This is a genomic window from Pseudophaeobacter flagellatus (assembly GCF_021228235.1).
In the GTDB taxonomy this organism is placed as follows: domain Bacteria; phylum Pseudomonadota; class Alphaproteobacteria; order Rhodobacterales; family Rhodobacteraceae; genus Pseudophaeobacter; species Pseudophaeobacter flagellatus.
This window is the reverse complement of record NZ_JAJQRG010000005.1, coordinates 1-57,671: the sequence shown is the minus strand read 5'-3', so window position 1 is coordinate 57,671 and position 57,671 is coordinate 1. Positions and strand designations below refer to the sequence as shown.

Here is a 57,671-nt window from a genome sequence, read left to right as displayed (position 1 = left end):
GCAAATCGGCCTCGGCTCGACGCAGCACCTCAAGCGAGGAAAAACCAATCGGCGTGCCATCGGACTGCATCGTTTCACACAGGATCCAGGCTGAATGCGGCGACCAGGGCAGGATGCGAAATGTCTCGGGGCGGGGCACCAACAGGATATCACCCGCACCACGCATCGGTTCAAACCCTTGGTCATCGGCCTCGCCCCCTGCCCCCCAGACCGCAAAGGCAGTGCGATGCGAGGTATCTTTCAGCAGCAGCGTCGAGGGCATGTTGAGCCCAGAGCGAAACAGCCCCTCAAAGGCGTCAGCCACCAGGGTCTTGCCCCGCAGGATGCCGTGCTGATCCACCATCAGCACCCGCAGCGTCTCTAGGTCGGCAGCACGCGCCTCGGCCAGAACCTCGTCTGCCTGCGCCAGTGCCTCTGGGCTGAGCAGCCCCGCACGCGCCAACCGCCCTGTTGCCAGATCTTCAGCCATTGCACTTTCCGCCTTTTATTGCGGCGACAGCCCACTGGCTGCCTCCGGGATCCGTCTTTCGTGATGCACTGGCTGGTCGCCTAGACCTTGGCATTCCAGGGACAGGCACCGCGACGCTGAAGGTCAGCTTCCTGCGCGGCGCGCTCCCAATCACCATCCTGCGCAATCGAGTCGTTGGAAACTGGCCCAAAAACGGTGCCAAGGTCCAGCCCGCCATGCATTGGCAGATCAGCGTCCCGACCTTCCTTTACCGCCGCAATGGCGGCGCGCAACTGGCGACGGTAGCGGATGATGGCAACATCGGTCTTGCCCAGGTGTTCCTGCGTCCTGTCCTGGATGGACCCCATGCTTTCCACCGCCCATTGGTCATGCACGTTGATATCCAGCCCCATGCCGGTATAGGTCTCGGTCGCCTGTTCCTTGGGGTCGAAACCATAGTTGTTATGACGCCCTTTCAGCGGTGCATAATCCGGCAAGCGGTGCTCCTTCAGGCGCTGTTCGCGCATCAGGTCTTTATTCACCGGCTGATCAAAACTGGTGAACATAGAGTACCAATAGCAACTCTCATCGTCGATCGGCACATGCCACTGGGTGATGGTCATCTCGCGCGACATCGGGATGCAGATCGCTTCGGGAAAGATCTGATTGGTGATGCGTACATGGGTGCGTCCATCGCCCAGATCGCGCAGCGCCGTGACCTTCAGCCCGTGATCGGCCTCTTCCGCGATGATTTCGGGACGGGGGAAATCGCGCAGCAATTTGGTCATCGGTATTTCGGTGTTACCAGCGGTGTCGCGAAACTGCTTGCCATAGGCTTCGGCCGGGTCTTCGTCCTGCAGGAACCGGTGCAGGAACGAAGCATGCGCCGGGTCGATGCCGACCTCCATCGCCTGCAGCCAGTTACATTCCCAAAGGCCCTTGAAGGCAAAGACATGGCTGCTGGGGGCGCGAAAACAGTCCAGAGCTGGGAATTCCGGCGGCGTACCGGGACCCATATAGGCCCAGATGATCCCATTGCGTTCGACCACCGGATAGGCCGTGTTCTGGATCTTTTCATGCATCCGGCTGCCTTCCGGCTCGCCAGGTTGTTCTACGCATTGGCCCGCGCGATCGAAATGCCAGCCATGAAAGGGGCAGCGCAGCCCGTTGTCTTCGAGGCGGCCAAAACACATGTCAGCACCACGATGCGGACAGTGTCGCCCGATCAGGCCCAACTGCCCTTCGCTATCACGAAACAGGACCAGATCTTCGCCCAGCAGCCGCACCGGCACCACCGGGCGTGGGCCGTCCAGTTCATCCAGCAGCGCCGCAGGCTGCCAGTATCGCCGCAGCACCTCGCCCGCATCGCTGCCCTTGCCAACCCGGGTGAGGCTGTCGTTCATTTCCTGGCTAATCATGGCTGGCCTTCCTTCTTGCGATGAGACTGTAGGGATCTGCCTGGCAAAACAGACTTGACTTGGTTCGTTATTCGTACTTATGATGTTAAATACGATCAACTTTTGCGATATGTACCGGCCATTGTCAAGGCCAAGCCTCCCCTGCCCTTCAGACAACACAAAGCGACCGGCCCATGACCAAACCAGAACAAGACCGCAATATTTCCTCGAGCTTTGCCAAAGGCTTGGCTGTTCTGGCCGTGTTTGATGCCGCCACCCCCAGCATGACGCTGGCGGAAATCGCACGCCGCACCAGGCAGGACCGCGCCACCGCGCGGCGCGGCGCGCTGACCCTGGTGCAGGCCGGCTATCTGCGTCAGCAAGGCCGCATGCTATCGCTGACCCCACGGGTCTTGGCACTGGCGGGCGGCTTCCTGCAGGCCAACCAGTTTGGCCGCCGGGTGCAGCCCATCCTCAACCAGCACGCCCGCAAAATCGGCGCCGAGGTCAGCCTCGCTACGCTTGATCAAGGGCGGGTCTTACTGCTGGCCCAATCCACCACCGAACATGGCCCCATCACCTATGGGTTCACCGCTGGTGCACATATCCCGCTGGTCCATACCAGCCTGGGCCGCATGTTGATGGCCTGCCTCGCGCAGGAAGAAGCCGTAGCCCTGCTAGAGAGCGCCGATATCCCGCAGCACACCGAACAATCACGGCGCGACGCAGCAGAGATCTTGCCGCAGATCACCAAGGCACGCAGCCAGGGCTATTGCCTCACCGATAGCGAATTTGAACCCGGTATCATCGGCTATGCTGTCCCGGTATCGCGCCCCGGCCAAACCCCCGTGGTGGTTGGCAGCTCTGCGCCGCGTGGCCGCGATACGGGCAGAAACACCGAAGCCCTGCTACAGGCCCTGCAGATCTGCGCCGCTGATCTGCGCCAGACCAATGTGGTCGAAGATCTATAGCCGGATCAGTGCGTTTTAGCGCCTGCTGCTTGCCACTGCCCCTACAGGCGGGCTGACCGGTTTCCCGGCCATCCCACACTGGGACCTGTTTTCAAAAAATCACGAAGAAAGCTATCCTCCTTGTGCCGCTAGGAGCCAGGTCAAAGCGAGCGCATAGTCGCGAAGACCAGCCCCAAATGTGCCACACTGGCACCAGAGGCGACGCGACAGGCACGCGATATGGCGCGCCGGATTGAACGAGGACCAGGATGACCCAAAGCAGCTATTTCACCCCCAAAGGCGGCCACCCCGGCCAGGACCAATTGCTGACAGGACGCGCGGTTTTCACCGATGCCTATGCCGTGCTGCCTCAGGGTACGATGCGCGATATCACCACCTCCTACCTGCCCGGCTGGAACGGCATGCGCATGTGGGTCATCGCCCGCCCGATGACAGGCTTTGCCGAGACTTTTTCGCAGTACATTGTCGAACTGCAACCCGGTGGCGGCTCTGACACGCCGGAAAGCGATAGCGCCGCCCAGGGCAGTCTCTTTGTCACCAGTGGCACGCTAAAGATCTCTATCGACGGCACCCACCATACGCTGACCAGCGGCAGCTTCGCCTATCTGCCCGCCGGCAGCACCTGGGGCCTGCGCAACTCTGACGACGCAACTGCCAGCTTCCACTGGATCCGCAAACGCTGGCAAGCAGCGCCCGGCCTGTCCAAACCGCAGGCCTTTGTCTGCAAGGAACAGGACATCGCCCCCAGTGTGATGCCCGACACCGAAGGCCGCTGGGCCACCACCCGCTTCATGGATCCCGAAGACATGTCGCACGACATGCATGTCACCATCGTCACCTTCCAGCCCGGCGGCGTCATTCCCTTTGAAGAAACCCATGTGATGGAGCACGGGCTCTATGTGCTTGAGGGCAAGGCAGTTTACCGGCTGAATCAAGATTGGGTCGAGGTCGAGGCCGGCGACTTCATGTGGCTGCGTGCCTTTTGCCCCCAGGCCTGCTACGCCGCCGGGCCGGGTCCGTTCCGCTATCTGCTGTATAAGGACGTCAACAGACATATGCCTCTCGGCCTGTAGCCCCGGCACCGGCGCAAACCGGCACCCGCCACAAAACCAGCCACAAAATCTGCATCCCTGTCGCTTTCTTTGCCGCACTTGGCAGGGATGCCCATTGCAAAGCCAGATCGCCACGCTAGGCTGTGGTCAATGTTTTTCACCCAGTGGGAGCCTTGGAGCATGAGACACAGCACACAGCCATGCGGCCTGATCCGGAATCTGGAGACAGGTAAGCCTATCGCCCGCCTAGGCAAAGCCCTTTGCCTGGGCCTCGTCTTGACCCTTGCAGCAAGCCTGCCACCCCTGGCCGCCACCGCCAAGGATATAGCAGAAACCAAAGCGGTTTCTGTCTTGGAGCGCACCTGGCATGTCGGCCCGGCAGAGGAGGCTCCCGGCTTTTACCGGGCCACCCGGCTCAATACCGAACTGCTGCCCAAACGCCCACCAGCGGTGCTCAGCGTGCGCCAGGCCATTCGCGCCTTTCATGGCGCCACCGGATGCAGCGCCAATCGTGACACACTATACCGCGACATTTCCGGTAGCTATTTTGCCACTCTGATCTGCCCGCAGGACTAGCGCGCCTGCGTCACCCTGCCTGCCTTATCCAATCTGCCCCTGAAGACCTCTGCCCTTTCCTTTTGCCGGACATGCAGAGCCCCGGAGACCTGCTCTCATGAAAATAGCCATCAACGGATTTGGCCGCATTGGCCGCGCTATCCTACGCCAAATCCTCACCACATCGCGCGGCGATGGGCTAGAGGTGACATGCATCAACGACATCGCACCGCTGGAGATGTGCGCCTATCTGTTTCAATACGACAGCACCTTTGGCCCCTTTCCGCACCCGGTTGACCACGGTGACGGACGGCTGCGGGTGCTGGGCCGCTCGATCCCGCTGCATCACAAGGCCGACCTGACAGGGGTTGATCTCTCGGGTGTCGATGTGGTGCTGGACTGTACCGGCATCGCCCGCAGCTCTGATGTTGCGCAACGCGGCTTGGCGGCAGGTGCGGCCAAGGTACTGATATCAGGCCCTTCACCGGCTGCGGAACAGACACTGGTCTATGGTGTCAACCACGACCAGCTTGGCACCGCGCGCATCGTCTCCAATGCCTCTTGCACCACCAATGGGCTGGCACCCCTGGTCAAGCTGGTGGATGGGATCGGCGGCATCGACAGCGCCCATATGACCACCATTCACTGCTATACCAACTCGCAGCCAATGGTAGACGCCCCACGCGGCGATTTTGCCCGCTCGCGCGCCGGGGCGCTATCGATGGTGCCGACCACCAGCTCAGCCACCCATCTGATCGACGAGGTGCTGCCGCACCTGAGAGGCCGGATTAGCGGTGCCGCCGTGCGGGTGCCTACCGCCAGTGTCTCGGCTGTCGATTTGGTGGCGCGACTGCAAAAGCCGATGCAGTTGGCCGACTTCACCGCCGCGCTCAAATCCGGTGCCGCCGCAACCGGGGTCCTGGGCTGGACCGAAATGCCGCTGGTCTCTTCCGATCTGCGCGCTCGACCAGAATCCCTGGTGCTGGCCGCCCCTGAACTACGCCAGGTTGGCGAACAGCAAATACGGGTCTTTGGCTGGTATGACAACGAATGGGGCTTTTCCGCGCGCATGCTTGATGTCGCCCGCCTGATGGCCCGCCGCTGACCCCAGTTCAATCCAGCGCGACCGTTTCGGCAGCCGCCTTCCGTCTGGCCACGGCCCGGGTCAAGGGCAGCCCTGGCTGGCGCGCGCCAGCGCGCTTCACCCTTGAGGCGGGATGGGGTCCGTTATCCTCGCCAAGGCCCTCACTGGGCAGGACAGCCCATTGAGGGCGTCTCAGCAAAAGAAAAGCGCCGCGCGATAGCGCGGCGCTGGGCCCAACGGATCTAGGCCAATCTTTGATTTTCCTAGATTGGGCGGGAGCGGCCCGCTCAATCTAGCACCAGGGGGTTACTCTCCGGGCAGGCTGCCATCGCCGTGACCGGCCATCCCACCTGAAACCTCTTCGGTGGCCTCCTCCGCCAGTTCGGCCGGCAGGATCAAATTCAGGACAATGGCAATCAGCGCGGCCGGCAGCAAGCCACTGGTCATCAGCACCTTCAGCGTATCGGGCAGGTACTGCACCGCGCCCGGCTCTAGCTGCAACCCCAGACCAACCGAGAGCGCGATGGCAAAAATCACCATATTGCGCCGGTTCCAATCCACATCCGACAACATCGAAATGCCCGCCGCAACAACCATGCCAAACATCACGATCACGCCGCCCCCCAGCACCTCAATCGGGATCGTGCGAATGATTGCGCCAACCTTTGGCACCAGACCGCAGAGGATCAGGAACAGCGCGCCAATGGTCACCACATGGCGGCTCATCACCCCGGTCATGGCAATCAGCCCGACGTTCTGGCTGAACGAGGTATTGGGCAAGCCGCCAAAGATCCCGGCCACCGCTGAACCAAGGCCATCGGCATAGGTCGCACCAGCGATCTCCTTGTCTGTCGCCTCGCGCCCGGCGCCGCCACGGGTGATGCCGCTGACATCGCCAACCGTTTCAACCGCCGACACAAAGGCCATAAGACAAAAGCCCAGAATCGCTGCAAAAGAGAACTCAAAACCATATTTGAACGGCACCGGCAGCGCAAAACCGGCGGCCCGCGACCAACTGTTCCCGATCGCTTCAAAAGTGATCATGCCCATCATCAGCGCATAGATATAACCCACGATCAGCCCCAGCAGAACCGCCGAAACCGACAGCATGCCACGGGCAAAGAACTTCAGCGCAAGGGTGGCAAAGATCACCACCAGCGCCGCCGACCAGTTCAACAATGATCCATATTCGGGCGTGCCAATCGCCGGCACCCCACCAGCAGCATATTGAATGCCGACCTTGACCAGCGCCAATCCGATCATGGTAACAACCAGCCCCGTCACCAGCGGCGGCAGGGCAAAGCGGATCTTGCCGATCACCAGCCCCAGCATCCCATGGAAGATACCGCCAATCAGTACCCCGCCATACAGCGCGGCGAGCCCATCAACGCCCTTGCCCGCCACCAGCGGAATCATGATCGGCAAAAAGGCAAACGACGTCCCCTGCACAATCGGCAAAGCCGCGCCCACAGGCCCCAGCGTCACAGTCTGCAACAGCGTCGCCACTCCGGCAAAAAGCATCGACATCTGGATCAGATACAACAATTCCGGAAAATCCGGCGAGTTGGAGCCAAAGCCAAAGCCCGCCGCACCCGCGACAATGATCGCGGGCGTCACGTTTGACACAAACATCGCCAGCACATGCTGGATGCCCAGCGGCACCGCCCGCGCCAGGGGCGGCGTGAAATTCGGATCCCGCAGCTGTGCCGGGCTCCCTATTGATCCATCAGCCATTCTATTTTTCCTCGTTCTGTTGGTCATGGTGGAAACCACCACCTTCTGCCGGGCGGCTGGTTTCCGGGTCTGTATCTATTCGGGGCGCACCACCACATAGGGGGTGTCGAACCAATGTTCCTGCAGGTTCGCACCAGTACCGATCCGGTCCACGACCGCAAAGATCCCCGGTGCCTGCAGCGGGGTGAGCACCCCATGCCAGGTGCCACGATGATAGTTGATCGCCTGCCCCGGCTGGGTTTCAAAGGCCAGGGGTTGTCCCGGTCTGCCATCCACATCCGGCGCAACAATAACCAGAAACCCATGTTCACTCATCGGGATAAAGGCCTGGCTGCCCTCGGGGTGGCGTTCCATCATCGCCAGGGGCATCGGCAGGTCGCGCGGTTCAGCCTTGAACAGGCTGATCCCGGCGCGGCCATCCGCAAAATCGAGATGGGCACGATCATGATACCGCCCACAAAGCCCTTGATTGATCAGCTTGTCCGGCGCGCCAGCCGCCTCCAGAAAATCGCCATAGGGGGCAAAGCCCCCGGCGCTGATCGGCTGGATCAGGATTCGGTCATCGGCGCGCGTCATGCGGGCATCAAATCGCGCAGGCGGAATTCGGCAATCCGTTCCACCTGCCTGCAGGCCTCGGAAAATTCCACCTCGCGGCTGTTGTCGATGCGCTGTTCAAAGGCCGCCAGGATTGACGCCTTGTCATAGTCACGCACCGCAATGATGAAGGGAAACCCGTGTTTGTTAACATAGGCCTCATTCAACTGACCAAAGCGTGCCCGTTCATCATCTGTCAGCGCATCCAGCCCGGCACTGGCCTGCTCCGATGTGCTTTCTGCCGTCAGCCGTTTGGCCGCCGCCAATTTGCCCGCCAGATCGGGATGCGCGCTCAGCACCCCCAGACGTTCGGCCTCGCTCGCGGAACGAAACATCCGGCACAGCGCATTATGCACCCCGCCAGCCGTATCATGCGCCGCCCCCAGCTCCAGCCCATGGGCGCGTTCGGCGATCCAGGGCGAATGTTCAAAAATACTGCCAAAAACCTCAATGAAACGCGCCAGGCTCATCTGGCTGGGGCGTTCACGCCGCTGATGCGGATGCCGCTTGGCCCAATGTTCGGCAATCTCGATCCGGCGCGGGCACCAGACCCCGTCAAAGCCCTGGATATAGTCGATAAACTTCTTCAGGCCGGCGGCCTTGCCAGGACGTCCGATCAAGCGGCAGTGCAGACCGATGTTCATCATCTTCGGCGCCCCCGCCGCCCCCTCAGCATAGAGAAGATCAAAAGCATCCTTCAGATACTGAAAGAACTGCTCGCCGGTGATATAGCCAGGCGCTGTGGCAAAGCGCATGTCATTGGCCTCCAGCGTATAGGGGATCACCAGCTGATCGCGCGCGCCCACCTCCAGCCAGTAGGGCAGATCATCGTCATAGGCATCCGACACATAGTCGAACCCTCCCTCTTCGGCCACCAGACGCACCGTATTGCTGCTGCATCGCCCGGTGTACCAGCCACGCGGGCGAGAGCCGACAACCTCGGTATGCAGCCGGACGGCCTCTTTGATGGCGGCGCGTTCTTCGGCCTCGGGCATGGTCTTGTGTTCAACCCATTTCAACCCATGCGAGGCAATTTCCCAGTCTGCCGCCTTCATCGCCGCCACCTGATCGGGCGAGCGCGCCAGCGCGGTTGCCACCCCGTAGATGGTCAGCGGAATATTGGCACGGGTGAACATGTCATGCAGTCGCCAGAATCCGGCGCGCGCACCATATTCATAAATGGATTCCATGTTCCAGTGGCGCTGCCCCTCCCAGGGGGCCGCCCCGGCGATATCGGACAAAAAGGCCTCAGAGGCGGCATCCCCATGCAGCGTACAATTCTCGCCGCCCTCTTCATAGTTCAGCACAAATTGCACCGCCACACGGGCCTCGCCCGGCCAGGCGGCATTCGGGGCCTGCGCCCCGTAACCAATCATGTTGCGCGGATATCGGTTCATGGGCTACGTCTCTTTCTTCACTTATGGCTTGCAGCAACATGTGACACTCTGCAAAGCCCCCTGTCATTCCTTGCTATTGCAAAACAGGCGGCTTGGTTTTCAAATATTACCGAATACACTGTCAAAACGGGGGTGTTTGCAGCAGAAATGGAACTGGTGCAGGAAAAAGCAGCACTGCAACAAGGAGCGACGCCCAAATGACCGGATACCTGACGACGCATGTTCTGGACACCGCCCGAGGCTGCCCCGCCGCTGGCCTGCCAATCACCCTTTACCACCTGCAGGGCGAAACGCGCAGCAAACTGGCAACAATGACCACCAATGCAGACGGACGCACTGACAGCCCGATCCTGCCGCAAGACGCCTTTGCCTGCGGCACCTACGAACTTGTCTTTGACGCCGGAAGCTACCTGCGCGCGACCGGTCAGGGCGATACCGATCCGCTGTTCCTCGATCAGGTGCCGATCCGCTTCGGCATCAATGACGCCAGCGCTCATTACCATGTACCGTTGCTGCTCTCGCCCTTTGGGTTTTCAACCTATCGCGGCAGCTGACTGCGGGCATCCACCGCCTGCCGTGTTGTGAGCGGGTCAAGGGCGGCGCAGCCGCCGGGCATCGCCCGGCTTGCCCTTGAGGCGGGCAGAACACAGATACACTTGTTCAAGCGCCTTCAGGGGCAGATAGCCCCCTGAAGCGCTTCTCAGCAACTTTCTTTCTTATCGCCCAAGCTCCAACCGCACCAGACCTGAGCCAAGGCAATACCAGACAGGGCCACGCCGTGGCCTGCGCCGCGCAGCGGCGCCGCACCCAACGCCGGGGCGGGCCCGCAAGGGCCTGCCATCGGGGGCGGGAGCCCCCCCTTTGGCAAAATCACTAATCAACCCGCAGTTTTAGTTGCCCCAAAGGCCAAAGCCTCAGCCGCTCGCACCGAGGCGCCCATCCGTTGGGTCATGAAGTCCATGAATAGGCGCGTTTTCGGGTCCTGATGGCGGCGATGGGTATAAAGACAGGCCATCTGAACGGAAACTGGCGGCGTCTTTTCTGCAACAGCCACCAGGGCCCCCGAGGTCAAGTGCTCGGCCACCTCGAACACCGGCTTCAACGCGATCCCCTCGCCCGCCAGCGCCCAATCGGTAAGAACATCGCCGTCATCACATTCATAGCGCCCCGAAACCGCAAACCGCTTTGGTCCCTCGTCGCTTTGCAACATCCACTGGAACTCGCTGGCGCCGGGATAGCGCAGGTTTAAGCAGTTATGCGCCCCGCCAACCAGATCCGCACCGCTGCGGGGGGCACCATGACGGCTGATATAACCGGGGGCAGCACAGAGCACCCGCTGGCAATCGGCAATCTTGCGAATGCGCAGATTGCTATCCTCTGGCTGGCCCAGAAAGAACGCCAGATCCAGCCCTTCGGTGGTCAAGTCGACGCTACGGTCAGACATCCGCAACCGCATGTTGATTTCCGGATACTGCGCCAAAAACTCAGGCACTTCCGGTGCGACCAGCCGCCGCCCGGCACCAAGGGGGGCGGCCACAAACAGGCTGCCGCGTGGGGTATCCGTCAGATGCATCACCTGAGCCTCGGCCTGGGCCACCGTGTCCAGCACCGCAACCGCCCCGGCATAAAACGCCTGGCCTTGCTCCGTTGCGGTCAGGTTGCGCGTGGTGCGCTGGAACAGACGCACTCCAAGGTAGTCCTCCAACTGCGAGATCCGCGCCGAGGTGACCGCCGGCGAGACGCGCAGATCCCGCCCTGCCGCCGACATGGAGCCCAGTTCATAGACCCTTACAAAAGTTCGGATATTGTCGAGATAAGACATGCGCCCCCAGTCATTTCATGCTCAATCATTGCGCCAACCAGGCCCCAATCCCATTGCGGCACCATTCTTCTTGTTTTTTTGATACAGCTTGGAAGTTTACTGGAATACCGAATAAACTTCGGTTTGCCTAGGGTGGCCATTGGGGAAACCCCATCGCGTCACGGCGCAGACCAAATCGTAAGGCAGAGGGTACGGCATGTATGAAATTCTGATGATGTGGGATTGGCTGGGCTTTGCCATTCGCTGGCTGCATGTGATCACAGCCATGGCCTGGATCGGATCGTCCTTTTATTTCATCGCGCTGGACCTGGGCCTGCGCAAAAGCACGGATCTGCCCGTTGGTGCCCATGGCGAAGAATGGCAGGTGCATGGCGGCGGCTTTTATCACATCCGCAAGTATCTGGTGGCCCCGGCTGAAATGCCCGCACATTTGATCTGGTTCAAATGGGAGAGCTACAGCACCTGGCTCTCGGGGTTTGCCCTTTTGATGGTGGTCTACTGGGTCGGCGGAGAAATTTACCTCATCGACCAAGCCAAAGCCGAGCTGAGCCTGTGGCAAGGCATTGCCATTTCTGCCGCGACCCTGTCGATTGGCTGGCTGGTCTATGATCGCCTGTGCAAGACTGCCAGCCTGGCGGCGCGCCCCACCCTGCTGATGGTGCTGCTGTTTTGCTTGCTGGTGGCGATGGGATATGGGCTAAACCAGGTCTTTACCGGCCGGGCGATGATGCTGCATCTGGGGGCCTTTACCGCCACCATCATGACGGCAAATGTATTCTTTATCATCATGCCCAATCAGCGCATCGTCGTGGCGGATCTGCAGGCCGGACGCACGCCGGATGCCAAATACGGCAAGATTGCCAAGCTGCGCTCGACCCATAATAACTACCTCACCCTGCCGGTGATCTTCCTGATGCTATCAAACCACTACCCCCTGGCCTTCGCCAGTAATTACAACTGGTTGATTGCGGCGCTAGTCTTCCTGATGGGGGTAACCATCCGCCATTATTTCAACACCAAACATGCCGGCACCGGCAATCCTACCTGGACATGGCTGGTGACCATCTTCTTGTTCTTTGCGGTAATCATCCTGTCCACCCTGGGGCTGGAACATGACGGCGAAGGCGAAGACCAGGCCGCCCTGACCGGCACCGCACAAGTGATGGCCCAGGCCGAGGGCTTTGCAGAGGTACATGATATTGTTCTGGGCCGATGCAGCATGTGCCACGCGCGCGAACCCTTTTGGGATGGCATCCGCACTGCCCCAAAGGGGGTCTTGCTGGAAACCGAAGCAGACCTCGCCCGCCAGGCAGCAGCGGTGTTTTTACATGCCGGGGTGACCAATGCGATGCCCCCTGCCAATATCACCTATATGGAGCCCGCAGATCGTGCCGCGATCCGCCGCTGGTTCAAAAACGCACAGATGTAATTGCCTCCTACACCTCTCCGGCGGTGCTCCGCGTGCCTGCCGCCACAGGGCGCAAACCCCAGAAGCGCATCGAATCGCTATGCAAGTTGTTGCCGCATCGGCTGACTTTTCCGGCATCTCACACCTGACCGCTTTACCTTGCGCCCCGCTCTGCTAGACTCTCCGGAACACCACGACACTGCCCTTAATAGGTTGATCAGCCCTGCAACCTTTGAGGGCTGATCTGCACCCGCCCCTGCACGCTGCCCGGAGTGCCCATGTTTCTATATTCGCCCCTGCGCACTGCTGCTTCGCCTCTGTTCTCGGCCAGGCTTACGCGCTTATCCCTGCCTCTGTCGCTTTGCCTTGCCATGCTCGCCCTGCCCAATTCAGGCCAAAGCGCCGAGGCCGTTTTAACCGCTCCGGGTGCCTCGGATACACTGCGCCAGCGCTTGCAGGGGGCCTCTGCCTCTTTGGCCGCGCAGGATGCGGTTGATCCGCAAGAGCTGCTGGCCGCTGCCCTGTCGGATTATCGCACGCTGGTTCAGGTGCTTTATGATGCAGGGCATTTTTCACCGCAGGTAAACATCCGGATCGACGGCCGCGAGGCGGCGCAGATCCAGCCGTTGAACGCGCCGCGCCATATCAATCAGGTGCAGATCACCGTGGTGCCTGGCCCCAGTTTCCGCTTTGGCCGCACCCAGATCGCCCCCTGGCCACAGGCCAGCGAGGTCGAGATCCCCGAAAGCTTTGCAACTGGGCAGCCCGCCAAGACCGGGATCCTGCGCGATGTGACCGCCGCAGGTGTAGAGGCCTGGCAACGGGCCGGGCATCCCCAGGCCCGCCTGGGCCAACAGGCAATCACCGCAGATCACCGTGCCGCCAGGCTGGATGCCCGACTGGCACTGGCACCGGGACCACGCTTGCGCTTTGGGAAAATGATTCTTGCCACTCCCAGTGCGGTGCGAGAAGCAGCGATACAGCGCATTGCCAGCCTGCCCAGCGGAGAAGTCTACCATCCTGACCTGCTGGCCAGATCCGCCACCCGCCTGCGCCGCACCGGTGCCTTTTCGACTGTCACGCTCCAGCCGCAACCCCAGGCCAACCCCGATGGCACACTCGACTATGTGGCCAAAGTCGAAGACATGCCACCTCGGCGCCTATCATTTGGCGCAGAGCTCAGCTCCTCTGATGGGGTTGAACTCACCGCGTCCTGGATGCATCGCAACCTGTTTGGCGGCGCCGAGAAACTGCGCTTTGAAAGCCGTATCACCGGTCTGGGCGGCAGCAATGACATCGGCGGGCGCCTTGCCCTGCGGCTGGATCGTCCAGCCACGCTTGGCCCTGATGACAACCTGTTTTACCTGCTCGAAGTCGAGCGCCTGGACGAAGAGCATTATACCGCCACCCAAGCATTGGCTGGCATCGGGGTCCGAAGAGTGTATTCGGATCAGTTCTTTGCCGAGGCGGGTATCGGCGGCATCAGCATTCTGGCCAGCGATGCCTTTGGCAAGCGGCGTTTCAAATATGCCGCCGGTTTTTTGCGGGCCGAATATGACCAGCGCAACAGCCGCGTCGATGCAACAGACGGCTATTTCATCGACGCGCGGCTGATGCCCTTCATCGGGATTGATGGCACGGATTCTGGGCTTCAGGTCAAAATGGACGGGCGGCTCTATCATGGGCTGGGCAGCGATGACCGTATTGTCCTGGCGGGGCGGGCGCAGCTGGGCGCGCTGATCGGGCCTTCGCTTAGCAATGCCTCTCCGACATTGCTGTTCTTTTCCGGTGGATCAGGATCTGTGCGCGGGCATGAATATCAGTCGTTGGGCATACCGGTTGGCAATGCCTCGGCGGGTGGGCGTGGCTACCTTGCCCTCTCGGCAGAGCTGCGCGGCAAGCTGAGCGACAAGCTGTCGCTGGTCGGGTTTTTCGACATCGGCTATGTGGATCGCGATCCTTTTGTGTCCAGCGCGTCGCAGCACCACTCTGGCGCCGGACTAGGCCTGCGCTATGATGTGGCGGGGATCGGGCCACTACGGGTGGATTTTGCCTATCCGGTGGATGGCGACAGTAGCGACGGATTGCAGTTTTACATTGGGATCGGGCAGGCCTTTTGATGCGACATCTTTCCCCCCTTCGCGCAGCGATGCTGGTCACATCGACCCTGTGCCTGACCGGCCCCGCCCCGCTTGCTGCGCAGGACAGCGCAGCAAGCCCAAGTTTCCTGGAAAGCTTTTTGCAAGACAACCTGTCGGGCGACAATCAGTTCATTACCGTCAGCGGGCTGAGCGGCGCTTTTTCCTCGCAGGCGAGCATCAAGCAGCTTACGGTCGCGGATGAGACCGGGGTCTGGCTGGAACTGACCGATGCCGAGCTGGACTGGAACCGCTTGGCGCTGCTGCGCGGCGAGTTTCAGGTCAATCATCTGACTGCCGCAGAAATCAAGGTTCTTCGGGCGCCGCAGCCCCTGCCAGAAGACCCCAGCCTACCCAGCCCCGAGACCACGCCCTTTCAACTACCAGAGCTGCCGGTCTCGGTTGAGCTGGGCGAGATCAGTCTGGATCGCATTCAGCTGGGGCAGCCCCTGCTTGGCTTTACTGCCACGCTCAACCTCAATGGCAACCTGAAACTTGCCGATGGCAGCCTGAAAACTGAGCTAAAGGTAAACCGGCTGGACAAGCCTGGCGACAGGCTGCGGCTGGTAGCTGGATACAGCAATGAAAGCCGCCAGATTGATCTGGATCTGGACCTGTCCGAGGCCGCAGACGGGTTGATCGCCACCAGCTTGCAACTGCCGACCCGCCCCAGCCTGCGGCTTACGGCGGCGGGCAGCGGCCCGGTCGAGGATTTCACCGCCAAGATTGCCCTGGCAACAAATGGCAGCGAACGTCTGTCCGGTGAGGTGGTGCTGAAGGCACGGCCCTCTCCGGACGCGCAGCCAGACGGTGCCACCACCGACACAACAGCGTCCACCGCCAGGGGTATCGACTTTGCCGCCGATCTTGGCGGCGATATCGACGTGCTTCTACAACCCGATTTCCGTCCCTTCTTTGGGCCAGACCTGCGGCTGACGCTTCGCGGAACCACCGCATCCGACGGCGCAGGCCTGACGCTGGACAGTTTTGCGCTGCTCAGCCGCGCACTGCATCTGTCGGGTGCCCTGTCGATGACACCAGCAGGTCAATTGGACACCGCCAATCTGCGCGCGAGCATCACCGCGCCACAGGGGCAGACAGCGGTGATGCTGCCGCTGCCCGGCGCCGATACCACCCTGGCCCAGGCCGAGGTTCTGGCGCAAAAAACCAGCAACGGCCCCTGGTCTATCAATGCCGATCTTCGCCAGCTCAGCCATCCTCAGGCGTTGATTTCGCAGGGCAGCATCAGCGCCCAGGGCCTGCTGCAACAAGGTGAGGGCGCGCCGCTTTCGCTCGACGGTGATATAAAGGCATATCTTACGGGGCTGAGCATGCGCGATCCCGGTCTTGCAGCAGCCATCGGGAGCAACATCTCGCTCTCGACCAATCTCACATCCGAAGGACCAGGGGCGCTGGCCCTGTCAGATCTGCTGCTGCAGGGCGATGATTTTCAGGCCAGCGGCGATCTGGCCTTTCACGGGCTAGATGCCGGGCTGGAGGTCACAGCCGATCTGCGTCTGGGCGCTGCCAGTCTGGCACGGTTTTCTGCGCTCGCCGACCGCCCACTGGAAGGGGCACTACAGGCGCAAATCAAAGGGGCCTTTACGCCATTGTCAGGGGCGTTTGACACCGATCTGGCCCTGCAAGGTCAGGGGCTGACAACTGGCCTGACCGAGCTTGACCGGCTGACTGGCGGCAGCCTTGCACTGACCTTTGCAGGTGGGCGCGATGTCTCGGGCTTGGCAGTCGAGGGCTTTCAACTCAACAGCGGCCTGATCACGGCCCAAGCCAGCGGTCGGCTGAACAGCAAGGTCGGCGCGTTGTCCTTGAACGCACGCCTCAAGGATCTGAACCCACTGTTACCGCAGATGTCCGGACCACTGGATCTGCAAGGCGAGGTCACCCGCAGCGGCAACAGCCTAAGCGGTACCCTGCGTCTTGAGGGGCCACATGCCTCTTTTGCGGACCTTAAGGGCCAGGCCACACTGGATGGAGCCGCCGATTTCACCTTTGACGCCGCCCTAGAAGAACTGCAGCGTTTTGTGCCGGACCTGCCCGGCACCCTGACCGCAACCGGCAAGGTCCAGCGCCGGGATGCCCGCTGGCAGATCAACGCCAGCACCAAGGCCCCGGCAGGCGCCGAAGCCGAACTCTCTGGCAGCTTTGACGAAGCCAGCGGTAAAGCTGATATCACCAGCAGCGGCACGGCCCGGCTGGAAGGGGCAAACCCCTTTATCAAGCCCAACCTGCTGAAAGGCACAGCGCGTTTTGACCTGGCGCTGAAGGGATCGCCCAGCCTTGCTGCGCTGCGCGGCAAGATCACCACTGCGGGGGCGTCGCTGGCCCTGCCCGCCGCAGCGCAACGGCTTGATGACATTGGTGCCACAGTGACGCTGCAAGACTCCCGCGCACAGATAGAGATCTCGGCCAGACCGCGCGATGGTGGCAGCCTGCGCGTGAGCGGCCCTGTCGCCCTCACCCCACCTTTTGAAGGTGCCATCAACATCGCCATTCAAGAAGCCGTGCTGACGGATAAGCTGGTATATGAGACGATTTTGAGCGGCAATCTCGATCTGACGGGACAGCTGGCCAGCAACAGCAAATTGAGCGGGCGCATCGATATCGGCGAGACCACGATCAACCTCAATACGGCTGGCGGCTCGGTCTCTGCTGCGCCCATTCCACCGCTGCGCCATATCAATGAACCCCGCGCCGTCCGGCAGACTCGTGCCCGCGCCGGGCTGATCCAAAGCGGCGCCAGCAGTGGTGCTGCCGGGACCCTTTCCCTAGATGTGATCATCGACGCACCGGGCCGGATCTATGCCCGTGGTCGCGGCTTGAACGCGGAATTGGGCGGGCAGGTTCATCTGCGTGGCAATACCGTAGCCCTGGCGCCCTCGGGGCAGATCAGCCTGGTGCGCGGCACCTTTGATATCCTGGGGCGACGGCTTGAATTGGACGAGGGCCGCATTACCCTGCTGGGCGATCTGAAACCCTATCTGGAATTCAGATCCTCTGCCAGCACCTCGACCGGCACCGCCACGCTTGAAATCACAGGCGCAATTGACGCCCCCCAAATCGAGGTCACCTCTGATCCTCCACGCCCCAGCGATCAGGCGCTGGCGCTCTTGCTCTTTGGTGACAACCTGGACGATTTGTCACCCCTGGCGCTGGTACGCCTGGCCAACTCGGCGCTGCAGCTAAGCGGCCGGGGCCTGGGCAACAAGAACGCGCTGCGCGACAAGACAGGTGCCGACAAGGTCGAACTGGGGCTGGATAATATCGGCTCTGGCTTGCTGGGGATTGGCGGATACATCAGCGACAAGGCCTATACCGATTTCAACGTCAACACCCGTGGCGACAGCGAGTTGAGCCTCAATGTGGATCTGACCGATAACGTCACCGTCACCGGCACTGTCGACAACCAGGGTGAAAGCGGCTTTGGCCTGTTTTTCAAACGCGATTACTGAAGCATCCCACAAGCGGGGGCAGCCTGCCCCCTTGGTAGACAGGCCAGCGCAGGAACCCTATGTCTCATGCGCCCTTTTCGAAACACCACCAAGGGTTTAGTCTGCCCAAAGCCAAGGCTAGTATCTGGATCGAACGCATGACGGACCACCCCGCCCGGCCCTCGCTCTTGGGGCGCATTAGGAAACGGCTTGCTCGCCTGCGGCACCAGGCGCGCCTTTCGGCCTCTGTGCGCCACCTGCACGGAGCCAGACACAGCGTCGCAGCCCCGGATGAGGTAGTGCTCGTCGCACTCGTACGCGATGGGGCCTATTATCTGGAACCGTTTTTTGAACACTATCGCCGCCTTGGAGTGGCGCATTTTGTCTTTTTTGACAATGGTTCCAGCGATGACACCCTGGCGCAATTACGCCAACAGCCGAGGGTGGTGATCCTGCAGTCGAACCTGCCCTGGGGCCAGTTTGAAAACGACTTCCGCAACTATGCCGTCAGACGCTACGCCAGCAATCGCTGGTGCCTGATTGTCGACATGGATGAGCTGTTTGACTTTGAAGGCAGCGCCGCAATCGGCCTTGCAGGTTTGACCCGCTATCTGGCAGATCACGGCTATTCCGGGCTGATGGCCCAGATGCTGGAGATGGTACCAAAGGCACCGCTACGCAGCCTTGCCGCCCTGCCTTATGAAATGGTGCTGCAACAGTTCTGCTACTGCGATATCAGCACGGTTACAGCCTATGATTACCACAGCGAAGATAGTGGGCTGGCCTATTTTCTACGCCAGAATGCCCCCCCAGCCCATGCGCCACAAATCCTGTTTGGCGGGCTGCGCGGCAAGATCTTTGGCGAGAACTGCTGCCTGAGCAAACACCCGCTGATCTTTGTTGACCCGGGTGTCGCCCCTGCCGTGCATCCGCATGTCTCTTGCGGGCTGCGGCTGGCCCCGATGAGCGCGCTGATCAAGCACTACAAATTTGCCAATGACGCGCTGGCGCGCGATCACGCTTCTGTGGAACAGGGCGCGATTGGTCACGGCGAAGACCGCCAGCGCCTTATGGTCCTGCGTGAAAACCCAGATCTAAGCCTCTGGTCCGCCAGTGCCCAGCGTTTCCCCGGTATTGCCGCCCTGCAAGAACAGGGCTTTTTGCTGCGCGACCCCGACTATAGCACCGCGATAGGCCAGTCAGCAGAGGCCACGCAAAGCACCCATAAAGGTGCCAAATGACTGAAGATCACCCAGAACAGCCCACTTCTATCAGCGCGGTTGTGATTGGCCGAAACGAAGGCGCGCGCCTGCTGGCCTGCCTGGCTTCGCTGCAACCGCAGGTGCGGCGGTTGATCTATGTTGACAGCGGATCAACCGATGGTTCGGTGGCCGCTGCCCGCAGCCTTGGGGTGGAGGTGGTGACGCTGGATATGACGCGGCCCTTTACCGCCGCCCGCGCCCGCAATGCCGGTTTGGCAGAGCTGAACGCGCAGGAGGGCTTTGTACAGCTGGTCGATGGCGACTGCGAGGTCGATGCCGCCTGGATCCCGCAGGCGGCCGAGTTTTTGCGCCAGAACCCGCGCGTTGCCGTGGTCTGTGGGCGCCGCCGCGAACGCTTTCCCGAAGTCTCTATCTACAATCAGATCTGCGACGCGGAATGGGACACCCCCATTGGTGAGGCCCTGGCCTGCGGTGGCGATGCTCTGATGCGGCTGTCGGCGCTGCGCGTGGTCTCGGGCTACCGCGAAGACCTTATCGCCGGGGAAGAACCCGAACTCTGCCTGCGCCTGCGCCGAGAGGGCTGGAAAATCTGGCGGCTAGAGGCCGAGATGACCCTTCACGACGCCCAGATGACCCGGTTTCGCCAGTGGTGGATGCGCAGCCGCCGCGCCGGATATGCCTTTGCGGCAGGCGCCGCGCTACATGGCAATGCACAAGAACGCCACTGGGTCAAAGAAACCCGCCGCGCGGTATTTTGGGGGATAGTGCTGCCAGTGAGTCCGGTCCTTCTGGCCGCGCTGATCTCGCCCTGGGCACTGCTGCTCTGGCTGCTTTATCCGCTGCAACTGCTGCGATTGAGCCCGCGTATGGGGCTGCGCCCGGCGCTGTTTTCCATTCTCGGCAAGTTCGCCGAAAGCACCGGCATAGCCGAGCGTTTCTGGCACCGCCTGCGCGGCACCCACCGCAAGATCATAGAGTATAAGTAGCCACGGTAGAGCGCGCTACTTCGACGCGCGAATCCGCAGCGCCGCCCAGATTTGCCCGGGCAGAATGGCAAAACATTTGGCATAGCGCGGGATCATCCGCGCCGGGCTGCCAAGCGCGCGCCACAGCCACTCCATAGCGATTTTTCGCAGCCAAAGCGGCGCGCGGGTCTGATGCCCCCCAAAGAAATCAAGCCCTGCCCCGATAGAGGCGAAGCCAACCGCAGGCGCGACCTGGCGACCACGATGCGCCAAGCTTTCCTGCTTTGGCGCACCAAGGGCCAAAAAGCAAAGCCGGATGCCCTTGCGCTTCAGGGTTTCAAGGATCTCTTTTGCCTCATCCCCCTGTGGATCGAACACGCCCGAGGGCGCATGACACCAGGCCAGGTCCAGCCCAGCAACCTGTGCCCCCAAATAGTCTGCTGCATCCTGCAAGGCTCTGTCGGTGCTGCCGACCAGGGCAACCGGCACACCGGCGGCGGCGGCCAGTTGACACAGGGGCAGTATCAAATCAGATCCCGGCATCAGTTCCACCTCGCGCTTGGCCAAGCGGGACAGCCAGACAATGGGGCGCCCATCCGCCACCACCAGATCCTGGCCAAGGTAGGCCTCCAGGAAGGGTTCGCTCTGCGCCAATTTAACCAGATGGTCCAGATTCACAGTCGCCAGGGCAAAGCCCTCTCCCGCTGCGAAACGCGCGAGAACTTCGTTTTTCAACGCGGCCTTGCTGGGCACATTGACTGTGACACACTGGCCCTGAGACTCAAAAAACAAACATTCCCCCCCCGGCGCGCGCTCTTGGAACCAAAGCGAGCAATGTCATCCAGATCTGCGCAACCTTATAGTTTGCGCTGCACGGCCGCTCTCTTTCAGATTGGCCGAATCTGGCCTTTCACGATATTATACAGAACCTTGCCTGATATTACGCGCCCTAAAGATCAACAAATCAGGCCAGAACTTTTAGTCTCCGATGAAAATAAACTGACCCATCCTGGCCACCATATGCACATTGCTCTGCCGCAATTGAAAAGTATCCTGCCACCATGCCCAACGCCCTAGCCTACCTGATGCTGCTACTCTGGCCTTTGGTCAGCCTAGTCTTGTTTCGCCGCCTACCACTGGAGCGCGCGATCCTGTGGTGCATTCTGGGTGGCTATCTTCTGCTGCCACCGGTGGCGGAATTCGATCTGCCGCTGGTGCCGGATATGGATAAATTCACCATTCCCGCAATCATGGCCTTTGTTCTCTGTGCCGGGCTGCTACACAAGAAAGTGCCGTTGCTGCCGCATCATCCGCTGGCCCGAGTGCTGATGGTGCTGTTTGTTTTTGCCGTGGTGCCTACGGTGCTGACCAATGGCGACCCCATCATATTTGAGGTACTCGCCGGATCTGATCCCATTGTCTTTCTCACCGATATGCTCCCAGGGCTGCGCTGGCGCGATCTGGGCTCGGTGATGATCAATCAAGTGATTGTCCTGATGCCTTTCTTGCTGGCGCGGCGCTACCTGTCCAGCCCGGAGAGCCAAAAAGAGCTGTTGCTGGCGCTGTGCATTGCCGGCCTTGCCTATTCGCTGCCCGCGCTGTTGGAAATCCGCATTAGCCCGCAGATAAACACCATGGTCTATGGGTTTTTCCAGCATGATTTTGCCCAGACCATGCGGCAAGGGGGGTTTCGTCCCATTGTGTTCTTGCCGCATCCGCTGTGGCTGGCGCTGTTCATGTTTTCGGCGCTAATGGCCTGCACCGCGCTGGCCCGCGCCGCCCAGGGGCCTAGGCGACTGCGCTTTGGTCTGGCCAGTCTCTATCTGTTCTGGGTTCTCTTCCTGTGCAAGAGCTTTGCTTCGCTGGCCTATGGGCTAAGCTTTGTCCCGCTGGTGGCACTGGCCTCGGCGCGCTGGCAGATCCGGGTCGCGCTCGCCCTAGCCGCTGTCGCCATCACCTACCCAATGCTGCGCAATCTCGGGCTCATCCCAACCGAGGCCATACTGGCGCAGGCCGAAGCCATCAGCCCGGCGCGGGCGCAATCGCTTGGCTATCGCTTTGACAACGAAGCCATATTGCTCGAGCGGGCCGCCGAAAAGCCCTGGTTTGGCTGGGGCGGTTGGGGGCGCAATCTGATCCGGGATATGGAAACCGGCGCGATTGTCTCGATCCCGGATGGCCACTGGATCCTGGTCTTTGGCACCTTTGGCTGGTTTGGCTATCTCGCGGAAATGGGGCTTCTCTGTTCGCCACTGCTATTGCTGGGGATCGAGATCCGGCGGCGACGGGGACGCGATATCTCTCCCTATTCAACCGCCATCGCGCTGATCCTGGCCGCCACTTTGGTGGATATGCTGCTCAATGATACGCTGGTGCCAATGACCTGGCTCTGTGCCGGATCAATCCTTGGCTATGCAGAACGCCTGCGCGATCCAACTCTGTTTACGCGCAGCCGCCCCCTGTTCCATGGCAGGCAGATCTTGATGCCGCAGCCGCCATCGTCCAGGTCACGCAGCCGGATATAGTTGCAAATGACGCATTTTATGGCACAACGGAATGCCTTATTATTATTGCACTTGCGACCAATTTGGCCACCTTGCTTTCACAACTTTGCCGCAGTGGTAAAGCAATTTCAGACTTGGGTGAGACCGCCGCGCGTCTGCGGGGGACGGCGTTTGTGCGTCTTCCGCAGACGCTGCGACGAACCCAGCCAGGAACTCCATCGCTCCCTCCCCAGGGGATGCGGCATCGCCTCTCGGCAGGGCGGGTCGTCGACAGGGGATAGGGTAGCCACCATACAGCCGCATAGAACGAGGGGCCGTGTTTTTCATGGCAAAGACCGCAGATCAGATCTCAGACGCACCGCAATATAGCGGCGATATCGCCATCGTTGGCATGGCGGTCAATGTGCCCGGTGCCGAAGGGCTGGAGGCCTATTGGCATAATCTGCGCACGGGCATCGAATCCATCGTGCCGCTCAGCCCCGAGACCCTGCAGGCCGCAGGCGTGTCCCAGACCACCCTGGCCGACCCAAACTATGTGCCGCATGCAGCGCTGCTCGACGGGTTTGCCGATTTTGACGCCGAGTTCTTTGGCTTCAGCCCCAAAGAGGCCGCCATTCTGGACCCCCAGCACCGCAAGTTTCTTGAGGTCGCCTGGAGCGCAATGGAAAATGCTGCCCACCCCCCCGAAAGCCTGGACGAGCCCATCGGCGTCTATGCTGGCTGCGGCATGGGCAGCTATTTCTACTTCAATATCTGTTCCAACCCCGGCCTGGTGGACGAAGTCGGCATGTTCCTGTTGCGCCACACCGGTAACGACAAGGATTTCCTGACCACGCGTGTCAGCCATGTGTTTGATCTGAAAGGGCCGTCAGTCAATATTCAAACCGCTTGCTCGACCTCTCTGGTGGCGGTGCACTACGCTTGCAAGGCGCTGCGCGACGGCGAATGTGGCATGGCCCTGGCCGGCGGTGTCACCATCGATATGCCGCAGGGGCACGGTTATTTGTATAAAGAAAACGAGATCCTGTCGCCCGACGGTCACTGCCACGCCTTTGATCACCGCGCCCAGGGCACGGTCTTTGGATCAGGCGCCGGGGCGGTGGCCCTGCGCCGCATCGAGGATGCCCTGGCCGATGGCGACCATATCTGGGCCGTCATCAAGGCCAGCGCCATCAACAACGACGGCGCCGACAAGGCTGGCTATCTAGCGCCCTCGGTCGGGGGGCAGGCAGGCGCAGTCCGGCAGGCGCTTGCGGCGGGGGATATACCGGCGGCCAGCATCGACTACATCGAATGCCACGGAACCGGCACCTATCTGGGTGACCCGATCGAGGTCTCGGCCCTTGGCGAAGCCTTTCGCGATGGCCAGGCGGGCAACCAGCCCTGCCGGATCGGCTCGGTCAAGACCAATATCGGCCATCTTGATACCGCTGCTGGCATTGCCGGGCTGGTCAAGACCGCACTGGGGTTAAAGCACCGTGAAATTCCGCCCTCACTGGGCTACGAGGCACCAAACCCGGCAATTGATTTTGACAATACTCCCTTCCGGGTCAATGACCGCCTGACTCCCTGGATCTCGCAGCAGGGGCCACGCCGCGCCGGGATCAATGCACTAGGGGTGGGCGGCACCAATGCCCATGCCATTCTGGAGGAAGCGCCAGTCCGCGAGGTCTCGCAAGAAAGCGATTTCCCCTTTCATGTCCTGTGCCTTTCGGGCCAGTCCAAAGCGGCACTTGAAGCCAATACCGAGGCGCTTGCCAGCTATCTGGAGGCCAACCCGGATGTCGATCTGGCTGATGTCGCCTATACCCTGAAACAGGGGCGGCGCGGCTTTGCCAAACGCCGGGTACTGGTGGCAGAAACCGCCCAAGAGGCCGCCGCTGCGCTGCGGGACGGTGATCCGCGCCAGGTTTTCAGCCACGACCGCCTGGGCGAGGCCCCAGAGGTGGTCTTTTCCTTTCCCGGTGGCGGGGCGCAATATGCCGGCATGGCGCGCGACCTCTATGAGACAGAGCCAGTCTTTGCCGATTGGATGGATCGTGGGCTGGATCATCTGCAGCCGCAGATCGACTATGACATGCGCGCGCTCTGGCTGCCGACCCCCGGCGATGAGGCCGCTGCCAACGCCCAGCTGCAACGCCCCTCGGTACAATTGCCGCTGATCATGATCCTGGAATATGCGCTGGCGCAGCTCTGGATAAGCTGGGGCATTCGCCCGGCGGCGCTGGTTGGTCATTCCATGGGGGAAAACACCGCCGCCTGTCTGGCCGGGGTCTTGTCCTTTGAAGACTGCATTGATCTGGTACTGCTGCGCGGGCGTCTGTTTGACACGGTTCCGGCGGGTGGCATGCTGTCGATTGCCCTGCCCCTGGCCGATGTGCAGGCCATGATCGGCCAGGACCTCGACATTGCCAGCGTCAATGCGCCCGCTCTGACCGCTGTGTCTGGGCCACAGGCCGCGCTGGATCGGTTGGCCGAACAGCTTTTGGCGCAAGAGGTTGATTTCCAGCGCATCCAGATCGATATCGCCGCCCATTCGCGCATGCTTGACGGTATATTGCAGGACTACGGTGATTTTCTGCGTGGCCTGTCGCTCTCTGCGCCGCAACTGCCAGTGATTTCAAACCGAACCGGCCAGAGGCTGACCGCAGAACAGGCACAGGATCCCGACTACTGGGTTAGCCAGCTGCGCAATACCGTGCAGTTTGCCGATTGCATCGCCACGCTTGCCGCCACACCGGGCCGCGTCTTTCTAGAGGTCGGCCCCGGCAAAGCCCTGAGCGCCCTGGCTCAGATGTCGCCCGCCGTGCTGCCCAATCAAGTGCTAAGCGCGCTGCGCCACCCGGATCAGGTAGTGCTAGATGATGCCTATTTCTTTGGTGTCATTGGCCGTCTTTGGGCCTGCGGCGTCGAGGCCGACTGGGATCAGATCTGGGGCGAAGCAAAGCGCCATCGCCTGCCCCTGCCCGGCTATGTCTTCCAGCGTAGTCGCTATTTCATTGAACCCGGCAGCAACAACGCCCCGCAAGAGATGCCGCTGCCATCCCGCACCGCGGATATCGCAGATTGGGGCTATCGTCCCTGCTGGCGTCCGCGGCTTGCTGATTGCGCCCTGGATATCGATACCGATCTGGGCGAGGCACCGCAAAACTGGCTGATCTTTGCAGATGACTGCGGGCTTGCCAGTGCTGCGGCCGCACGACTGCGCCAGGCCGGGCACCGGGTTGATCTGGTCCGCCCCGGCGATACCTACGCCAAACTGGGGGGAGGCGAGTATATCCTGGCCCCTGAACAGGGCCGCTTTGGCTACAATGCGCTGCTTGCCGATCTGGCCGAGGCCGAGACCCTGCCCACCCGTATAGCACATTTCTGGCTGGTCACCGACAGCGAAAACTTCCGCCCCGGTTCCTCCTTCTTTAATCGCAATCTGGAAATGGGGTTTCACGGTCTCACCGCCCTGGCGCAGGAACTGGGGCCGCTGGATCTGGCAGAGCCGGTGCATCTGACGCTCTTTACCACTGGTGCGGCACAGGTCACGGATGAGCCGCTGCCCTATCCGGAAAAGGCCATGATCTCTGGCCCGGCCAGCGCCATTTTGCGCGAATTCCCGAACTTTACCTGCGCCACCGTGGACATCGAACTGCCCAAGTCCCCGGGGCTGCTTGCCACGCTGCGCGGGGCCGCGCCTGACGATCTGACCCCGCGTCTGCTGGAAGAACTTCTGGCAGAGCCCGCCAATACCACCGCCGCCTGGCGCGGCGACAAGCGGTTTGAAAAATCCTGGCGTCCGCTCCCCCTGCCCCAAGGGACACTACCGACACAGGCAGAGGCTGCAGGTGCCCCGCCACCATCCGGCTTCAAACAGGGCGGCTGCTATCTGATTACCGGCGGTTACGGCGGCATCGGGCTGCGGACTGCGGCGCATCTGATGCAGCATTTTGACGCCAAGGTTGTGCTAGTGTCTCGCTCTGGCCTGCCGCCGCGCGACCAATGGGACCGCTACCTGGCCACCCACAGCCCCGCCAACCGCCAGGCGCAGCGTATCCGTGCGGTACAAGAGCTTGAGACCATCGGCAGCGGCGCGGTTATGCCCCTCGCCGCCGACAGCTGCAACAGCGTCGAGATGCGCCGCGCTGTCACCCAGGTAGAGGGCCAGTTTGGCCCTGTAAACGGTGTGATCCACGGTGCCGGCGTGATTGATGACGGACCGATCTTGGCCAAGACAGAGGCGCAGATGGCCCGCGTTCTGGCCCCCAAGGTCACCGGCCTGCGGGTGCTGGAAGAACTGTTCCCCGATGGTTCACTGGATCTGCTGGTGCTGTTTTCCTCTTCCTCTATCGTGACCCGGCCCGCCGGGCAGGTCGACTATATTGCCGCCAATGACTATCTGAACGCCTATGCCGCCCATCGCCGGGGCAGCAAGACCCACGTCATTGCGGTGGATTGGGGGGTCTGGGCCGATACCGGCATGGCCTATGAAGCAATGAGCGCACGCCAAGGCGATACCGGCCCAAGCCCACGTCAGGGCTGCGCCCAGCCCTTGTTGGACGAAGGTGGCTATGACAGTTTTGGCAATCCGGTTTTTGCCGCGACACTTGACGCCCAGAACACCTGGCTGCTGGCCGAACATCGCACCCAGGCAGGCACCGCGCTGGTGCCCGGCACTGGCTATATCGAATGGATCGCAGAAAGCCTGGCGGCGCTGGATCTGACCGCGCCGTTTGAAATCCGCGATCTGTATTTCCTGCGCCCACTGGTGGTGGCCCCGGCCACGCCACAGCCGATAATACTGCGCCTGCAGGCAGAGGAAACCGGCTATACCTTTGCCACCCATAGCGCCCTGCCCGGCGGTGGGTTTGCCCTCAACTGCGAAGCAGAGATCCGCCTTGCGCCGGACTGCAAACCGCCAGCCCCTCTGGATCTGAAGGCCATTCAGCAGCGCTGCGGCGCGGTGCAAACGGCACAAACAGGTGCGGTGCTCTCTTCTCCGCAGGATGGTCATCTTGCCTTTGGACCGCGCTGGCAGGTGCTGCAACAGATGGCGTTTGGCCCGCAGGAAGGCCTTGCCCGCCTACATCTGCCCGAGGCCGCAAGGGGCGACAACTGCCTGCTGCACCCCAGCCTGATGGATCTGGCCACCGGCTGGGCGCTGTCGCTGGTCCCCGGCTATGACGGGGCCGATCTTTGGGTGCCGATGGCCTATAGCAACCTGCGCATCTTTGCACCCCTGCCGGAAGAAATCCACAGCCACATACGACTGACTACCGAGGAAACAGTCGATGCCGACAGCGCCAGCTTTGATGTGACCCTCACCAATCCCGATGGGGCAGTTCTGGTTGAAATCACTGGCTTCCAAATGACGCGTCTTGCTGGCGGGTTTGAGGCCAGCCCGGCCTCAGCCACCGCCGATCACAGCGCAGAGGCCCTGGGCCTTGCTGCGGGGGGGGGCGCTGCGCAGCCGCTCTCGGCAGAAGAACGCCGTCTGCAGCTGACCATTGCCAATGGCATCCGCGCCAGTGAAGGCCCCGAAGCACTGCTGCGCGCCGTAACCAGTGGCCGCCCCCAGGTCGTGATATCAGCGCTGGACCTGCTCGCCCTGATCCGCCAAAGCGATAGCCCCGCGCAAGAACAGGCCAGCGACAGCAGCCAGAGCTTTGAACGCCCCGATCTCGACACCGAATATCAAGCCCCCGCCTCCCCCGTGGAAGAGCAACTGGCCGCCCTGTTCCAGAGCCTGCTTGGCCTGGGTCAGGTTGGCACGGCCGACAGCTTCTTTGATCTTGGCGGCCATTCGTTGATTGCAGTCCGCCTGTTTGCCCAGATCAAGCGGCAGTTCAACATAGAGCTGCCCCTGTCGACCCTGTTCGAGGCCCCAACCGTCGCCGCGCTGGCGGATCTTCTGATACAGCGCGGCGTGGGCACAGCCAACAACACAGCCGAGGAAAGCGCCGCCGCCGCGCCAACCAGCTATAGCCATCTGGTCCAGTTGCACCCAGGATCGGGCACAGATCTCGCCCCGCTGTTTCTGGTGGCAGGCATGTTTGGCAATGTTTTAAACCTGCGCCATCTGGCCCAGGAACTGGGCAGCAACGGCCGCCAGGGACGCCCGGTTTACGGGCTACAGGCACGCGGGTTGATTGGCAGCGCGACGCCGCATGCCACCATCCCAGAAGCCGCCGCCGATTACCTGTCTGAAATCAAACAGATCCAGCCCGAAGGCCCCTACTACCTGGGCGGCTTTTCCGGCGGCGGGATCACCGCTTATGAAATGGCCCATCAGTTGCAGGCCACCGGCGAGAAAACCGCCGCCCTGGTGCTGCTGGACACGCCACTGCCGGTACGCCCAGCGCTGAAATCTGTTGACAAGGCACTGATCAAACTGCGCGAATTGCAAAATAAAGGCACAGGATATTTGCTTGAATGGGGCCGCAACCGGCTCCTGTGGGAAATTAGCAAACGCCGCCAGCCGCCAGCGGAAACCGGACAGGCACCCGGCTTTAACAATCGCAAGATCGAGCAGGCCTTTCGTCAGGCAGTGGAAAACTACAGGCTGCTCGCCTGGGATGGGCCCCTGACACTACTGCGTCCGCCTTTGGATCGCCATTGGCCGGTCTCGGGCGGCAATTGGGTCAGCCGTGAACGCGAATATGTCTTTGCCGACAATGACTGGACCCGCTGGGCGCCAAATCTTGAGGTAATTGAGGTCCCCGGCGATCATGACAGCATGGTTCTGGTGCCCAATGTCAGCAGCTTAGCGGCCGCCATAAAACCACAGCTGACCCCATCTTCCCCGGCTAGTTCCCCTGCCATGCGAACCGCGCCTGCCTCAGGGCAAGCAGCGTCCTTTGATGACCAACAGAGTAAACGCGCATGAGCACCGGCGGCATCCTCACCATCATTCTGAACTACCGCACGCCCGAGATGACGCTGCAGGCGGCCGAGGCCGCTCTGGCGGAAATGCAGCACCTGCCGGGAGAGGTGCTGGTCATCGACAATGGCTCTGGCGATGGTTCTTGGGAGGCGCTGCAAGATGCCTTTCAGCAACGCGGCTGGCACAACGATAGTAAAATCAGGTTGCTGCAATCCCTGGTCAATGGCGGCTTTGGTGCTGGCATGAACATCGGTTTTGCCGCCGGGCTGTCGGATGGGACCGCACCTGACTACTACTATCTGCTCAACTCTGATGCCTTTGTGCAGGGCGAAACCATTGCCACCCTACGCGATTTTCTGGGCCAGCATCCGGGCGCCGGGCTGGCGGGGTCGTTTGTGCAGGGCACCGATGGCACCCCACATCGCACCGCCTTTCGCTTTCCCTCAATCGCCGGAGAGTTTGAGATGGCCGCGCGCACAGGGATCTTTACCCGCCTGCTTGCTCCCTGGGTCGTCGCCATGGACATGCCAGCGACCGAGACCCAGGTCGATTGGACCGCCGGTGCCAGCCTGATGATCCGCCGCCCCGTGCTGGAAGACATCGGCGGCTTTGACGAGACCTTCTTTTTGTACTTTGAGGAAACCGATCTGTGTCGCCGCGCCGCGCGGGCCGGCTGGCGCACCCACTATGTGCCGGACAGCCGGGTGGCCCATCTGGGCTCTGCCTCGACGGGCATGAAGACCTGGAGCCGCACCCCAGCCTATTGGTTCTTTTCACGCAGTCACTACTTCACCAAATCACATGGGCGCGCCTATGCCGCCCTGGCCACCCTGGCGCGAATCACCGGGTGTGGCCTCTACGGGCTGCGCCGCCTGATCCAGGGCAAGCCCCAGGCCGACCCGGACCATTTTTTGCGCGACCTAATTACCCATGCGCTTGTACCATCGCGCCACAGCCCTCAACGACAGGGGGAAGCGCGCCTGCGCACTTCAATGTCAAAGGATTTAAAATGACCCCGTTTTCCTGTGTTGTAGTTGGCAATGAATCGCTGTTGGTAGGCTGTGCCGAGGCGCTGCTGGATCAGGAGCATCAGATCACTGCGGTGGTTTCCACCGACCGAGACATCCGCGCCTGGGCGCAGGAAAAATCGCTGGTGGTGCTGGACCGCCCCGCCGAGATTGCAGACAGGGTTCCAGGTGGGTTTGACTGGCTGCTGTCAATTGCCAACCTGCAAGTGATCCCTGATCCGGTGCTGGCACTGGCGCGCCACGGGGCCGTGAATTTTCATGATGGACCGCTGCCGCAAATGGCCGGGCTGAACACTCCCAACTGGGCCTTGATCACCGGCGAGACCCAGCACGGGATCACCTGGCATATGATGGAAGGCGGCATTGATGAGGGCGATATTCTGGCCCAGCGCCTGTTCGAGATCGACGCCGATGATACCGCCTTTAGCCTCAACTCCAAATGCTATGCCGCCGCAATAGACAGCTTTGGCGAGGTTCTGGAACAGCTAGCGCAAAATGCGCTGAAGCGTCAGCCGCAGGATCTGTCGCAACGGCGCTATTTTGCCCGCGACCAGCGCCCGGCGGCAGGTGGGCTGCTGGCCTTTTCCCAGCCTTCGACAACCCTGTGCCACCTGGTGCGCGGCCTTGATTTTGGCGCCTATTGGAATCCGCTGAGCTGCGCCAAGCTGCGCCTTGACGATCAGATCTTGCGGGTTGGAAAAATCTCTGCGGTGGATCCGTCGGCCCAGGAAATCCCACCTGCGGGAACCGTGCTTGCCGTCACCGGGGGCGCAGTCACGGTAGCCACCTCTGACGGGGCTGTTTTGCTCACAGATGTCACCAGCCTGGAGGGCGCGCCTGTCGATCTGCCCACCCTATTCACCACCGGCGCAGAGCTGCCAAGCTGGACGGATAAAGACACGCAGGAGTTGGAGGCGGCATTGGCGCGCGCCCATAAGGCGGATCTGCCCTGGCGCGCCGCCCTGCAAGACCTGCAACCTGTCCCCCTGCCGCTGGCCCAACCAACTAGGCAGACCACAGGGAAGACCAGCCTAAGCCGCCAAGCCGTGACCCTACCGCAGGGCATGAGCCAAGATCAAATCCTGGCCGCGATCCTGGCCTGGGCCCTGCTGGGCACTGGTGAGGATCAGGCAGATATAGCCCTATCCACCCCAGACGCGGCGGTGCCGCTGATCGGACAGGCTCTCTCTGCCTGGGTGCCGCTACAGGCCCGGCGTGACCTTTCGGCCAATGCCCTGATTGATCACATCAAACCCAGACTGGAACGCGCGCAGAACTCTGGCGGCTTTGCCCGCGATTTGGTGGCCCGCGCCCCCGAACTTGCGCCGCTGGTGCAGCCTGCCATCGGGTTGACACTGGACCGGGATGCAGCACTGCCCGGCTGCGCCGCTAGTGTGTCGCTGTATCAGGGCGGGCTGGTCCTGCATGTGGATGATGCCCAGGTGGATGCCAAAACCGCAGAGCTGCTCGCCGCGCGGTTGCAGCACCTGCTTGAGGTCACCCAGATGCACCCCGACCGCGCCCTGTCGGAGCTGACCGCCCTGCCCGAGGCCGAGCGCAGGCTGCTGCTGGAAGACTGGAACCAGTGCAATGCAGATCCGGCTGCAGGGGCAGTACATGGGCATGGGGCAGCCCCCACCATCCAGGCCGCCTTTGAGGCCCAGGTGGCGCGCAGCCCTGGCGCAACAGCGCTGGTCTTTGAAGACCAAAGCCTGAGCTACGCCGTCCTGAACGCCCGCGCCAATGCGCTGGCGGCACGGCTGCAACAGATGGGCGTGCAGCCCGGCAGCCATGTGGGCATCTATATAAAGCGCTCTGTCGATCTGCTGGTGGCCAGCCTTGCAGTGCTGAAGGCTGGGGCGGCCTATGTGCCGCTGGACCCAGCCTACCCGCGCGACCGCATCGCCCATTTCCTGAACGATAGCCAAGCCAGCGTGGTTCTGACGCAGCAGGCCCTGCGCGCGGATCTGCCCGATAGCCAGGCAGAGATCCTGGTGCTGGATGCCCAGCCCCAGGGCGAACATGCAGAAAACACCACCAGCACCGCCAGCGGCAACGATCTGGCCTATCTGATCTATACTTCTGGGTCGACCGGCCTGCCCAAGGGCGTCAAGGTGCGCCATGACAATGTGGCAAATTTCTTTGCCGCCATGGATGCGCGTATCCCCCACAAGGCCGGTGACACCTGGCTGGCGGTGACCTCGCTGTCGTTCGACATTTCGGTGCTTGAATTGTTCTGGACCCTGTCGCGCGGCTTCAAACTGGTGCTGTCCAGCGATGAAAGCCGACTTGAGCTATCCCGGGGGCGCGTGGCGATTTCCCATCGACGGATGGATTTCAACCTATTCTACTGGGGCAACGACGATGGGCCGGGACCGCGCAAATACCACCTGCTGCTGGAAGGTGCCAAATTTGCCGACACCCATGGTTTCAACGCGGTCTGGACACCTGAACGGCATTTCCACGCCTTTGGCGGCCCCTACCCCAACCCGGCGGTGACCGGTGCGGCGGTGGCGGCTGTCACGCAGAATATCAGCGTGCGGGCGGGGTCCTGCGTCGCCCCGCTGCACCACCCGGCCCGTATCGCCGAGGAATGGTCGGTGATCGATAACCTTACCAATGGGCGTGCCGGGCTTGGCATTGCATCGGGGTGGCAACCGGATGATTTTGTCCTGCGCCCCGAAAATACCCCACCCGCCAACAAACCTGCAATGTATGACTGCATCGACACCCTTCGCAAACTCTGGCGCGGCGAAAACGTAAGTTTTGCGCGTCAGGATGGCACCCTGCACAGTGTCATCACCCAACCCCGGCCGGTGTCAAAAGAGCTGCCGCTTTGGGTCACCACCGCGGGCAACCCCGACACCTGGCGCGAGGCAGGCGAAATCGGTGCCCATGTGCTGACCCATCTCTTGGGGCAAAGCATCGAAGAGGTGGGCGACAAAATACGCATCTATCACGATGCGCTGCGCGCCAGTGGTCGCAGCCCGGCCGATTACAAGGTCACGCTGATGCTGCACAGCTATCTGGCCGAAACCCGCGAAGAATCCCGCCGGATTGCCCGCGAACCGATGAAGGATTACCTGCGCGCGGCAGCAGGGCTGATCAAGCAATACGCCTGGGCCTTCCCGGCCTTCAAACGGCCCAAAGGGGTCAACAACGCCTTTGAAATGCAGCTGGATATGCTCGGCGAAGATGAGCTGGAGGCAATCCTCGACTTTGCCTTTGAGCGCTACTTTGAAGACTCTGGCCTGTTCGGCACCGTAGAAGACGCGCTGGCGCGCAGCGAACAATTGAAAGCCATCGGCATCGACGAAATCGCCTGCCTCATCGACTATGGCATCGCACCAGAAGTGGTTCTGGAAGGGTTGAAACCCCTGGCTGAAGTGCTGGACCGCACCAACCGCGCGCAAGAGCTGGCGCCGGATGACTTCTCTCTCAGCGCCCAGATGATGCGCCACCGTGTCAGCCATATGCAATGCACCCCCTCGATGGCGCGGATGCTGGTGCAGGATGATGAGGCCCGCCAAGTGCTGTCGGGGCTGCAACATCTTTTGCTGGGTGGTGAAGCCCTGCCCGGTGATCTGACCAGCGCCCTGCGCGAGGCCACCCCAGCGCAGATGCACAATATGTACGGCCCAACCGAGACCACGATCTGGTCCACCAGCACCACGCTCACCACCCAGCAAAAGGGGATCGCCAGCATTGGACAGCCGGTGGTCAATACCACCGTCTATGTGCTGGACGCTGCCCAGCGCCCGGTGCCGCTGGGTGCCACCGGAGAGCTCTATATCGGGGGCGCGGGTGTCACCGCCGGCTATTGGCAGCGCCCCGACCTGACAGCAGAGCGCTTTGTCCAGCTGCCCTTCACCAAAGAGACCCTGTATCGGACCGGCGATCTGGTGCGCTGGGGGGCCGATGGTCAGCTCGCCTTTCTTGGGCGTAGCGATCATCAGGTCAAACTGCGCGGCCAGCGGATCGAGCTGGGGGAAATCGAGGCGGCGCTGGCGGATCAGCCCGGTGTCACTGGCGCTGTCGTGGTCCCGCGCGCGCAGGGCGGAGATCTGCAGCTGGTGGCCTATGTGACGCACAGCTTCGGTGCCGAACAGGCCGACCTGGATGTCGCCGCAATCAAGCTGGATCTGGCGCGCCAGCTGGCTTCCGTCATGGTGCCGGCCCATATCATTCCGCTCAAGGCCTTTCCCCTGACCCCCAACAAGAAAATCGACCGCAAGGTGCTTGCCACCCTGCAGCCCGTCCCCAGCACTGCCCGCCGATTGCCCCAGGCTGGCGCAGCGGCAGGATCGACCCAGCAGGCCGCCACTGGCGGGGCGCAAGACAGTGGCGCAAGGCAGACGGACGAAGCATCGGCAGGCGGGGTGCAGCGCGAAGTGGTCAAGGTCTGGTCCCGAATTCTGGGGATCAACGGCATCACGGCGCAGGATAATTTCTTTGCCTTGGGCGGGCATTCTCTCTTGGCGGTGCAAGCACACCGTGACCTGCGCACGGCGCTGGACCTGCCCAGCCTGTCGATCACCGATATCTTCCGCTTCCCAACCTTGGCTGGTCTTTCCAGCCATATAGAAGGCCTTGCAGGCGGCGGCGCAAAGCCCGATGATCCGGGCCAGGATGACACCACGCAGGCCGCCAAGTCAGACACCATGTCGAAACGGCGCGCCATGCGGGCAAACCGCAAAGCACGGGCCGGATGACGACAGCGATTGCACCACAAAACCAAGAGCGGCTGACCCTGGTGCGGCCGCTCTTTGGCGATGACATTGCCTTGGGGCTGTCGGATCCATTGGCCAATCCACCCGCCCCCTTAAGCGCCGAGGCCGCAGGCCTGTCCCCCAACGCCGTGGCCAAGCGTCGAAATGAATTTGCTGCCGGACGGGCGGCAGCGCATCAGGCGATGGCGCAACTGGGACTGCAGGTTCAGCCCATCCGCGTTGGCAAAAACCGTGCGCCCATCTGGCCCACCGGGCTGGTGGGATCGATCACCCATACCCGCAGTTGCGCCATGGCCGTGGTGGCGCGCGCAGGCGCGATCCGCGGGCTTGGCATTGACGTTGAAGAGAACAAGCCGCTAGCCGATGATCTGTGGCCCGCCATCTGTTCCCCCCAGGAACAGAGCTGGCTGCGCCGCCAGGCCAACCCCGGTCAGATGGCCAAGGTGATTTTTTCCGCGAAGGAAGCAGCCTATAAATGCCAGTTTTCCGTCAGTGCCCGTTACTATGGGTTTGACGGGATGGAACTGGATATCGACCCGGAGCGCCAGCGCTTCTCGGCCCGTTTTTGCGCGGATCAGCCGCCGTTTCACTGTGGCGACCGCATCACCGGGGGCTTTGCCATTGGTGCCGGGCTGATTGTCACCACAGCAGAATTGCGAGGTTGAGCCGATGCGGACGCGCCCTGCCCTTATGGCTCTTGTTGCACTGGCAACCGCGCTGGTCCTCTGGCCCCTGGCACGTTGGTTTGCGCCTGTGCCGCTGCCGCCGGTCGCGACACGCGAACCCCCACAGGCGCCGCTTGCGGTCTTTCACCTTGGCCATTCTTTGGTCGGGTCGGACGTGCCGCACATGCTGGCACAACTGGCCCCCCAAGGGCATCTCTGGAACAGCCAGCTTGGCTCTGGCACCGCGCTGAAAGAACACTGGGAACCGGAACTGGTCATCCGCGACTTTGACACCGCCAACACCTCCCCCGTCTACCGTGACGCGCGCAGCGCCATTGGATCGGGTGAATATGACGCCGTGATCCTGACCGAGATGGTCGAGCTGCGCGACGCCCTGCGCTATTTTGACGGGGCAGAGTATTTTCACCGCTGGGCCGATCTGGCCCGCAACGCCAGCCCCGACACCCAGATCTTTCTGTATGAAACCTGGCACCATCTGGATGACCCGGCAGGCTGGGAGACCCGGATCGCGCAGGATCTGGTGCCGCTCTGGCTCGAAAAGCTAACCGGCAAGGACAGCCGCGCCGTGCCCGATCGCGCCGCCTATCTGATCCCCGCAGGACAAGTGCTGGCGGTCGTTGCCCGCGCCGCCGAAGCGGGCGAGATCGACGGGCTGAACGCGCGCAGCGATCTGTTTGGCCGCAATGATCAGGGCGGCATTGATACCATCCACCTGAATGATCTGGGGGCCTATGTGGTGGCGCTGACCCATTATTCAGTGCTTTACATGCGCCCGCCGCTGGGGTTGCCGCATCGGCTGACCCGCGCCAATGGCCACCCAGCGCAGGCCCTGTCAGCCCAGGGGGCCGCCCAGGTTCAGCGCCTTGTCTGGCAGGTGGTGCAAGCCCAGCCCCGCAGCGGCTTCGCCGCCAAGGAGGGCGCCCAGGCGTCGACAGACCCATGAACCTGGAAACCCTGATCACATCGGTGTTGATGGTGGGGCATTCGCTGTTTGGCCCTGACAATCCGGTCATGCTGCAACAGCTGCTGGCAGAACAACCCGCCACCCCGGCCAAGATTACCGTCGAGGCCCAGATCATCAATGGTGCACCGCTCAGCTACAATTGGCAGCATGGTGACAGTGCCGAAGGCATCAATGCCCGGCAACGGCTGGCCGCCCCGGTGGATGCGGTCATCGTGACCGAGGCCATTCCCCTGGCCAATCATCTGAAGTGGAGCGGCACCGAACAGGCCATCACCCAGTATTACGAACTCGCCCGCGCCACCAATCCCGAGGTGCGCTTTTACCTGCAGGAAACCTGGCACAGTCTTGCCAGCGGCACCGGAGTGCAGGTGCCGTTTGATGACGGGGCCGACCAGCCCTGGCGCGACCGCCTGGAGCAGGATTTTCCGCGCTGGCAGGCCCTGGTGGAAGAGGTCAACAACAGCACGCAGGGCGATATTCGCCTGTTGCCCGCCGGCCAGGCCATGGCGCGGCTGGACGATGCCATTCAGGCCGGAACAGTGCCGGGGTTGCGCAACATCTCGCAGGTCTTTGCCGATGATATCCACCCCAATGCCATTGGGTTTTATTACCTCAGCCTGGTGCAATATGCGGTGCTGACCGGACAAGATCCGCGCGGGCTGCCGCATCAGTTGCATGACCGATGGGGCAAGGCCTTTGCCGCGCCAGCGCCCACACAGGCCGCGCGCCTGCAAGACCTGGCCTGGGCCGCCGCCCAGGGCGAAGATGTTACCTCGCCCGCGCTGCCGCAGGATCCACCGCCGCTACCAACAGAACCAGCTATGGCGCAGCTCAATGGGCCTGTACCCCAGCCTGTACCGAATGCGACCTCCCCACGCCATCCAGAGGCGCAGTCCCCGGAACGCCAGCCCATCGCCATGAACCTGATGCCCTTGGCCGACTGGAGCCCACAGGCACCGTTTCTGGATCACTTCAAGACAGCGCGGCCATGGGTTGGGCACCTGCCGGGCCAGTGGGGCGGTGCCACAGAGGCCGACCTGAAGGCGGCAGGCTATCTTGACCCCGACGGCTGGCCCACTGCATTGCCACCCGAGCTTGGCTCTATCGGGACGGTAATCCTAACCGACCTGCCAGAAACGGCGCAGTCGCTGGCCGGGCGCTATGTACTGCGGTTTGAGGGCCAGGGCATTGTCGAAGTCTCAGGCCGGGCGCGCAATCAGCGCTATGGCAAGGGCAAGGTGTCATTTGACTATACCCCCGGCCCCGGCCCGGTTGAAATTCGTCTGCAGCGCATTGGCCGCGATGGCACCTATCCGCGCAATATCACCGTGGTCAGAGAAGATCAGCAAGAGGCCTTTGCCGCCGGCGAGATCTTCAATCCGCGCTGGCTCGATCTGCTGGACGGCTTTGCGGCGCTGCGCTTCATGGATTGGATGCAGACCAATAATTCACCACTGATCGGCTGGGAAGACCGGCCCAGAACCCGCGACTATTCCTGGGCGCGCAAAGGCGTGCCACTGGAGATCATGCTGGAGCTCGCCAATCAATTGGGCGCCGATCCTTGGTTCAACATGCCGCATCAGGCCGATGACAGCTATATCCGCAACTTTGCCAGGCAGGTAGCGGCAGATCTGGACGCTGACCTCAAGACCTATGTGGAATATTCCAACGAAGTCTGGAACTGGCAGTTTGATCAGGCCCGCTGGGCGGATGAACAGGCGCAGGCCCGCTGGGGTGGCAGGGAACTGTGGATGCAGTTCTATGGCGGCCGCGCCGCCGAGGTCGCGCAGATCTGGGGCGCGATTTTCGGCACCGCGCAACCAGAGCGGCTGGTGCGGGTTCTGGCCACCCAGACCGGCTGGCTGGGGCTGGAAGAGCAAATCCTGACCGCGCCGCTTTGGCAGGCCGAAGAAGCCGACCGCCTGCCGCCTGGCCGCTATTTTGATGCCTATGCGGTGACCGGCTATTTTGGCGGTATCCTTGGGGTGAAAGAGCGCGCGCCCATTGTGCGCGCCTGGATTGGCGACAGCCAGCAACACGCCCAACAGGCCGCCGCCGCAAAAGGCCTACGTGGCGATGCCGCCCGCCTCTTCATCGCGGCGCATCAATACGATGTCGCCAGCGAACAGGCCGCGATAGAGCTGACCGACGGTCTGGTCACCGGCGATGCCGCCGATACGCTCAGCGATTTGCTGGGCCGGGTGCTGCCCTACCACAAGCAGGTTGCCGATCGGCACGGGCTGGATCTGATCATGTATGAAGGCGGCAGCCATGTGGTGGGCATCGGCCCCATGGCCGAGGATGCGCTGCTCACCGGCTTTTTCACCCATTTCAACTATACGCCCCAGATGGGCGCGCTCTATGCACAATTGCTGGCGGGCTGGCAGGAGCTAGGCGGCAGTCTGTTCACCGCTTATGCCGATGTCTCCGTGCCGGGGAAATGGGGCAGCTGGGGGGCGCTGCGCAACCTCAGCGACAGCAACCCACGCTGGTCCGCACTGGAGGCGGTGAAATGACCTCGCAGCCCCGCTCTGTCCCGCATGCTGCCGCCGCGCCTCAGGTCAGCATCCTGATCCCGGCCCATAACGAGGCCGCCTATATTGCGGCCTGCCTGCAGGCGGTCTTTGCCTCTGATCCGCTACCAGAGGGGCAGCAGGGCGAGGTGCTGCTGCTGGCCAATGGCTGCAACGATGCCACGGTTGCAAATGCCAGGGCCGCCTTTGCCGCGGCCAGAGCGGAGGTCCCCGACTGGCACTTCACCGTCCTGGATCTGCCCGAAGGCGGCAAGCTAAAGGCGCTGAATGCAGGCGATGCGGTGGCGCGTGGCCGGGTACTGATCTATCTGGACGCAGATGTCACGGTAGACCCCGCCTTGATTGGCCAGATCACGGGCGCGCTCAGCACGGATCAGCCGCGCTATGCCAGCGGCACCCCCCAGATTACCGCAGCCCAAAGTGCCCTGACACGGGCCTATGGCCGGTTTTGGACGCGCCTGCCCTTTGTGCAACAGGGGGTGCCCGGTTTTGGGCTCTTTGCGATGAACCGCGCCGGGCGGGGGCGCTGGCAGGACTGGCCCGACATTATTGCAGACGACAGTTTTGCCCGGCTGTCCTTTACCCCCAGCGAACGAATCAAACTGCCGGGGAGGTATCATTGGCCACTGGTAGAGGGGTTTCGCAATCTGACCCGCGTCAGGCGACGACAGAACGCAGGCGTGGCGGAACTGGCGGCAACCCACCCCAAGCTATTGGAAAATGATGACAAAGCGGGCCTGAGCTGGCGTGACACCCTGCGCCTGCTTGGGCAGGACCCCTCTGGTTTTGCCGCCTATGCCCTAGTCACGCTGGCCGTAAAGACGCCGCTGTTTCGATCAACTCAGCGCTGGACCCGAGGCCGCTGACCCCTGCGCGGCCAGCCCGCAGAACGCGGGAGATATATCCTAGGCCTTAGGGCTTGCTGCGGCAAACAGCGCCGCCAGTTTCGCCGCCTCGCGGTCGCTGTCATGGCGTTCCAACACACGGGCACGCCCAGCCTGCCCCATGGCGTCAAGCTTGGGCTGCGGTGTTTCGGCAAGATCGGTAATGGCACGGGCCAAAACGCCCACCTCACCCGCAGGGACCAACCAGCCGGTTTTGCCCGGCAAGACCAGCTCTGGCGTGCCCGCAATATAAGTGGAAAGAACCGGACGCGCAGCCGCCATGGCCTCCATCACCACCATCGGCAGACCTTCGGCAAAGGAGGGCATGACCAGCGCATGCGACTCAGCCAACGCCTGTCGCACCCCGGCCTCTGATAGCCAGCCAGTCAGGGTAACGTTGTTTTGCAGCCCAAGCTCGGTGATCGCCGCCTCCAGATCGGCGCGCATCTCGCCATCCCCAATGAGCGACAGATGTACCTGCGAGTGGGTCTTCACCACCTCGCCAAGCGCGCGCAACAGGATCATCTGGCCCTTTTGTTCGACAAAGCGGCCAATGGCCGCCAAACGCAGCGCCCCCTGCGGCACCGACGCGGGCGCGTCAAAGCGCGCCGGTTCAATGCCGCAATGCACGACATGCAGCCGCTCCCAGGCGGTGAAATCAGCCCAACGGCTCAGCTGGCTCTTGCCAAAACTGCTGATCGCCACGGCAAAGCGCGCCCGGTTGACCTTTTCGCCCAGCGACAGGGCGAGGGGCGCGTCGAACTCTTCTGGCCCATGGGTGGTGAAACTGTATCCCGGCCCGCCCAGCGCCTGCACCAGCAGGGCAACAGCGCTGGCATTGGTGCCAAAATGGGCGTGCAAATGGGCAATTCCCTCGGCACGGCATCGCTGCGCCACATAGCAGGCCTCGACCAGATAGATGAGATGGCGCAGCAGCCCAACCTGCGACGCCCGTCCCAGCCGGATTGCCCGCCGCAGCGACCGCAGCCAGGCCACTGGCGCACGCGCCGCCTGCGTCAGTGTGGCCGCCAGAAGGTGCCCAGCGCCCGCCTGCAGGACATAGTGTGTTTTCTCCGCTTCGGCCTGATCGCCCGGATCAACCAGTGGTGCCGAGCCAGGCCGCATGGCCAGCCGCAGCACGGTCAGGCCCTGACGTTCCAGCGCCTGAATTTCGCGGCGGATAAAACTATGGGAAGGCTGCGGGTAACTGTTTAGGATATAAGCAATTTTCAAAGGCTCATGCTCCCGTCGGTCAGCCAGTACCTGGTCAAGGTAGCGGCTCTGTTGTGGCTTGCCTAGGGGGCTTTCCCGGATCGGGTTCGCAAAAATTCAGCCCATGTTTTCTAAGCAGGCCCAATGGCCCACCAGCTGCCGGACTGTCTTGCCAGCCCGCCTTTACCTACGATGAATTCATCACAGGGAAGCGGCAGCAATTGACGCCCTGCCAAGCACTGCATAGCCTCGCAAAATCCGCCCAAACGACCGCAGGGGCAACCCGCCCCACCGTGGCCCATATGACTGGCCAGCAGGAGAAGACATGAAACAGATGGCGCAGCGTTTTTGGGGCACGGGACTACTGGCCAGGGTGCTGCGCTCGGCCTCTTGGCTAATGATTGGATATGGCAGCAGTCAGGCCCTGCGACTGGCCGCCAATCTGATCCTGGCGCGCCTGCTTTTCCCCGAGGCCTTTGGCCTGATGGCGCTGGTCACCGTGGTCACGGTGGGCCTGTCGCTGTTCTCAGACCTCGGGATTGGTCCCTCAATTGCACAGAACGCCCGCGGTGATGACCCCGATTTTCTCAATACCGCCTGGAGCCTTCAGGTGCTGCGCGGGTTTGCACTGTGGGTGCTGACGCTGGCGCTGGCCTGGCCGATGGCTTGGTTCTACGCAGCGCCAGAACTGCTGTACTATCTGCCGATCGCCGGGATTGGCCTGGCGATTGCCGGCTTTTTCCCCACCCGGATCGAGACTGCGCACCGCCATCTTTTGGTGGGTCGCGTCACCCTGCTGGATCTCTGCGCGCAGGCGATTGGCATTGGCTGCATGGTGCTTTTCGCCATGCTCAGCGGATCTGTTCTGGCGCTGGTGCTGGGCGGGGTAATCCAGGCCGCAGCCAAGCTGATGCTGACCCACTATGGCCTGCCGGGGCAGCGCAACCGGTTCCGCTGGGAGCCTGCGGCCGCCAAAGAGCTGGTACGCTTTGGCAAATGGATCTTTCTGTCCACCGCCTTTTGGTTTTTAACCTCGCAGGGGGATCGCGCCATTTTAGGAAAATTTGTCTCGCTAGAGGTCCTGGGGATCTACAATATTGGCTTTTTTCTGGCGAGTTTTCCGATGCTTCTGGGGCATGCCATCAATCAGCGGCTGATGATCCCCGTCTACCGCGACAAGCCCATTTCCGCCAGTCCAGCCAATCGGCGCAAACAGCGCCTGCTGCGGGCCGGGCTGACCAGTGCCATCCTGTCGATGCTGCTGTTGATGGCCTGGATTGGCCCCTGGCTGGTCGAAATTCTATATGATGCTCGCTATGCACCGGCGGGTGCCATGATCGTGCTGATCTCGCTGGCGCTGGTGCCTGCGGTGATTACCATGACCTATGATCAGGCAGCGCTAGCTGCGGGGGATAGCCGCTCATTTTTCATCTTTACCGCCAGTCGAGCCCTGCTGCAAACGGGTCTGTTTTTACTGGCAACCCTGTGGTTTGGCCTGCCCGGTGGAATTGTTGCTATGGGTGGGGGCATGCTGCTGGCCTACCCGGTACTGATCTGGCTGGCGCGCAAGCACCAAGCCTGGGATCCGGTACATGATCTGCTGTTTGCCATCCTTGCCGGGATCTGTGGCACCGGCGCTATCTGTTGGCATTTCGAGCGGATCCATGCCCTGGTCACCACCCTGACGCCTCTAGTTAGCTAATCAACAGTGGGGGGCAAATCAGCGGCGGGCTGTTTTTTGCCGTCGGGCAGCGCCCCTACCGCGCAGGCCCGAGAACAGACGCCCAAAGAGCCCGGCACCGCGCCCGGATGACGCGCGCAACACCGGGATCGCAACCACCGGTTCCAGGCCCGTTTCACGCTCCATCTGTTTTGCCGTACGCAGAACCGGGGTGCGCAACTCTAGCGCAAAGGCGACAGCTAACGCCACCAGGATGCTGGCCACGCCCCCCATCAGGGCCTTTTTCTTGCGTGATCCGGTCGAGGGATAATCCGCCAATCCGGCGGGCTCCAGAACGGTCAGACGCTCTCCCTGCCGCGAAGTTTCAAGACGAAAGCCCACTTCGGCCTCGTTGCGCCGGGTTGACACCACCTCCAGCTCTCCCTGCAGGGCCTGCACCTGCCGGGTATAGACCCCTAGCTGACGCTGCACTTCGGGTGTGGTCTGCAAGGCTGCTTCCAGCTCGCTTTTGCGTTGCGACAACAGGGTATGCTGGGCGTCCAGGGTTTCAAGCTGTTCCTGCGCTTCTGCCAGCAGACGGCGTGCAGTTGCCGGGCGCTCGGTAGCGCTGGCCTGATCGGCCTCACGCCGGATCAGAATTTTTTCACGGGCGATATCCAGCAGGCCCTGATTGATTGCCGTCACTTCGCTGCGGCGGAATTCGACCGTCCCCGGCAGGACCACGTCATTGGCTGCGTGAAAGGACGCGATTTCATCTTCCAGCACGACAATCTGCCCCCTCAACGCGGCTTCCTTTTCCGCAAAGAAGCTCAGGGTTTCGCGCGCCTGTTCGATCCGGCTGCTGACGCTCAGCTCGATGGTGCGGCGGCCAAATTCGCTGGCCACCTGCTGCGCCTGCAGAGCCGTTGGCATCGTCGCCGAGATGGTCAGGACCGAAATGGTGCCGTCATCGGTAAAGCCTTCGCGCGCCGCCGCCACCCCAGTGATGTTCACCGCGTTGCGCAGCCGCACAACCTTTTCGGTCGAGGTAAGGTTCGGCTGGTCCTGATAGAGGCCGAATTTTTCGATGATCTCCAGCAGGCTACCGCGCGCCATCAGGCGCTGTTCGATCAGCTGCATCCGCCGCGCCGAAGATCCCTCGACCGTAGAGCGCGCCAAATCATCAGCAATGGTGGGGCGGGTGACCTGCAGTACCTCTGTGCTATCGTACATATGCTGCTGGTTGAGCGCCACCCAGAGCGATAGAATGCTACCCAGTACAATGACATAGACAATCACGGCGGCACGGCGGCGCAGCATACGGAAGAAATCCGCCAGTGAAAAAATAGGCCCCATGGCTCTGCTCTCTTTGTGGTCGCGTCCCCGCCCCAGCACTGGGTCACGGTTGTTCCAGCCTAGATCACAGCAACCGGGCAAAACTGTGACCGGCATGGGTCAACAGATGGCCAGTCAAGCGAGCAACCAGTCAGCGTAAGTGATCGTCAGGACGCCCTCTATCTGTGGTCTGCCTGTTCGGCCCGGTTCAGCACCACCCCAAGCAGCGGCGCGTGCCCGGCCAGCATTTTTTCGCAGGCTGCCAGTTCTGCGGCGGTGGTACGCGTGCCATCCGAGATCAGCAGCACCCCATCGACCTGCGGCAAGAAGGCAGCAACGTCATCATGTTCCAGCACCGGTGGCAGATCAAACAGCACCGTCTCGGCGCTGGTCGCCTCTATCATATCGGCAATAGCCGCCGCCGCGCGCGGATCATGCAACAGGTCAGAAGCATTTTGATCAGGCGCGCTATTGCTGCCCACGGCCAATGTATCGCTCAGGCGTTGTAGATGCTGATCAAAGGTCACCTTCTGCGCCAGGAACGCCGCCATATTGCCATGTGGAGCAATGCCAAGCGCCTGGGCGATGCCGGGTTGGCGAAAGTTCATATCCATCAACAGGTTGCGGCTTTCGGGAACCCGCGCCAGGCTAAGCGCCAGATTGACCGCGCAGAAAGTGGTTCCGCCGCCCGCCCTGGGGCTGGTAACTGCGACCCGCGACCAGCCATGCGCATTGAGGCTGTGCAAAAGCCGGGTGCGCAACAGATCAAAGGCACGCGCCGTTGGCGAGGTCCGAAACGCACTGACCAAAGGCAGGCGAGATACTTTTTGTCCGCGAAAATCAAAAGGAATTTGTTCGATCTGTTTCCAGGGATCAAAGCGGGTTGGCAGCACTTCCATTGGCGGCTGCATGATATCCACACGCGATTGCGCGGCCAGATTTAGCGGGCGCCGACGTCGGCCTGTCACAGGCGCATGTTCTACAGCCGCCGCCGGTTTGGCGGCAGGCGCAGCATTTTCCTGCCCGAGTTCAGCCTCAGACTCTGGGCGATATCCGCGATCCAGGAATGGTTCTGCGGCTGGTTCCGGTCTTTGGTCTGCTGCTTGATCCGATATGGCCTGCCGGTTACGGCGGCGAAACCTCTTGAATCCCTGTTGCGTCATGCGATCCTCACCGTCCGGTTCAAAAGCGCGCAGCGGCCCGTCGCTGGCACCGCAGCCGGCTGGGCGACCGATGGGGCGACCAACTGGGGCTGGTACAGCAAAATGCTTCATGCGTCATCTCCTGACAGATCCAACATTGGGGGCCGCAAAATGCCCTGGTCAACAGTCAGCAAAGCCCCGGCTACGCGCATCCTGTTCCGGGGGCCTGCACATGCTACCCTTATAATTCGTGCCCTTGCAAACCTCAGACCGGTCCATTTGGTTGCTGTGCCCATATGTCGAACCGACTGTAATACCGCACAACTGATCCAGATCTCGGGGCTTTGCCTGTGACAGCCACACTCAATCGCATAGAGATTAATATCCTGTGCCCCTGGCCACCACGCCGATAGTACGCCACAGCAGGCGCAGATCCTGCCGCACCCCCATCTGGCGCAGATAGCTGGCATCGGCCGTCGCCCGCGCAGCAAAGCTGCTTTCGTTGCGGGTAGAGACCTGCCAGATCCCGGTAATGCCAGGCTTAACGGCAAAATAGGCGAAAGGCTCACCATAGAGCGGCAATTGTTCGGGCAGCATCGGACGCGGGCCAACCAGGCTCATCTCTCCGGTGAAGACATTCCAGATTTGCGGCAATTCATCCAGAGAGGTCATGCGCAAAATGCGCCCCATCCGGGTGATACGCGGGTCAGATTTGAGCTTTTGGGTGGTTTCCCATTCATGGCGCAGCTTGGGGTCTTTTTGCAAATATCCCTGTAACCGCGCATCCGCGTCCCGCACCATGGTGCGCAGTTTGTAGATACGAAACCGCTTGCCATTTTGGCCCAGGCGTTCCTGACTGTAAAACGGCAGCCCGCCTTCCAGCCACAAAAGCAGGGCACAAACCATTATGACAGGCAGGACCACCGGCAGCGCCAACATCACCAAGGTTAGGTCCAGCACGCGTTTACCTGCCGCAGCATAGGTCGTTTTCTTGCATCCTGTGACGGGCGCAACGCTGCCGCGCAAAGAAGCCCCCTGAGAGACCTTCGACGCCGACAAAGGCAGGCCAGACAGCGCCCAAGCCTGCTCCGCTCTTTCCGAGACGAAATCTTCCATCGTATTCCCCTGCGCTCACAGCTGGTGTCCCAGGGACTGCCCCCTGAAAACCTCGGCTTTCAAATGTTTTATTGCCCACAACAGCAGCGAAGCAGGCGATACCATCACGTTCAGAGAGTGACGCGAAACATGCCCCCACATGTTTCGCCCCTGATAATATGCTTGGCCCAATGGCCGCGTTGCCCATTCGAGCGACAGCAATTACGTGACATTTACACTTTAGACATTTTTGCGAAAATTATAACTAAAGGATAGGGAATATGACAAAACAGTGCCTTGCAGGGAAAAAAACGGAAACAATCCCACCCCTAGACCCAAAACTATCCCCAAATGATTGCCACCGACGAAAGTCACACCCTTTTTCGACCCTCAAATTGCCTGATTCTCGACACCTGCCTGACCCGGTTCTTCTCAGCTCCGCGCAGCAGCCTTTGCCTCGGATAATAGCGCGAGAAGCAAACAGAGGACGGGAACCGGGCTGGCCCAAGAGGGTTTGAAACCGGCGCAGCACAGGCTATGACACGGGCGATCATCCTGATGGCAGGCATCAGGCCGGACAGGTTTCACAAAGGGAACAGGACAATGTGCTCAGCCCACAGCCAACACAACTGGACCGCCGCATGGGTTGGGGAGAACGAGGTCACCCTTTGGACCATGTCGGCACGCCAGATTGTGCAACGCCATAGCATGACCCGCAGCCAGTCCGATGCGCAGCAGGATTTACTGACGGCCCTTCACCTGGCAGAGGTGGCGGCGCGCAATCCAATTCTGGTCTGTGGTCTCCCCCAGGCGGCAGCGGTAGAAGTCCCTGCCAAGCCCGCTGAACTGGCACCTGTGCAGCTGGATCTCCCCCCCTGGCAGCCGCTGGCCCTGCCCGGTCTGCGCCAGAAAAATCCTCTGGCGCTGATGCAAAGCAACACCGCGCAGATTGGCGGCTTTCTGGCACTCAACCCGAAATGGGACGGGGTAATCTGCCTACCAGGTACAGTCACCCATTGGGTTCAGGTCAGCGCCGCTGAGGTGGTCAGCTTTCAAAGCACCCTGTCCAGCGGTCTCCAGGCCGCCCTGGCGCAGCACTTATCCGTTGATGGTACCTGGTCTGAAAGCGCCCTGAAGGACGCCGTCGCCGAAACCATGTCGCGCCCCGAACGCCTTGCGGCGCGGCTGGCCGAGCTGCATGCAAACCACCAGCTACAGGTGGCGCAGAGCCCCGAAATCTCTGGCAGGCTTTGGGGCTATTTGCTGGGGGCAGAACTGTCAGCGGCCCGGCCCTATTGGCTGGGACAAAACCTGGCCCTCATTGGTTCGGACCACCAGGCGGCCCCCTATCTGGCGGCCCTGTCGGCCCAGGGGCTGCCCGTCACCCAGGCCGACCCTGCGCGCATGGCTCTAGAGGGCCTGATTGCCGCTTGGCGCCGCCTGAACGACAAAACCAACGCAGAGCCCCCAGCAACCTAGGCCTGCTGTTGGTGGCGCGCCCCTTTGGCGGGGGGCGTTTCCACGGGTCCTGCAAAACATTGTGCAACCGCCATCCAGCGCGCTGCCGCCGCGCCGCAGGTTTCCAGGCTGGTGTCGGCGATGTTGCGCACCTGGGTCACCACCTGGGCAAATTCCACCGCTGTACCGCGCACCAGGTTGTCCTCTTGCGGGGAATTCCAGGTCCAGACGGCCCCCGACGGGCCGGTGAGTTCGACATAAGGCGCAGGGTCTGGCACGGTTTCGCCGCGATTGGCAAAGGTCCAGCCATAGGTCGACACCCCCAGATGGGCGATATTGCGGATCCGGTCCTGCTCTGTCCGTTCAATCCCCAACAAATCAAAGACCTCCTGGCCGTGGGCCCAGGTCTCCATCTGGCGGGCGGTAATCGCGCTCAGCGCGCTCATATCCGGGCCAATCCATTTCACCCGCCGCTTGGGATCGGCCTTGGCATAGGCATCGGCGCAGCTGTCGGCGCCGACACGCCAAGCCTCGAACAGGGCGCGCCCTGACAGACCATTGAGCCAGCCGAATTGGCTTTGCAGGATCGTTTTCCCCGCCTGCATCTCTGCCAAGATCGGGCTGATAAAGGCGTCAAACGGCGCGGTCCCTTGCAACGCCGTCTCGGCCGCCACGTTGAACAGGTGCAGGTGCCCCAGCACGTGATCAATCGTCCAGTCCTTGAACTGGGTCACCCGGTGGAGATCTGCCTCGGGCAGATCCTGCAGCACCGCTGCCAAGGCTTGGCTTTCGGCGCGAAAATCATTCGCTTGTTGCATGGTCTTCTCCCTCATCTTTCTCACACTGTCTCAATCAAATGCCGCTGCGTCCGATCCTCTACACCTGATTGGACAGACCATGCGTTCTGTTTTACGATTCTGCAAAAAGGATAGGCAGATGGGCACAGGAACCAAAGACCAACCGAACGTCACGCCCCGCCGCGTGTCCCAGACCCGCAGCCGCATTCTGGAAGCGGTGATCACCAGCCTGGACGAGGTCGGGTATTCGGAATGTTCGATCAACCGGGTGCAGCAGCTTGCTGGCGTATCGCGTGGTGCCCTGACGCATCACTTTCCCAGCAAAGAAGACATCATGGTGCAGACACTGCTGCAACTGTTGGCGCCAGTGCGCGGCCCTGCCTCTCCCACCGAAGAGGCCCAGCTGTTGCGGCCCACCCCCGAGACCGGCCCCCTGCCCGATCAGCTGCAACACCTATGGCACCGGGTGATCAACACCCGCGAGGGACGCGCCCTGATGGAGATCCTGGTTGCGGCCCGCACCGATCCCCCCCTGAGCGCCCGCATCACCCCCGCGCTTTGGGCCTATAATGATGATTTCAACCGCAATATTGCCCATCTGTACCAAGCCAGTGCTGTCCACGCCAAAGAGTTCTCTTTGCTCTGGTCGATCTGCCGCAGTTTTATGCGCGGGCTGCACAGCCAGGCAGCCTATGAACGTGACCCGGAAATCATCACCAAAATGGTTGATCTGTTTGGCCGCATCATGGCGCCACACCTCTTGCCCAGCGCCCCGACTGAAGCCCCCCCAGCCGCGCCGCCCTAGAGCCAAAGAACTGCGCGCCCTGCCTATTCAGTACACGCGCGACTTCAATACACACGCGACGGGGCGCGGGGCGGCCGGTTTCGATCGTGCCGCATCATCGGCCCGAAATTGGTAGAGCTGCCGCTGTGGCCCCTGCCCCCGTGGCACGCTGGGCGTCACGGCAAGGGTTTGGTCTTGAACAGCCTGATCTTCAGACCACCATGCGCCACCGGAGCCCCCAGGGGCAAAAGCGGCAGGCCCGTGGCCTTGGCCAGCCCGGTTTCACTGGTGACAATACCCACCCGCCAGCCCGAGAACCGCTCCATCAGGGTTTTGCCCAGTGCACCGTATAGGGCAAAGAGCAGCTTCTTGTTGCCAATCCGGGCGCCATAAGGCGGGTTGACGATGACCAATCCGGGCGGGCCTTTGGGCGGCATCAGGTCGCTGACGGCCTGATGGCTGAACGTCGTACACCCGGCCACCCCGGCGCGCTCTGCGTTGGCACTGGCCATTTCGACAGCGCCCGCATTCCGGTCAGAGCCGTAAAAGTGCAACGCCGTCATATCCACATCTGCGGGGGTCAGTTCGGCCTTCAGCTTCGCATAGGCCTCGGCGTCGAAACTGGCCAGCTGTTCAAAGGCAAAGGCGCGGCTACGCCCTGGCACCAGACCCAGCGCAATTTCGGCGGCTTCGATCACAAAGGTGCCAGAGCCACACATCGGATCGACCACAGGTTCCCTGCCGTCAAAGCCGCAATCGCGCAGGAATAGCGCCGCCAGGTTTTCCCGCATTGGCGCTTTGCCGACAGCCGATTTATGGCCGCGCTTGTGCAACCCCTCGCCCGAGGTATCGACACTGAACTGGCACATATTGTCATCAATACGCAACTTGAGCGTCAGCGCCGCGTCTTTGGACAGGCTGGCACCAAAGCTTTCTACCAGCGCCGTTTCAACCCGCTGCGCAGCGGCCCCAGCGTGATAGATCTTGGATTTCTTATTGGTCGTCACTTCCACCTTCACGGGCACATCCTTCCGCAGGATGTCACCCCAGGGGAATTTGCGCGATCGCTTGTCCAGCTGGGCCAGATGAAAGGCGCGGAACTCGCCGATGCGTGCCAGCACGCGGGCGGCCCCGCGCAGGCACAGGTTCGCCCGCCAGACCTCGCGCCAGTCGCCCTGGACGGTAACGCCGCCGGGGACGGATTTGGCAGCGGCAAAGCCCGCCTCTTTGGCCTCGGCCAGCAGGGCGGGTTCAAGTCCCGGCGCAGCGGTCAGGAAGATCTCAAATGTGTCTGTATGGTTCATGTGCCCTCATACCGCGGATTTTGGCCCCCGGCGATGGCTATTTTGCCGCCGCACCTGCACCCGCACGGTGCCGCGCCCTTCCAGCAGCGTCGACATCCGGTGGCAGCAGACATGCGACATCGCACGCAGCGCGCCCTTGGCGTCAAGAAGCACGATGCCTGCAAAGCCGTCATCAGCGGGACAGGAAGGCGCGCAGGATCCGGATGCAGCCATTGAGGTCGGAGATCGCGACGGATTCGTCGGGCTGATGGCCATCGCGCATGTCCCCCGGCCCCCAGACGATCGTGGGAAGGCCGAGGGCTGCGAAGAACCCCGCTTCGGTTCCGAAGGCAACGGTGCCGGGCTCTGTCGGCGCAAGACCCGATGCGAAGGCCTGGATTGTCGGCTGACCCGCATCGCTGATGAGTCCCGGATAGCTCCCGGTCTGCGTGACCGTCACGTCGCGCGGCAGGTCAAGCCCCGCCAGGATCGCCTCCGGCGTCTCGGCGGCGAGGTGGCGAATCTCAAACAGAAGTTCCGCGCGATCGGGCACGATGTTGAGGGCGGTGCCGCCACGCAAGACCCCAGCATGGATCGTCGAGAACGGCGGGTCATAGCGCATGTCCCGAGCGCCCTGCTCCATGAGCGCCGTCTGCCGGTCTCTGATCGCCCGGATCAGTTCGGCGGCGGGATGCAGCGCGTTGCGGAATTGCGGCGCCATGGCCGAGTGCCCCGCCTCGCCAGTCGTGACGGCCCGGTAGCTTGCCTTGCCCTTGTGGCCGGTGACGAGCCTCAGCGAGGTCGGCTCGCCCACGATGCAAAGGTCCGGGCGGCCCAGTGTCGGGATCACCGCGTCGATCATCTCGGCAATGCCACGGCAGCCGATCTCCTCGTCCCAGCTGAGCGCAAGGCTCAGCGGCATGCTCTGGTCCTCGACCTTCAGCGATTGCGCCACGGCCAGAACGCAGGCAAGGAACCCCTTCATGTCAGTCGTGCCCCGGCCGACATATCGACCATCGCACTCGTCAAGGGTGAAGGCATCTCGCGACCAGTCCTGTCCTGCAACCGGCACAACATCGGAATGGGCCGAGCAGAGCAGCCCGCCGTCTCCCGTCCCGCGCTTGGCAAGCAGTCCCGCCTTCACGCCATCCGAGGAGACGAGGCGCGATGTCGTGAATCCCTGCGCCTGCAAGAAGGCAGCGACCCAGTCCACAAGCGCGCCGTTCGGCCCGTCCGTGATCGTCGGAAATCCGACAAGCGCGGCAAGGATGTCCTTGGTAGAGAGATCCATGGTCTACCCCGCCCCCGCACCAAAGCTGAATTCACTCGCATCGCCCAGGTTATCGCGGACATGCTCGACGAAGGCTGCGACCGTGCGCGAGGTTTCGGCCCCCCGGCTGGTTAAGATACCCATCTTGAGCGGCCTCGGCCCACCTGAGATCGGGACGAAGCGCAGCGTGCCGCCGTCGGGCGCCTCGTCAGTGATCGGGCGGATGTTGGCGATGGAATAGCCAAAATCATTCGCCACGAGCGAACGCATCACCGCGATATCCCGGGTGCGCTCGACCACGCGCGGGCGCTGTCCGGTCTCGGCGAAGAGCGACAGGAAATAGTTGCTGCTCACCGGCAGGTCGAGCAGGATCATCGGCAGGTCGACAAGCTCCGAGGGCGCGACCTCGCGCCGCCCGGCCAGGGGATGGCCCTGCGCGAAATGGGCGACGGGCGGCAGGTCGATCATCGGCTGAAAGTCGAGATCGGGCGGGATGTCGAGATCGTAGGTTATCGCCACGTCCAGCCGGGCATCGCGCAGCTGCTCGAAAATCTCGGACTGATCGCGCTCGAACTGGTGGAAGACAACCTCGGGATAGGTGTCGATAAAGCTGCGGCGCAGCTTCGGCAGCACGATCTGCGCGAAGGTGATCAGGCACCCCACATGCAGGTCGCCCCGCACCGTACCGGCCAGTTCGCTCGCGAGATCGCCGAGCGCCTCCGCCCGCTCGACGGCCTCGCGCGCGCCCTCCAGGAACCGGCGCCCCACCTGCGACACCGCAAGGCCGTGGGCATGGCGCCGGATGAAGAGCTTGAGGCCGACCTCTGCCTCGAGTTGGGTAATGGCGGTGGAGATGGTGGGCGAGGAGACGTTCAGCTTCTGCGCAGCCAGCGCGATAGAGCCGCAATCGCAGACGGCAATGAAGTATTCGAGCTGCCGGAGGGTAATCCGCAGCGGCATCAGTCGTCGCCCGGCACGCCATAGGACGGCGCTGCACCGGGGTTCAGCGCGCGGGTGACGTAGTCGTCGGCCTGCGGGCGGTAGAGCGTCCAGAGATCGGACAGCGCTTTTATCGGGCAGGCCCCGTCCAGCCAGTCGATGCGCAGGTCGGCATAGGGCCAGCTTTGCCTGTCCACGATCAGCAGGCCCGCAGAATGCACTGGCCCCGCCTCGCCGCCCGCCGCAAGACCGGCCATCATCGCCGCGACCAGGCGGTCCCCAAGAGGGCCTTCTGCTGCCTCAAAACCCGCAACCATCGCCGCCGGGATGCCTTCACTCGCCAGCATGTTGCCGCCCGCCGCGCAGTCGCGCCCCTCGGCAGAGGTCCAGATGCCGAGGGCCTTCGGGCCCGAATGCACCGATGTCGCGCCGGTCGCATCAATCGCCAGAAGCTGTCGGTAATCGGGATGTGCGTCGCCGTCCCGTGCCGCGGCCACGGCGACCGCTGCACCCTCGCCCGATGCCATCCGGTCCAGCATCAGGGTTCCCAGATCGGGATTGGTCACGTTCTGCGACGAGATCGCGCCAATCCCGGCCCGCGCCCGCGCGCAGCGCGCCGCGACTGCCGGTGAAGACGAAGAGAGTGCCACGCCGAACTGCCCGCTGTGGACACATCTGGCTACGATAGAAAAGGTCATGGGGCGCTCCGTTTTGGTGCCGATCTTGGGTCAGTCGGGGATTACGGCTGTTGCGTCAATCTCCACCAGCCATTCGGGCCGCGCAAGAGCGACGACGACGAGGCCGGTGCAGACCGGATGCACGTCACGGATATATTCACCCATCGTTCGATATACGGCCTCGCGGTGGCGCACGTCTGTCAGGTAGACGACGAGCTTGGTCAGATGCGCCATCTCGCCGCCCGCCTCCTCGATGAGCTGGCGAATGTTCCGCATGACCTTGTGGGTCTGCACCACCGGGTCGTGGCTGTCGATGTTCGTCGCGGTATCGAGATCCTGAGGGCACTGACCCCGCAGGAAGATCACCTGCCCGCGCGCCACGACGGCCTGAGCGAGATCGTTGTCGAGGTTCTGCTCGGGATAGGTGTCCTTCGTATTGAAGGCGCGGATGCGGGTATGGGTCATGGCTGGTTCCAGTTCAGATCAGGCGGTGCGGGAGGCGGCGCGCGCTTTGGCGCGGGCCGGGTCGGGATCGGGGTGATAGGCGCGATAGCCCGCCTGGATCTCGATGTGATCAGCGAGGTATTTCGCATCGTGCCAGACGCCCCAGATGAAACTGGAGCCGCGCCCCGAAAGCCATGGCAGGCCGAGAAAATAGATCCCCGGCGCGCGCGAAACGCCGCGCTGGTGTTCAGGCAGGCCCGCCTCGTCGAAGGCGTCGACCGCCATCCAGCCGTAATCGTTGGCGAAGCCGGTCGCCCATACGATGGTGGATAGGCCCGCCACCTTGAGGTCGAGCTCCAGCAGAGGGGCGGTCACGCAGGCGGGCATCGCGGCAAGGGTGCGGGCCGATGGTTCGGGCGGCAGGTCAAGCCCGTTACGCGTCACATAGGCGTCGGCCTCATCAAGGACGGAGAGGTAGTTCGCGTCGCCGCGACAGATGTTGCGTTCCAGGTCGGTGCCGAAGGACAGCACGTGGTCAGCACAGCTTTCGGTGCGCCCGACAAGGGTGATGCCGTCATCGGCAAGCCGCCGAAAATCGACCGTCTGCCCCCCATTCGCCCCGCTGACCGCGATGGTGACATGCTCGGTGGACGGGGCATTCGCCTGCCTGTTCCACTTTCCGAGCACCCCCAGCCACCAGACGAAGTCGCGGCCGCGATAGCTGCGCGGCGGCCGGTCATGCGGCCCGACCGAAAGATAGACGCGCCGCCCGGCCTGCATCAGCTCTTCCGCGATCTGCGCTCCGGAAGAGCCTGCGCCAACGACGAGCACCGCGCCCTCGGGTAGCGCAGCGGGATTGCGGTAATCGCTGGAATGTATCTGGGTGAGCCCCTCGGTCTCGGGCACGATCGGGGGGATCACCGGCTTCTGAAAGGCACCGGTCGCGACGACGACGCTCTGCGCCTCGATCGCGCCGTCCGAGGTTTCCGCCCGGTAGCCAGGACGCCCCTTGAGCGGCGCGAGCGCTGTCACGTCGACACCGCTGCGCACTGGACCCGCGAAGCGCTCGGCATAGCTTTGGAAATAGGCGGCGACATCGTCCTTCCCGACGAACTCGTCCGGAGAGTGGCCCTCAAATTCCATGTTCGGGAAGCGGTCATGCCAGGCCGGTCCGTTTGCGACGAGCGAGTCCCAGCGGCGCGTGCGCCAGGATTCTGCGATGCGCGCTCGCTCGACGACGATATGCGCAATTCCACGGCGCGTCAGGTGCTCGCTCATGGCGATCCCCGCCTGTCCAGCCCCAATGACAAGCGTGTCGGTGGTCTCAAGCTTCATCGGTGTATTCCCCAACGGTTTAGCCCGATGCCTACAGGTGGCTCAAGGGCGCTGTCCGTCCTCCTTATAACCGACATTGATTAACTAAAATAACGATTTTTGATAGCACGGATTAGCCTGTGACTAACCGCCGAAGCGAACACTCAGGTAAGAACATCAATAGGGGCATGCCTGAGGTGCCCCTAGATTTGTAGACGCTTTGCTTGGTAATTTTGGAAGCAAAGGACGATGCACATGTCAGGGCAAATTCGCTATTCAGATGAGTTCAAGATCGACGCGGTAGCTCAGGTCATCGACCATTCGCCCGCCAGGTTCCGCCGCTCTCCGGCCATGCAGGCGCTACCCCGGCCCGAACGCCACCCCGACGGGATCAACCTGCTGCGGGACTTTCTGAACGTCGGCAGCGAGGATGACTTTCGTATGCTGGTGGCCTGGCTACTGGGCTGTTTCCACCCCAAAGGCCCCTACCCCATTTTGATCCTGTCCGGCGAACAAGGCAGCGCCAAAAGCACCACCGCACAAACCCTGCGGGATTTGATCGACCCGGCACAGCCCAGCACCCGCAGCACCCCCAATTCCGAACAGGATCTGGTGATCGCCGCCATGCACAACCACGTCCTGAGCTTTGACAACCTCTCCACTATCCGCCCCGCAATGGCAGACGCCTTTTGCCGGATTGCCACGGGCGGCGGCTTTGGCACCCGTAAACTGCACAGCGACAGCGACGAGGTGCTGTTCAATGCCACCCGCCCCTGCCTACTGAATGGCATTCCCGACCTGGCGGCGCGGCCCGACCTGGCAGACCGTTCCATTGGTATTCACCTGCCGGTGATCCCCGCCAGAAATCGCAAAACCCTGGGGGCCTTCAATCGAGACTTTACCAAGGCCAAACCCTTCATTTTGGGCGCTTTGCTAGACGCTGTGTCTTGCGCCTTAGGGCGGATTGACTCTGTGCGCCTCTCAGAGGCCCCTAGAATGGCGGACTTCGCAAAATGGGTGGTAGCCGCCGAACCATCGCTAGGATGGACTCAGGGCGCGTTTCTGGACTCCTACGGGGCAAATCGTGCCCGCAGCGACCAAGCCGCGATTGAAGGCAACCCTGTAGCCTTGGCAATTCTGTCTCTGATGGAGGGGCGGACGCATTGGAGCGGCACGGCAACAGATCTGCGCCAAACCTTGCGGGAACGCTTCCCGGCCCTCACTGAGGACAGCCACAGCTTTCCCCGCTCAGAAGCGCGCTTTGGCGCAGCCCTGCGCCGGGTCCAGCCGGTCTTGCGCCGTCAGGGGCTGAACATCAGCTTCAGCCGGAGCGGCAAATCCGGAATGCGGGTGGTTGAGCTGACCAACGGCTAAGATGACCATTATTGCAAACTGTTCAAGCGCTCGCCCGGCAACGGTCGGGCGCTTTTCGTTTGGGCCTGTCCCATGCGGCTGACAGTGCTGACAGCCCCGACAGTGGGTTGTGCTGGTTTTATATGTGAGGATTGTATTGGGCGGGAGCTTGTCGCTGTGTTTCGCGCCCCGTTTGCTTCCAGAGTGCTTCCACGGGTTGGGAAAGCAGTGCGCCTATGCTGCTGTTGTTTGCTGTGTGCCGTAGCACCACCGTAGCACTGCGCATATAGCAGCAACGCGTAAAGCCTCCCAGGGGAGGCGTTAAGTGTCTTATTTTGTTTGGTAATTTTGGTTGCGGGAGTAGGATTTGAACCTACGACCTTCAGGTTATGAGCCTGACGAGCTACCGGGCTGCTCCATCCCGCGACGGTTGTTGTATCTTTTGGCTTGCTACGATTGAGTGATTTAGT

41 protein-coding genes and 1 tRNA gene (1 of these 42 running past the window's edge) are annotated in these 57,671 nt (G+C 62.0%); 22 read left to right on the top strand and 20 right to left on the bottom strand.

Going from position 1 to position 57,671, the window contains the following annotated elements; genetic code table 11:
• Together LRK71_RS11085 and LRK71_RS11080 are read right to left on the bottom strand one after the other, a co-directional pair.
• Positions 1–469: the beginning of a glutamine synthetase family protein gene (locus tag LRK71_RS11085; RefSeq protein WP_232403561.1), read on the bottom strand. The gene continues 992 nt to the left of window position 1, outside the view; only the first 469 of its 1,461 coding nucleotides appear in the window; its start codon is at positions 467–469; its stop codon lies beyond the left edge, outside the window.
• Between the two features lie 80 nt (positions 470–549).
• Positions 550–1,866: an aromatic ring-hydroxylating dioxygenase subunit alpha gene (locus tag LRK71_RS11080; RefSeq protein ID WP_232403559.1), complete on the bottom strand. Its 1,317-nt coding sequence runs from the start codon at positions 1,864–1,866 to the stop codon at positions 550–552.
• Positions 1,867–2,039: 173 nt separating this feature from the next.
• Here LRK71_RS11080 and LRK71_RS11075 point away from each other — a divergent pair, with 173 nt between their 5' ends.
• From LRK71_RS11075 to LRK71_RS11060, 4 genes are all read left to right on the top strand, one after another.
• Positions 2,040–2,816, top strand: a complete 777-nt coding sequence (locus tag LRK71_RS11075; protein WP_232403558.1) for an IclR family transcriptional regulator — start codon at positions 2,040–2,042, stop codon at positions 2,814–2,816.
• A 248-nt stretch (positions 2,817–3,064) separates the two neighbouring features.
• Complete coding sequence (locus LRK71_RS11070) at positions 3,065–3,889, top strand: bifunctional allantoicase/(S)-ureidoglycine aminohydrolase (protein WP_232403556.1); 825 nt, start codon at positions 3,065–3,067, stop codon at positions 3,887–3,889.
• A gap of 255 nt (positions 3,890–4,144) precedes the next feature.
• A complete protein-coding gene (locus LRK71_RS11065) occupies positions 4,145–4,444 on the top strand; it encodes a hypothetical protein (protein WP_232403555.1) in 300 nt (99 codons plus the stop codon).
• 97 nt (positions 4,445–4,541) lie between these two features.
• Positions 4,542–5,528 carry a type I glyceraldehyde-3-phosphate dehydrogenase gene (locus tag LRK71_RS11060; protein ID WP_232403553.1) on the top strand — a complete coding sequence of 329 codons (987 nt, stop codon included), beginning with the start codon at positions 4,542–4,544 and terminating at the stop codon, positions 5,526–5,528.
• Between the two features lie 285 nt (positions 5,529–5,813).
• Here LRK71_RS11060 and LRK71_RS11055 read toward each other — a convergent pair whose 3' ends face one another.
• The 3 genes from LRK71_RS11055 to puuE form a co-directional block, all read right to left on the bottom strand.
• Entirely contained in the window at positions 5,814–7,241 is a 1,428-nt protein-coding gene (locus LRK71_RS11055; RefSeq protein WP_232403551.1) for a nucleobase:cation symporter-2 family protein, read from the bottom strand.
• A gap of 75 nt (positions 7,242–7,316) precedes the next feature.
• On the bottom strand, positions 7,317–7,817 hold the full coding sequence (locus tag LRK71_RS11050) for an ureidoglycolate lyase (RefSeq protein ID WP_232403550.1): 501 nt from the start codon (positions 7,815–7,817) through the stop codon (positions 7,317–7,319).
• A complete protein-coding gene (gene puuE, locus LRK71_RS11045; RefSeq protein WP_232403548.1) occupies positions 7,814–9,232 on the bottom strand; it encodes an allantoinase PuuE in 1,419 nt (472 codons plus the stop codon). Before puuE ends, LRK71_RS11050 begins: the two co-directional genes overlap by 4 nt.
• A gap of 197 nt (positions 9,233–9,429) precedes the next feature.
• On the opposite strand from puuE, the gene uraH reads away from it, so the two are divergent.
• Positions 9,430–9,786: a hydroxyisourate hydrolase gene (uraH, locus tag LRK71_RS11040; protein WP_232403545.1), complete on the top strand. Its 357-nt coding sequence runs from the start codon at positions 9,430–9,432 to the stop codon at positions 9,784–9,786.
• A 323-nt stretch (positions 9,787–10,109) separates the two neighbouring features.
• Here uraH and LRK71_RS11035 read toward each other — a convergent pair whose 3' ends face one another.
• Positions 10,110–11,054, bottom strand: a complete 945-nt coding sequence (locus LRK71_RS11035) for a LysR family transcriptional regulator (protein WP_232403535.1) — start codon at positions 11,052–11,054, stop codon at positions 10,110–10,112.
• A 196-nt stretch (positions 11,055–11,250) separates the two neighbouring features.
• On the opposite strand from LRK71_RS11035, the gene LRK71_RS11030 reads away from it, so the two are divergent.
• From LRK71_RS11030 to LRK71_RS11010, 5 genes are all read left to right on the top strand, one after another.
• The gene (locus tag LRK71_RS11030) at positions 11,251–12,483 is read left to right on the top strand and encodes a urate hydroxylase PuuD (RefSeq protein WP_232403534.1); all 1,233 of its coding nucleotides are present in this window, start codon (positions 11,251–11,253) and stop codon (positions 12,481–12,483) included.
• A 257-nt stretch (positions 12,484–12,740) separates the two neighbouring features.
• On the top strand, positions 12,741–14,582 hold the full coding sequence (locus LRK71_RS11025) for an autotransporter assembly complex protein TamA (protein ID WP_408635999.1): 1,842 nt from the start codon (positions 12,741–12,743) through the stop codon (positions 14,580–14,582).
• The gene (locus LRK71_RS11020; RefSeq protein ID WP_232403531.1) at positions 14,582–18,070 is read left to right on the top strand and encodes a translocation/assembly module TamB domain-containing protein; all 3,489 of its coding nucleotides are present in this window, start codon (positions 14,582–14,584) and stop codon (positions 18,068–18,070) included. The genes LRK71_RS11025 and LRK71_RS11020 overlap by 1 nt, the downstream gene beginning before the upstream one ends.
• Before the next feature lie 137 nt (positions 18,071–18,207).
• Complete coding sequence (locus LRK71_RS11015) at positions 18,208–19,290, top strand: glycosyltransferase family 2 protein (protein WP_232403520.1); 1,083 nt, start codon at positions 18,208–18,210, stop codon at positions 19,288–19,290.
• Positions 19,287–20,258 (top strand): glycosyltransferase family 2 protein, encoded by a 972-nt coding sequence (locus tag LRK71_RS11010; protein WP_232403518.1) that lies wholly within the window; start codon positions 19,287–19,289, stop codon positions 20,256–20,258. The genes LRK71_RS11015 and LRK71_RS11010 overlap by 4 nt, the downstream gene beginning before the upstream one ends.
• A gap of 15 nt (positions 20,259–20,273) precedes the next feature.
• Here LRK71_RS11010 and LRK71_RS11005 read toward each other — a convergent pair whose 3' ends face one another.
• On the bottom strand, positions 20,274–21,029 hold the full coding sequence (locus tag LRK71_RS11005) for a WecB/TagA/CpsF family glycosyltransferase (RefSeq protein WP_269751714.1): 756 nt from the start codon (positions 21,027–21,029) through the stop codon (positions 20,274–20,276).
• A 269-nt stretch (positions 21,030–21,298) separates the two neighbouring features.
• Here LRK71_RS11005 and LRK71_RS11000 point away from each other — a divergent pair, with 269 nt between their 5' ends.
• From LRK71_RS11000 to LRK71_RS10965, 8 genes are all read left to right on the top strand, one after another.
• On the top strand, positions 21,299–22,762 hold the full coding sequence (locus tag LRK71_RS11000) for a hypothetical protein (RefSeq protein WP_232403516.1): 1,464 nt from the start codon (positions 21,299–21,301) through the stop codon (positions 22,760–22,762).
• Between the two features lie 304 nt (positions 22,763–23,066).
• The gene (locus LRK71_RS10995; RefSeq protein ID WP_232403515.1) at positions 23,067–29,615 is read left to right on the top strand and encodes a type I polyketide synthase; all 6,549 of its coding nucleotides are present in this window, start codon (positions 23,067–23,069) and stop codon (positions 29,613–29,615) included.
• A complete protein-coding gene (locus tag LRK71_RS10990; protein ID WP_232403502.1) occupies positions 29,612–30,625 on the top strand; it encodes a glycosyltransferase family 2 protein in 1,014 nt (337 codons plus the stop codon). The genes LRK71_RS10995 and LRK71_RS10990 overlap by 4 nt, the downstream gene beginning before the upstream one ends.
• A complete protein-coding gene (locus LRK71_RS10985) occupies positions 30,622–35,352 on the top strand; it encodes a MupA/Atu3671 family FMN-dependent luciferase-like monooxygenase (RefSeq protein WP_232403500.1) in 4,731 nt (1,576 codons plus the stop codon). The genes LRK71_RS10990 and LRK71_RS10985 overlap by 4 nt, the downstream gene beginning before the upstream one ends.
• A complete protein-coding gene (locus LRK71_RS10980) occupies positions 35,349–36,035 on the top strand; it encodes a 4'-phosphopantetheinyl transferase family protein (protein ID WP_232403498.1) in 687 nt (228 codons plus the stop codon). Before LRK71_RS10985 ends, LRK71_RS10980 begins: the two co-directional genes overlap by 4 nt.
• 4 nt (positions 36,036–36,039) lie before the next feature.
• Positions 36,040–36,999, top strand: coding sequence for a hypothetical protein (locus LRK71_RS10975; protein WP_232403487.1), 960 nt, complete (start codon positions 36,040–36,042; stop codon positions 36,997–36,999).
• Positions 36,996–39,536: a YML083C domain-containing protein gene (locus tag LRK71_RS10970; protein WP_232403485.1), complete on the top strand. Its 2,541-nt coding sequence runs from the start codon at positions 36,996–36,998 to the stop codon at positions 39,534–39,536. Before LRK71_RS10975 ends, LRK71_RS10970 begins: the two co-directional genes overlap by 4 nt.
• The gene (locus tag LRK71_RS10965) at positions 39,533–40,420 is read left to right on the top strand and encodes a glycosyltransferase family 2 protein (protein ID WP_232403483.1); all 888 of its coding nucleotides are present in this window, start codon (positions 39,533–39,535) and stop codon (positions 40,418–40,420) included. The genes LRK71_RS10970 and LRK71_RS10965 overlap by 4 nt, the downstream gene beginning before the upstream one ends.
• Positions 40,421–40,459: 39 nt before the next feature.
• On the opposite strand, the gene LRK71_RS10960 is transcribed toward LRK71_RS10965, so the two are convergent.
• The gene (locus LRK71_RS10960) at positions 40,460–41,671 is read right to left on the bottom strand and encodes a glycosyltransferase (protein WP_232403482.1); all 1,212 of its coding nucleotides are present in this window, start codon (positions 41,669–41,671) and stop codon (positions 40,460–40,462) included.
• 304 nt (positions 41,672–41,975) lie between these two features.
• Here LRK71_RS10960 and LRK71_RS10955 point away from each other — a divergent pair, with 304 nt between their 5' ends.
• Positions 41,976–43,352, top strand: coding sequence for an oligosaccharide flippase family protein (locus tag LRK71_RS10955; RefSeq protein WP_232403481.1), 1,377 nt, complete (start codon positions 41,976–41,978; stop codon positions 43,350–43,352).
• 18 nt (positions 43,353–43,370) lie between these two features.
• Here LRK71_RS10955 and LRK71_RS10950 read toward each other — a convergent pair whose 3' ends face one another.
• The 3 genes from LRK71_RS10950 to LRK71_RS10940 all read right to left on the bottom strand — a co-directional run bounded on the left by LRK71_RS10950 (position 43,371) and on the right by LRK71_RS10940 (position 46,903).
• Positions 43,371–44,666, bottom strand: a complete 1,296-nt coding sequence (locus LRK71_RS10950) for a GumC domain-containing protein (RefSeq protein WP_232403479.1) — start codon at positions 44,664–44,666, stop codon at positions 43,371–43,373.
• A 158-nt stretch (positions 44,667–44,824) separates the two neighbouring features.
• Positions 44,825–45,919: a CpsD/CapB family tyrosine-protein kinase gene (locus tag LRK71_RS10945; protein ID WP_232403477.1), complete on the bottom strand. Its 1,095-nt coding sequence runs from the start codon at positions 45,917–45,919 to the stop codon at positions 44,825–44,827.
• Between the two features lie 246 nt (positions 45,920–46,165).
• The gene (locus LRK71_RS10940; protein ID WP_232403475.1) at positions 46,166–46,903 is read right to left on the bottom strand and encodes a sugar transferase; all 738 of its coding nucleotides are present in this window, start codon (positions 46,901–46,903) and stop codon (positions 46,166–46,168) included.
• Between the two features lie 582 nt (positions 46,904–47,485).
• Between LRK71_RS10940 and LRK71_RS10935 the strand changes: the two genes are divergently transcribed.
• Positions 47,486–48,361, top strand: coding sequence for a 2-dehydro-3-deoxygalactonokinase (locus tag LRK71_RS10935; protein ID WP_232403473.1), 876 nt, complete (start codon positions 47,486–47,488; stop codon positions 48,359–48,361).
• On the opposite strand, the gene LRK71_RS10930 is transcribed toward LRK71_RS10935, so the two are convergent.
• Complete coding sequence (locus LRK71_RS10930) at positions 48,358–49,158, bottom strand: TIGR03084 family metal-binding protein (RefSeq protein WP_232403471.1); 801 nt, start codon at positions 49,156–49,158, stop codon at positions 48,358–48,360. The genes LRK71_RS10935 and LRK71_RS10930 overlap by 4 nt on opposite strands.
• Positions 49,159–49,276: 118 nt before the next feature.
• On the opposite strand from LRK71_RS10930, the gene LRK71_RS10925 reads away from it, so the two are divergent.
• Positions 49,277–49,942, top strand: a complete 666-nt coding sequence (locus LRK71_RS10925; RefSeq protein WP_232403469.1) for a TetR/AcrR family transcriptional regulator — start codon at positions 49,277–49,279, stop codon at positions 49,940–49,942.
• 155 nt (positions 49,943–50,097) lie between these two features.
• Here LRK71_RS10925 and LRK71_RS10920 read toward each other — a convergent pair whose 3' ends face one another.
• Genes LRK71_RS10920 through LRK71_RS10890 form a run of 7 tightly spaced genes read right to left on the bottom strand, consistent with a single transcriptional unit; the run spans position 50,098 to position 55,869 of the window.
• Positions 50,098–51,225, bottom strand: coding sequence for a THUMP domain-containing class I SAM-dependent RNA methyltransferase (locus tag LRK71_RS10920; protein WP_232403467.1), 1,128 nt, complete (start codon positions 51,223–51,225; stop codon positions 50,098–50,100).
• A 6-nt stretch (positions 51,226–51,231) separates the two neighbouring features.
• Positions 51,232–51,378: a Rieske (2Fe-2S) protein gene (locus LRK71_RS10915; protein WP_232404177.1), complete on the bottom strand. Its 147-nt coding sequence runs from the start codon at positions 51,376–51,378 to the stop codon at positions 51,232–51,234.
• Between the two features lie 19 nt (positions 51,379–51,397).
• On the bottom strand, positions 51,398–52,495 hold the full coding sequence (gene argE, locus LRK71_RS10910) for an acetylornithine deacetylase (protein WP_232403465.1): 1,098 nt from the start codon (positions 52,493–52,495) through the stop codon (positions 51,398–51,400).
• A 3-nt stretch (positions 52,496–52,498) separates the two neighbouring features.
• Entirely contained in the window at positions 52,499–53,434 is a 936-nt protein-coding gene (locus tag LRK71_RS10905; RefSeq protein WP_232403464.1) for a LysR family transcriptional regulator, read from the bottom strand.
• A complete protein-coding gene (locus LRK71_RS10900; protein WP_232403462.1) occupies positions 53,434–54,111 on the bottom strand; it encodes a DUF1028 domain-containing protein in 678 nt (225 codons plus the stop codon). The genes LRK71_RS10905 and LRK71_RS10900 overlap by 1 nt, the downstream gene beginning before the upstream one ends.
• 30 nt (positions 54,112–54,141) lie before the next feature.
• A complete protein-coding gene (locus tag LRK71_RS10895; RefSeq protein WP_232403460.1) occupies positions 54,142–54,555 on the bottom strand; it encodes a RidA family protein in 414 nt (137 codons plus the stop codon).
• Between the two features lie 18 nt (positions 54,556–54,573).
• Positions 54,574–55,869, bottom strand: coding sequence for a flavin-containing monooxygenase (locus LRK71_RS10890; RefSeq protein ID WP_232403458.1), 1,296 nt, complete (start codon positions 55,867–55,869; stop codon positions 54,574–54,576).
• Between the two features lie 234 nt (positions 55,870–56,103).
• On the opposite strand from LRK71_RS10890, the gene LRK71_RS10885 reads away from it, so the two are divergent.
• Positions 56,104–57,222, top strand: coding sequence for an AICE element replication initiation protein (locus tag LRK71_RS10885; protein WP_232403456.1), 1,119 nt, complete (start codon positions 56,104–56,106; stop codon positions 57,220–57,222).
• A gap of 328 nt (positions 57,223–57,550) precedes the next feature.
• Here LRK71_RS10885 and LRK71_RS10880 read toward each other — a convergent pair.
• Positions 57,551–57,627: transfer RNA gene (locus LRK71_RS10880), tRNA-Met, on the bottom strand.
• Positions 57,628–57,671: the final 44 nt, after the last annotated feature.

What these genes read in the sequence shown, in the direction of transcription:
- LRK71_RS11080 (WP_232403559.1), bottom strand. Translation starts at nt 1,866, where the DNA reads ATGATTAGCCAGGAAATGAACGACAGCCTCACCCGGGTTGGCAAGGGC.
- LRK71_RS11075 (WP_232403558.1), top strand. Translation starts at nt 2,040, where the DNA reads ATGACCAAACCAGAACAAGACCGCAATATTTCCTCGAGCTTTGCCAAA.
- LRK71_RS11070 (WP_232403556.1), top strand. Translation starts at nt 3,065, where the DNA reads ATGACCCAAAGCAGCTATTTCACCCCCAAAGGCGGCCACCCCGGCCAG.
- LRK71_RS11060 (WP_232403553.1), top strand. Translation starts at nt 4,542, where the DNA reads ATGAAAATAGCCATCAACGGATTTGGCCGCATTGGCCGCGCTATCCTA.
- LRK71_RS11055 (WP_232403551.1), bottom strand. Translation starts at nt 7,241, where the DNA reads ATGGCTGATGGATCAATAGGGAGCCCGGCACAGCTGCGGGATCCGAAT.
- LRK71_RS11050 (WP_232403550.1), bottom strand. Translation starts at nt 7,817, where the DNA reads ATGACGCGCGCCGATGACCGAATCCTGATCCAGCCGATCAGCGCCGGG.
- puuE (WP_232403548.1), bottom strand. Translation starts at nt 9,232, where the DNA reads ATGAACCGATATCCGCGCAACATGATTGGTTACGGGGCGCAGGCCCCG.
- uraH (WP_232403545.1), top strand. Translation starts at nt 9,430, where the DNA reads ATGACCGGATACCTGACGACGCATGTTCTGGACACCGCCCGAGGCTGC.
- LRK71_RS11035 (WP_232403535.1), bottom strand. Translation starts at nt 11,054, where the DNA reads ATGTCTTATCTCGACAATATCCGAACTTTTGTAAGGGTCTATGAACTG.
- LRK71_RS11030 (WP_232403534.1), top strand. Translation starts at nt 11,251, where the DNA reads ATGTATGAAATTCTGATGATGTGGGATTGGCTGGGCTTTGCCATTCGC.
- LRK71_RS11025 (WP_408635999.1), top strand. Translation starts at nt 12,741, where the DNA reads ATGTTTCTATATTCGCCCCTGCGCACTGCTGCTTCGCCTCTGTTCTCG.
- LRK71_RS11020 (WP_232403531.1), top strand. Translation starts at nt 14,582, where the DNA reads ATGCGACATCTTTCCCCCCTTCGCGCAGCGATGCTGGTCACATCGACC.
- LRK71_RS11015 (WP_232403520.1), top strand. Translation starts at nt 18,208, where the DNA reads ATGACGGACCACCCCGCCCGGCCCTCGCTCTTGGGGCGCATTAGGAAA.
- LRK71_RS11010 (WP_232403518.1), top strand. Translation starts at nt 19,287, where the DNA reads ATGACTGAAGATCACCCAGAACAGCCCACTTCTATCAGCGCGGTTGTG.
- LRK71_RS11000 (WP_232403516.1), top strand. Translation starts at nt 21,299, where the DNA reads ATGCCCAACGCCCTAGCCTACCTGATGCTGCTACTCTGGCCTTTGGTC.
- LRK71_RS10995 (WP_232403515.1), top strand. Translation starts at nt 23,067, where the DNA reads ATGGCAAAGACCGCAGATCAGATCTCAGACGCACCGCAATATAGCGGC.
- LRK71_RS10990 (WP_232403502.1), top strand. Translation starts at nt 29,612, where the DNA reads ATGAGCACCGGCGGCATCCTCACCATCATTCTGAACTACCGCACGCCC.
- LRK71_RS10985 (WP_232403500.1), top strand. Translation starts at nt 30,622, where the DNA reads ATGACCCCGTTTTCCTGTGTTGTAGTTGGCAATGAATCGCTGTTGGTA.
- LRK71_RS10980 (WP_232403498.1), top strand. Translation starts at nt 35,349, where the DNA reads ATGACGACAGCGATTGCACCACAAAACCAAGAGCGGCTGACCCTGGTG.
- LRK71_RS10975 (WP_232403487.1), top strand. Translation starts at nt 36,040, where the DNA reads ATGCGGACGCGCCCTGCCCTTATGGCTCTTGTTGCACTGGCAACCGCG.
- LRK71_RS10970 (WP_232403485.1), top strand. Translation starts at nt 36,996, where the DNA reads ATGAACCTGGAAACCCTGATCACATCGGTGTTGATGGTGGGGCATTCG.
- LRK71_RS10965 (WP_232403483.1), top strand. Translation starts at nt 39,533, where the DNA reads ATGACCTCGCAGCCCCGCTCTGTCCCGCATGCTGCCGCCGCGCCTCAG.
- LRK71_RS10955 (WP_232403481.1), top strand. Translation starts at nt 41,976, where the DNA reads ATGAAACAGATGGCGCAGCGTTTTTGGGGCACGGGACTACTGGCCAGG.
- LRK71_RS10950 (WP_232403479.1), bottom strand. Translation starts at nt 44,666, where the DNA reads ATGGGGCCTATTTTTTCACTGGCGGATTTCTTCCGTATGCTGCGCCGC.
- LRK71_RS10945 (WP_232403477.1), bottom strand. Translation starts at nt 45,919, where the DNA reads ATGAAGCATTTTGCTGTACCAGCCCCAGTTGGTCGCCCCATCGGTCGC.
- LRK71_RS10940 (WP_232403475.1), bottom strand. Translation starts at nt 46,903, where the DNA reads ATGGAAGATTTCGTCTCGGAAAGAGCGGAGCAGGCTTGGGCGCTGTCT.
- LRK71_RS10935 (WP_232403473.1), top strand. Translation starts at nt 47,486, where the DNA reads ATGTGCTCAGCCCACAGCCAACACAACTGGACCGCCGCATGGGTTGGG.
- LRK71_RS10930 (WP_232403471.1), bottom strand. Translation starts at nt 49,158, where the DNA reads ATGCAACAAGCGAATGATTTTCGCGCCGAAAGCCAAGCCTTGGCAGCG.
- LRK71_RS10925 (WP_232403469.1), top strand. Translation starts at nt 49,277, where the DNA reads ATGGGCACAGGAACCAAAGACCAACCGAACGTCACGCCCCGCCGCGTG.
- LRK71_RS10920 (WP_232403467.1), bottom strand. Translation starts at nt 51,225, where the DNA reads ATGAACCATACAGACACATTTGAGATCTTCCTGACCGCTGCGCCGGGA.
- argE (WP_232403465.1), bottom strand. Translation starts at nt 52,495, where the DNA reads ATGGATCTCTCTACCAAGGACATCCTTGCCGCGCTTGTCGGATTTCCG.
- LRK71_RS10905 (WP_232403464.1), bottom strand. Translation starts at nt 53,434, where the DNA reads ATGCCGCTGCGGATTACCCTCCGGCAGCTCGAATACTTCATTGCCGTC.
- LRK71_RS10900 (WP_232403462.1), bottom strand. Translation starts at nt 54,111, where the DNA reads ATGACCTTTTCTATCGTAGCCAGATGTGTCCACAGCGGGCAGTTCGGC.
- LRK71_RS10895 (WP_232403460.1), bottom strand. Translation starts at nt 54,555, where the DNA reads ATGACCCATACCCGCATCCGCGCCTTCAATACGAAGGACACCTATCCC.
- LRK71_RS10890 (WP_232403458.1), bottom strand. Translation starts at nt 55,869, where the DNA reads ATGAAGCTTGAGACCACCGACACGCTTGTCATTGGGGCTGGACAGGCG.
- LRK71_RS10885 (WP_232403456.1), top strand. Translation starts at nt 56,104, where the DNA reads ATGTCAGGGCAAATTCGCTATTCAGATGAGTTCAAGATCGACGCGGTA.